General features: G+C 62.9%; 53 protein-coding genes (2 of these 53 running past the window's edge). 39 read left to right on the top strand and 14 right to left on the bottom strand.

Features of this window, described 5'->3' with window-relative positions:
- Positions 1-278 carry the start of a DMT family transporter gene (locus AC0Z42_RS10035; protein WP_485468073.1) on the bottom strand. 667 nt of this gene lie to the left of the window's left edge, so only the first 278 of its 945 coding nucleotides appear in the window; it begins with the start codon at positions 276-278; the stop codon falls past the left edge of the window.
- 162 nt (positions 279-440) lie between these two features.
- Here AC0Z42_RS10035 and AC0Z42_RS10030 point away from each other — a divergent pair, with 162 nt between their 5' ends.
- Positions 441-572, top strand: coding sequence for a hypothetical protein (locus AC0Z42_RS10030; RefSeq protein ID WP_485468072.1), 132 nt, complete (start codon positions 441-443; stop codon positions 570-572).
- 4 nt (positions 573-576) lie between these two features.
- Here the strand turns inward: AC0Z42_RS10030 and AC0Z42_RS10025 are convergent, their stop codons facing one another.
- Both AC0Z42_RS10025 and AC0Z42_RS10020 read right to left on the bottom strand, forming a co-directional pair.
- Positions 577-1,026, bottom strand: coding sequence for an outer membrane lipoprotein (locus AC0Z42_RS10025; RefSeq protein ID WP_308924298.1), 450 nt, complete (start codon positions 1,024-1,026; stop codon positions 577-579).
- Between the two features lie 124 nt (positions 1,027-1,150).
- Complete coding sequence (locus AC0Z42_RS10020) at positions 1,151-1,579, bottom strand: Mpo1 family 2-hydroxy fatty acid dioxygenase (protein WP_485468071.1); 429 nt, start codon at positions 1,577-1,579, stop codon at positions 1,151-1,153.
- 98 nt (positions 1,580-1,677) lie between these two features.
- Between AC0Z42_RS10020 and AC0Z42_RS10015 the strand changes: the two genes are divergently transcribed.
- From AC0Z42_RS10015 to AC0Z42_RS09970, 10 genes are all read left to right on the top strand, one after another.
- Positions 1,678-2,193, top strand: coding sequence for a DNA-deoxyinosine glycosylase (locus AC0Z42_RS10015; protein ID WP_485468070.1), 516 nt, complete (start codon positions 1,678-1,680; stop codon positions 2,191-2,193).
- Between the two features lie 242 nt (positions 2,194-2,435).
- Entirely contained in the window at positions 2,436-3,839 is a 1,404-nt protein-coding gene (gene uxaC / locus AC0Z42_RS10010) for a glucuronate isomerase (protein WP_485468069.1), read from the top strand.
- A 29-nt stretch (positions 3,840-3,868) separates the two neighbouring features.
- Positions 3,869-5,467 carry a UxaA family hydrolase gene (locus AC0Z42_RS10005; protein WP_485468068.1) on the top strand — a complete coding sequence of 533 codons (1,599 nt, stop codon included), beginning with the start codon at positions 3,869-3,871 and terminating at the stop codon, positions 5,465-5,467.
- An 11-nt stretch (positions 5,468-5,478) separates the two neighbouring features.
- The gene (locus tag AC0Z42_RS10000; RefSeq protein ID WP_485468067.1) at positions 5,479-6,909 is read left to right on the top strand and encodes a tagaturonate reductase; all 1,431 of its coding nucleotides are present in this window, start codon (positions 5,479-5,481) and stop codon (positions 6,907-6,909) included.
- Between the two features lie 125 nt (positions 6,910-7,034).
- On the top strand, positions 7,035-8,327 hold the full coding sequence (locus tag AC0Z42_RS09995; RefSeq protein WP_485468066.1) for an MFS transporter: 1,293 nt from the start codon (positions 7,035-7,037) through the stop codon (positions 8,325-8,327).
- A 112-nt stretch (positions 8,328-8,439) separates the two neighbouring features.
- Positions 8,440-9,711, top strand: a complete 1,272-nt coding sequence (locus AC0Z42_RS09990) for a porin (RefSeq protein ID WP_485468065.1) — start codon at positions 8,440-8,442, stop codon at positions 9,709-9,711.
- 144 nt (positions 9,712-9,855) lie between these two features.
- Positions 9,856-11,922, top strand: a complete 2,067-nt coding sequence (locus AC0Z42_RS09985) for a glycoside hydrolase family 28 protein (RefSeq protein WP_485468172.1) — start codon at positions 9,856-9,858, stop codon at positions 11,920-11,922.
- Between the two features lie 95 nt (positions 11,923-12,017).
- Positions 12,018-12,968 (top strand): 2-dehydro-3-deoxygluconokinase, encoded by a 951-nt coding sequence (gene kdgK / locus AC0Z42_RS09980; RefSeq protein WP_485468064.1) that lies wholly within the window; start codon positions 12,018-12,020, stop codon positions 12,966-12,968.
- Positions 12,969-13,026: 58 nt separating this feature from the next.
- Positions 13,027-13,743, top strand: a complete 717-nt coding sequence (locus AC0Z42_RS09975) for a GntR family transcriptional regulator (RefSeq protein WP_485468063.1) — start codon at positions 13,027-13,029, stop codon at positions 13,741-13,743.
- Between the two features lie 102 nt (positions 13,744-13,845).
- A complete protein-coding gene (locus AC0Z42_RS09970) occupies positions 13,846-15,375 on the top strand; it encodes a methyl-accepting chemotaxis protein (protein WP_485468062.1) in 1,530 nt (509 codons plus the stop codon).
- A gap of 27 nt (positions 15,376-15,402) precedes the next feature.
- On the opposite strand, the gene AC0Z42_RS09965 is transcribed toward AC0Z42_RS09970, so the two are convergent.
- The gene (locus tag AC0Z42_RS09965) at positions 15,403-15,648 is read right to left on the bottom strand and encodes a hypothetical protein (protein ID WP_485468061.1); all 246 of its coding nucleotides are present in this window, start codon (positions 15,646-15,648) and stop codon (positions 15,403-15,405) included.
- Positions 15,649-15,784: 136 nt separating this feature from the next.
- On the opposite strand from AC0Z42_RS09965, the gene AC0Z42_RS09960 reads away from it, so the two are divergent.
- Positions 15,785-17,185: an aminotransferase-like domain-containing protein gene (locus tag AC0Z42_RS09960; RefSeq protein ID WP_485468060.1), complete on the top strand. Its 1,401-nt coding sequence runs from the start codon at positions 15,785-15,787 to the stop codon at positions 17,183-17,185.
- Positions 17,186-17,241: 56 nt separating this feature from the next.
- Here the strand turns inward: AC0Z42_RS09960 and AC0Z42_RS09955 are convergent, their stop codons facing one another.
- Both AC0Z42_RS09955 and AC0Z42_RS09950 read right to left on the bottom strand, forming a co-directional pair.
- Complete coding sequence (locus AC0Z42_RS09955; protein WP_485468059.1) at positions 17,242-18,450, bottom strand: hypothetical protein; 1,209 nt, start codon at positions 18,448-18,450, stop codon at positions 17,242-17,244.
- A gap of 88 nt (positions 18,451-18,538) precedes the next feature.
- On the bottom strand, positions 18,539-19,417 hold the full coding sequence (locus tag AC0Z42_RS09950) for an HDOD domain-containing protein (RefSeq protein ID WP_485468171.1): 879 nt from the start codon (positions 19,415-19,417) through the stop codon (positions 18,539-18,541).
- 223 nt (positions 19,418-19,640) lie between these two features.
- Between AC0Z42_RS09950 and AC0Z42_RS09945 the strand changes: the two genes are divergently transcribed.
- Entirely contained in the window at positions 19,641-20,216 is a 576-nt protein-coding gene (locus tag AC0Z42_RS09945; protein ID WP_485468058.1) for a DNA-3-methyladenine glycosylase, read from the top strand.
- Positions 20,217-20,226: 10 nt separating this feature from the next.
- On the opposite strand, the gene AC0Z42_RS09940 is transcribed toward AC0Z42_RS09945, so the two are convergent.
- Both AC0Z42_RS09940 and AC0Z42_RS09935 read right to left on the bottom strand, forming a co-directional pair.
- The gene (locus AC0Z42_RS09940; protein ID WP_485468057.1) at positions 20,227-21,903 is read right to left on the bottom strand and encodes a methyl-accepting chemotaxis protein; all 1,677 of its coding nucleotides are present in this window, start codon (positions 21,901-21,903) and stop codon (positions 20,227-20,229) included.
- A 53-nt stretch (positions 21,904-21,956) separates the two neighbouring features.
- Positions 21,957-22,418 (bottom strand): cache domain-containing protein, encoded by a 462-nt coding sequence (locus AC0Z42_RS09935; protein ID WP_485468056.1) that lies wholly within the window; start codon positions 22,416-22,418, stop codon positions 21,957-21,959.
- Between the two features lie 218 nt (positions 22,419-22,636).
- Here AC0Z42_RS09935 and AC0Z42_RS09930 point away from each other — a divergent pair, with 218 nt between their 5' ends.
- From AC0Z42_RS09930 to AC0Z42_RS09910, 5 genes are all read left to right on the top strand, one after another.
- Positions 22,637-24,001 carry a KamA family radical SAM protein gene (locus AC0Z42_RS09930; RefSeq protein WP_485468055.1) on the top strand — a complete coding sequence of 455 codons (1,365 nt, stop codon included), beginning with the start codon at positions 22,637-22,639 and terminating at the stop codon, positions 23,999-24,001.
- Between the two features lies 1 nt (position 24,002).
- Positions 24,003-25,337: an MFS transporter gene (locus AC0Z42_RS09925; RefSeq protein WP_485468054.1), complete on the top strand. Its 1,335-nt coding sequence runs from the start codon at positions 24,003-24,005 to the stop codon at positions 25,335-25,337.
- On the top strand, positions 25,282-26,130 hold the full coding sequence (locus tag AC0Z42_RS09920; protein ID WP_485468053.1) for a fumarylacetoacetate hydrolase family protein: 849 nt from the start codon (positions 25,282-25,284) through the stop codon (positions 26,128-26,130). Before AC0Z42_RS09925 ends, AC0Z42_RS09920 begins: the two co-directional genes overlap by 56 nt.
- Entirely contained in the window at positions 26,130-26,693 is a 564-nt protein-coding gene (locus tag AC0Z42_RS09915) for a carboxymuconolactone decarboxylase family protein (protein ID WP_485468052.1), read from the top strand. Before AC0Z42_RS09920 ends, AC0Z42_RS09915 begins: the two co-directional genes overlap by 1 nt.
- Before the next feature lie 100 nt (positions 26,694-26,793).
- Positions 26,794-28,350, top strand: a complete 1,557-nt coding sequence (locus AC0Z42_RS09910) for a S1C family serine protease (RefSeq protein ID WP_485468051.1) — start codon at positions 26,794-26,796, stop codon at positions 28,348-28,350.
- Positions 28,351-28,371: 21 nt separating this feature from the next.
- On the opposite strand, the gene AC0Z42_RS09905 is transcribed toward AC0Z42_RS09910, so the two are convergent.
- The 3 genes from AC0Z42_RS09905 to yjgA all read right to left on the bottom strand — a co-directional run bounded on the left by AC0Z42_RS09905 (position 28,372) and on the right by yjgA (position 30,425).
- Positions 28,372-29,040: an alpha/beta hydrolase gene (locus tag AC0Z42_RS09905; RefSeq protein WP_485468050.1), complete on the bottom strand. Its 669-nt coding sequence runs from the start codon at positions 29,038-29,040 to the stop codon at positions 28,372-28,374.
- Complete coding sequence (mog, locus tag AC0Z42_RS09900; protein ID WP_485468049.1) at positions 29,037-29,666, bottom strand: molybdopterin adenylyltransferase; 630 nt, start codon at positions 29,664-29,666, stop codon at positions 29,037-29,039. The genes AC0Z42_RS09905 and mog overlap by 4 nt, the downstream gene beginning before the upstream one ends.
- Before the next feature lie 159 nt (positions 29,667-29,825).
- Positions 29,826-30,425: a ribosome biogenesis factor YjgA gene (gene yjgA, locus AC0Z42_RS09895; protein WP_485468048.1), complete on the bottom strand. Its 600-nt coding sequence runs from the start codon at positions 30,423-30,425 to the stop codon at positions 29,826-29,828.
- Between the two features lie 92 nt (positions 30,426-30,517).
- Here yjgA and pmbA point away from each other — a divergent pair, with 92 nt between their 5' ends.
- The 3 genes from pmbA (at position 30,518) to AC0Z42_RS09880 (ending at position 35,818) form a co-directional block, all read left to right on the top strand.
- Entirely contained in the window at positions 30,518-31,870 is a 1,353-nt protein-coding gene (pmbA, locus tag AC0Z42_RS09890) for a metalloprotease PmbA (RefSeq protein ID WP_485468047.1), read from the top strand.
- Positions 31,871-32,089: 219 nt separating this feature from the next.
- Positions 32,090-34,498: a TonB-dependent receptor plug domain-containing protein gene (locus AC0Z42_RS09885; RefSeq protein ID WP_485468046.1), complete on the top strand. Its 2,409-nt coding sequence runs from the start codon at positions 32,090-32,092 to the stop codon at positions 34,496-34,498.
- Positions 34,499-34,510: 12 nt separating this feature from the next.
- A complete protein-coding gene (locus AC0Z42_RS09880) occupies positions 34,511-35,818 on the top strand; it encodes an aminotransferase class V-fold PLP-dependent enzyme (RefSeq protein ID WP_485468045.1) in 1,308 nt (435 codons plus the stop codon).
- A gap of 18 nt (positions 35,819-35,836) precedes the next feature.
- Here the strand turns inward: AC0Z42_RS09880 and AC0Z42_RS09875 are convergent, their stop codons facing one another.
- Entirely contained in the window at positions 35,837-36,955 is a 1,119-nt protein-coding gene (locus tag AC0Z42_RS09875) for a cytochrome-c peroxidase (RefSeq protein ID WP_485468044.1), read from the bottom strand.
- Between the two features lie 226 nt (positions 36,956-37,181).
- Entirely contained in the window at positions 37,182-38,306 is a 1,125-nt protein-coding gene (locus tag AC0Z42_RS09870) for a M14 family metallopeptidase (protein WP_485468043.1), read from the bottom strand.
- Between the two features lie 143 nt (positions 38,307-38,449).
- Between AC0Z42_RS09870 and AC0Z42_RS09865 the strand changes: the two genes are divergently transcribed.
- The gene (locus AC0Z42_RS09865; protein ID WP_485468042.1) at positions 38,450-38,704 is read left to right on the top strand and encodes a hypothetical protein; all 255 of its coding nucleotides are present in this window, start codon (positions 38,450-38,452) and stop codon (positions 38,702-38,704) included.
- Positions 38,705-38,729: 25 nt separating this feature from the next.
- Here the strand turns inward: AC0Z42_RS09865 and paaX are convergent, their stop codons facing one another.
- Positions 38,730-39,659: a phenylacetic acid degradation operon negative regulatory protein PaaX gene (gene paaX / locus AC0Z42_RS09860; protein WP_485468041.1), complete on the bottom strand. Its 930-nt coding sequence runs from the start codon at positions 39,657-39,659 to the stop codon at positions 38,730-38,732.
- A 232-nt stretch (positions 39,660-39,891) separates the two neighbouring features.
- Here paaX and paaA point away from each other — a divergent pair, with 232 nt between their 5' ends.
- From paaA to paaZ, 17 genes are all read left to right on the top strand, one after another.
- Positions 39,892-40,881: a 1,2-phenylacetyl-CoA epoxidase subunit PaaA gene (gene paaA / locus AC0Z42_RS09855; protein WP_485468040.1), complete on the top strand. Its 990-nt coding sequence runs from the start codon at positions 39,892-39,894 to the stop codon at positions 40,879-40,881.
- Positions 40,882-40,907: 26 nt separating this feature from the next.
- Positions 40,908-41,192: a 1,2-phenylacetyl-CoA epoxidase subunit PaaB gene (gene paaB, locus AC0Z42_RS09850; protein ID WP_034746356.1), complete on the top strand. Its 285-nt coding sequence runs from the start codon at positions 40,908-40,910 to the stop codon at positions 41,190-41,192.
- Between the two features lie 14 nt (positions 41,193-41,206).
- On the top strand, positions 41,207-41,959 hold the full coding sequence (paaC, locus tag AC0Z42_RS09845; RefSeq protein WP_485468039.1) for a 1,2-phenylacetyl-CoA epoxidase subunit PaaC: 753 nt from the start codon (positions 41,207-41,209) through the stop codon (positions 41,957-41,959).
- The gene (paaD, locus tag AC0Z42_RS09840; protein WP_485468038.1) at positions 41,959-42,483 is read left to right on the top strand and encodes a 1,2-phenylacetyl-CoA epoxidase subunit PaaD; all 525 of its coding nucleotides are present in this window, start codon (positions 41,959-41,961) and stop codon (positions 42,481-42,483) included. The genes paaC and paaD overlap by 1 nt, the downstream gene beginning before the upstream one ends.
- Before the next feature lie 35 nt (positions 42,484-42,518).
- A complete protein-coding gene (paaE, locus tag AC0Z42_RS09835) occupies positions 42,519-43,598 on the top strand; it encodes a 1,2-phenylacetyl-CoA epoxidase subunit PaaE (RefSeq protein ID WP_485468037.1) in 1,080 nt (359 codons plus the stop codon).
- 32 nt (positions 43,599-43,630) lie between these two features.
- Entirely contained in the window at positions 43,631-44,422 is a 792-nt protein-coding gene (gene paaG / locus AC0Z42_RS09830; RefSeq protein WP_485468036.1) for a 2-(1,2-epoxy-1,2-dihydrophenyl)acetyl-CoA isomerase PaaG, read from the top strand.
- Between the two features lies 1 nt (position 44,423).
- Positions 44,424-45,992: a 3-hydroxyacyl-CoA dehydrogenase PaaH gene (gene paaH / locus AC0Z42_RS09825; protein WP_485468035.1), complete on the top strand. Its 1,569-nt coding sequence runs from the start codon at positions 44,424-44,426 to the stop codon at positions 45,990-45,992.
- The gene (paaI, locus tag AC0Z42_RS09820; RefSeq protein WP_065309655.1) at positions 45,982-46,434 is read left to right on the top strand and encodes a hydroxyphenylacetyl-CoA thioesterase PaaI; all 453 of its coding nucleotides are present in this window, start codon (positions 45,982-45,984) and stop codon (positions 46,432-46,434) included. Before paaH ends, paaI begins: the two co-directional genes overlap by 11 nt.
- Before the next feature lie 43 nt (positions 46,435-46,477).
- On the top strand, positions 46,478-47,806 hold the full coding sequence (paaK, locus tag AC0Z42_RS09815; protein ID WP_065309656.1) for a phenylacetate--CoA ligase PaaK: 1,329 nt from the start codon (positions 46,478-46,480) through the stop codon (positions 47,804-47,806).
- Positions 47,807-47,840: 34 nt separating this feature from the next.
- Positions 47,841-49,046, top strand: coding sequence for a 3-oxoadipyl-CoA thiolase (pcaF, locus tag AC0Z42_RS09810; protein WP_065309657.1), 1,206 nt, complete (start codon positions 47,841-47,843; stop codon positions 49,044-49,046).
- A gap of 91 nt (positions 49,047-49,137) precedes the next feature.
- Positions 49,138-50,289 (top strand): ABC transporter substrate-binding protein, encoded by a 1,152-nt coding sequence (locus AC0Z42_RS09805; protein ID WP_485468034.1) that lies wholly within the window; start codon positions 49,138-49,140, stop codon positions 50,287-50,289.
- Positions 50,290-50,373: 84 nt separating this feature from the next.
- Entirely contained in the window at positions 50,374-51,252 is an 879-nt protein-coding gene (locus tag AC0Z42_RS09800) for a branched-chain amino acid ABC transporter permease (RefSeq protein WP_485468033.1), read from the top strand.
- Positions 51,249-52,241 (top strand): branched-chain amino acid ABC transporter permease, encoded by a 993-nt coding sequence (locus AC0Z42_RS09795; protein ID WP_065309660.1) that lies wholly within the window; start codon positions 51,249-51,251, stop codon positions 52,239-52,241. The genes AC0Z42_RS09800 and AC0Z42_RS09795 overlap by 4 nt, the downstream gene beginning before the upstream one ends.
- 1 nt (position 52,242) lies before the next feature.
- Positions 52,243-52,998: an ABC transporter ATP-binding protein gene (locus AC0Z42_RS09790; RefSeq protein ID WP_065309661.1), complete on the top strand. Its 756-nt coding sequence runs from the start codon at positions 52,243-52,245 to the stop codon at positions 52,996-52,998.
- On the top strand, positions 52,998-53,729 hold the full coding sequence (locus AC0Z42_RS09785) for an ABC transporter ATP-binding protein (RefSeq protein ID WP_065309662.1): 732 nt from the start codon (positions 52,998-53,000) through the stop codon (positions 53,727-53,729). Before AC0Z42_RS09790 ends, AC0Z42_RS09785 begins: the two co-directional genes overlap by 1 nt.
- 129 nt (positions 53,730-53,858) lie before the next feature.
- Entirely contained in the window at positions 53,859-54,473 is a 615-nt protein-coding gene (paaY, locus tag AC0Z42_RS09780) for a phenylacetic acid degradation protein PaaY (RefSeq protein WP_485468032.1), read from the top strand.
- Between the two features lie 20 nt (positions 54,474-54,493).
- Positions 54,494-56,453: the 5' portion of a phenylacetic acid degradation bifunctional protein PaaZ gene (paaZ, locus tag AC0Z42_RS09775; RefSeq protein ID WP_485468031.1), read on the top strand. 92 nt of this gene lie beyond the right edge of the window; the window shows 1,960 of its 2,052 coding nt (coding positions 1-1,960); it begins with the start codon at positions 54,494-54,496; its stop codon lies beyond the right edge, outside the window.

Genomic DNA, 56,453 nt, shown 5'->3' with positions numbered 1-56,453 from the left:
ACCAGCGCCGAGACCAGGTATTGCTCGGAGCTGTAAGTGCAGACATAGCTGAGCGCGAAAGAGGCCAGGCCCTGCAGCATCATCCATTTTTGCGCGCGCCAGGGCAGGCGCAGAGTGTCGCCGCGGATGGAGCACCAGGCAAACAGCGTCATGGATGCCAGGCCGAAGCGGTAGACCACGGAAACGGCGGGGGCGACGTCGCCCAGTTGCAAGGTGATGGCCCAGAAGGTGGAGCCCCAGATCAGGCAGGCGGTAATAAACAGGAGGGGAGAGGACATCGCGACAGTATACGGTCTCGCCCGTGGCTTGACCAGCGCAGCATTGGCGCCACAACAGGCCTTGAGGCAGAGCAGGGATGTCGAAAAATGTTGAAATTATGAAAATATTTATATTATCATCGAGTAAATATTTTCCGGCCTCAACTCTTCAGGGAGCTCATCATGCCAGCCTCGCTGCACTTCAAAGTATGGACCGTGATCGTCTACGTGGTGGTGATGACCCTGATCGCCATCTGGCTGCATGAAGGCATGGCGCCGGCCGCTACCTTGATGGCGGCCGGCAGTTTTGGCTAGGTTCTCAGTGCGTCACGCGCGTGGTGCGGCCGTCCGACAGCAAACGCACTCTTTCGCCGGGGCGGAATTGCTCGTCCGCATCTTGCACGATGGCGCGCAGGTCGCCGTTGTCCAGGCGCACGGTGATCTCGAAGCCGGGCTTGTTCGCTGAATTCGCTTCGATGCTCTGGCCGGCAATGCCGCCCGCTACTGCGCCAAGGATGCTGGCCGCAATCGCACCCTTGCCGCCGCCGACGGCCGAACCGGCCACGCCGCCCAGCGCCGCGCCGGCCAGCACGCCGGTGCCGCTTTCGCCCTTGTCGATGGTAACCTGGCGCACCGATTCCACGGTACCCATGCGCACCGACTGTTCGTTCTGCGCCTGGCGCGCCTTGTACACATTGGCTGAATTCGGTTGTACGGCGCAACCGGCCAGAGTGGCCAGCAAGGCGACGGCAATAATCGATGTTTTCATGTTCAACTCCAGATAGAAAAGTGGTGGTGCGCCGATCGCGTCAATGGCATCGGCTGCGCATTAATGATAAGACAAGTTGCCTTTGATAAACAGCCTGCAATGGTAATAATCTGTTACGTCCTGCCTAATACGCCAGCCGCAAGCGCCGGTACGCAAAGCCCAGCACGAATAGCGGACCGATCAGCAAAAAGCGCATATCGTCCAGGAACGAGGGCTTCCTGCCTTCGATCTGGTGACCGATGAACTGGCCGATCCAGGCCAGCACGAACAGCACCAGCGACAGCGGTAGAATCACGATCGGCTGCATCGCCGCCAGTACCACCAGCATCAGCGCCAGCATCGCCAGCATGCCGAGCGCAAACGGCCGCGACAGCTTTGCATAGTAGACCAAGGCGGCCATACTGCCGGCCAGCGCCACAACGGCATGCAAGCTCCACAGCAAGCCCAGCACGCTGAACACGATCAGCGGCACGCACACGATGTGCACCCATTCATTGACCGGGTTGCGGTGGCTGTCGCCGTAGTGGGCCAGCAAGGTGTCGATGGTGCGCATGGCAGTCTCCGTGATGGATCATGCGGAAATTCTACACCGCTTTGCCGACGCACCGAGCGCGTAGAATGATGGCTTTCTTATTCCATGCAGGAACGCAGTTGACATTACCTCTCGCTAATCTTGACACCCGCAAGCGCTGCTTCGATCCCGTCGTCAATGCCCATACACGGCTGCTGATCCTGGGCAGCTTGCCCGGCGAAAAGTCGCTGGCGCACAGCCAGTACTATGCCCATCCGCAAAACAAATTCTGGCTGCTGCTGGGGGAAGTGCTGGGCGTCGAGCTGAAAAGCCTGCCGTATGACGTACGCCTGGCCACCTTGCTGGCGCATGGGGTAGGGCTGTGGGACGTGGTGGCGCAGGCGCACCGCTCGGGCAGCCTGGACAGCAATATCCGCGAGCGCGACGATAACGACCTGGTGGCATTGATCGCTGGTCTGCCACGACTGGCAACCATCGCCTTCAACGGTGGCACGGCCGCCAGGCTGGGCTTGAAAGTGCTGGGCGAGCATGCGCAGCGCTATCGCATTGTCAGCCTGCCGTCGAGCAGCCCGGCCTATACGCTGGCGTATGCGGAAAAATTGCAGGCTTGGCAAGTGCTGCGGTCCGTACCCTAAATTTCAGAAACTTACAGCAATGCCGCTTTAATCGATCTATCTTCGCGAATTTATCTTCCTGCTGCGATGTGATTACCTCGCATCGTACCGTTCCCGCTGAAAACCCTGTTGTTGTTTCCCCGCCCAATTCTTTTTGCCCTGCTTCACTTTTGCGCTTGCTACCGCTGATATATTACGTTTAATATCCTGATATATCAGAGTGCGCCAGTTTGGTGCCACGACAAAACATGCAAAGCAAGGAGATGGCTACGATGACCGAGTTCATGAATCAGGATTTTCTACTCACCACCGAAACGGCCCGCAAGCTGTATCACGAAGTGGCGGCCGACCTGCCGATCATCGATTACCACTCGCACCTGCAACAAGGCGAAATCGCCGCGCGCAAGACCTTCCGCAATATCGCCGAGCTGTGGCTGGCGGGCGACCATTACAAATGGCGTTTGATGCGCACGGCGGGCGTGGCCGAGGAATTCATCACCGGCGAGCGCTCGGACCAGGAAAAATTCCGCGCCTTCTGCAAGGTGTTGCCACTGGCGATCGGCAACCCGATCCACCATTGGAGCCATCTGGAACTGCGCCGCATCTTCAATATCGACCTCTTGATCAATGAAGCGAATGCCGATGCGATCTGGGAACAGGCCAACGCCAAACTGGCCACCATGGACACCTGGTCGCTGCTGGAACAGGCCGGCGTGGAAATCGCCTGCACCACCGACGACCCGGCCGACGACCTGCTGCAGCACGCGGAAATCGCCAACTCGGCACTGAAAACGCGCGTGCTGCCGGCCTACCGTCCGGACAAGGCCATGCGCATCAACCAGCCGCGCTTTATCGAGTACCTGAAACGCCTGGGCGACGTGGCACAAGTGCCGGTCACTTCGTTTGCCTCGCTGATCGCCGCGCTGGCCGTGCGCGTGGAATTTTTCCACTCGCGTGGCGCGCGCATCTCGGATCATGCCGTCGACGTCACCTTGCCGGTGGTGGGCGCTACCCCTGAAGAACTCGAAGCGCTGTTCGCCAAACGCCTGCAAGGTACCCTGTTGACGGATGCCGAAAACGGCCTGTACCTGCGCGGCCTGCTGGAAGCGATTGGCCGCGTCTACGCCAACTATGGCTGGACCATGTGCCTGCATATCGGCGCCCAGCGCAACAACAACGACCGCATGCGCGCCAAGCTCGGTCCGGATACCGGCTACGACTCGATCTCGGACATGGGCAGCAGCGCCGGCCTGGCCTCGCTGTTGAACGCATTGGATCAGGACAACCGCCTGCCGAAAACCATGCTGTTCTGCCTGAACCCGAACATGAACGAAGTGCTGTCGACCATGGTCGGCAACTTCCAGGACGGCACCGTCGCCGGCAAGCTGCAGTTCGGCCCGGCCTGGTGGTTCAACGACCACAAGGAAGGCAACTTGCAGCAGCTGGTCGGTTTCGGCAACCACAGCGTGCTGGGCGTGTTTGTCGGCATGGTGACCGATTCGCGCAGCTTTGCGTCCTACCCGCGCCACGACTATTTCCGCCGCCTGGTATGCCGCCAGATCGGTGAGTGGGTCCACGGTGGCGAATACCCGAACGACTTCGAGGCGCTGGCCACCATCGTGCGCGGCATTTGCTACGACAACGCACGCAAATACTTCCAGCTCTAATCCCTCAGCCGCCGCCAGGAACAACAGTCATGCAAAAAGTATTGTGTATTCACCCCGACGACGACATGCTGGTCGCCCTGTCCGACCTGGCCGCCGGCGAGGTTGTCAACTGGGAGGGTGACTCCATCCTGATCAGCAGCGCCGTCAAGACCAAGCACAAGCTGGCCCGCCGCGCGTTTGCCACCGGCGAGATCCTGCGCCTGTACGGCGTGCCGGTCGGCAAGGCCACGGTCGATATCCGCCGCGGCGAAGCCGTCACCACCGAAAACCTGCATCACTATGCGGCCGAAGTGGAACTGGAACCGCAGGCGCCGTACAGCTGGACGCCGCCCGACGTGGCACGGTTCGATGGCGCCACCTTCCCCGGCGTGGTGCGTGCCGATGGCCGCGTGGGCACCGCCAATTACTGGCTGGTGTTCCCGCTGGTGTTCTGTGAAAACCGCAATGTCGAGCACCTGCGCAATGCGCTCGAAGCGCCGCTCGGTTACACCCGCAATGACCTGGCGTCGTTCACCTTGTCGCTCTTGGGCGAAGAGATGGAAGCGCCAAAACCGGTGGTGCGTCCGTTCCCGAACCTCGATGGCGTGCGCATCATCACGCATAACGGCGGCTGCGGCGGCACGCGCGCCGATGCGCGCTCGCTCTGCAGGATTTTGTCGGCCTATGCCGACCATCCGAACGTGGCCGGCATTACCGTCTTCAGCCTGGGCTGCCAGAACGCGCAGATTTCCATGTTCAAGGAAGCGCTGGCAAAACAGAATCCAAATTTCGACAAGCCCTGCCTGATCTACGAACAACAGAAGTGGGACAGCGAAGACGCCATGATGAAGGCGGTGCTGACCGATACCCTGGCGCAGCTGAAAGAAGCGAACAAGGTCACGCGCCAGCCGGTGCCGCTGTCGCACCTGAAAATCGGCGTCAAGTGCGGCGGCTCCGATGGTTTTTCCGGCATCTCGGCCAACCCGGCCATGGGCCTGGTGTCGGACATGGTGGTGGCCGTTGGCGGCTCGTCCATCCTGGCTGAATTCCCCGAGCTGTGCGGCGTCGAAGCGAACCTGATCGAACGCTGCGAAAACGACGACGACAAGCGCCGCTTCCTGGGCCTGATGCGCGACTTCGAAGCGCGCGCCGAAGCGGTCGGCACACATTTCGCCGACAACCCCAGCCCCGGCAATATCCGCGACGGCCTGATTACCGACGCGATGAAATCGGCCGGCGCGGCCAAGAAGGGCGGCACCTCGCCCATCGTCTCGGTGCTCGACTACGGCGAACAAAGCCCGAAAGCCGGCTTGTCGCTGCTGTGCACACCGGGCGGCGACGTCGAATCGGTAACCGGCATCGTTGCCTCGGGCGCCAATGTGGTGCTGTTTTCCACCGGCCTCGGTACGCCGACCGGCAACCCGATCGTGCCGGTATTGAAAATCTCCAGCAACACCCGCGTCGCCAAAAAGCTGTCGGACCTGATCGACTATGACTGCGGCCCCGTGATCGAAGGCACGCCGTTGCCGGAGGTGGCCAACGGCCTGTTCGACATGGTGGTGGCCACCGCCGGCGGCCAGTACACGGCCAAGGCCGACCGCCTGCAGCAGTACGACTTCATCTTCTGGAAACGCGACATTTCACTGTGAGCCATACGTCCATGCCTACCCTACGCCGCAGCGCGCCCTACGCGCTGCCGATCAAATTCCTCCAGTTCGGCCAGGGCAACTTCATGCGCGGCTTTTTCGACTGGCAGATCGACCTGTTGAATGAACGCAGTGGCCTGAACGCCGGCGTGGTGGTGGTGCGTCCGCGCGGCGGCAGCGGCTCGCCCCTGCTCGACGTGCAGGACGGCTTGTTTACCACCGTGGTGCGCGGCCTTGATGAAAACGGTACGCCGGTCAGCGAGTACCGCACCATCGCCTGCGTGCAGCGCGAGATCAACCCGGCCACCATGTACGGCGACTACCTGGCGCTGGCGCAGTTGCCGGAGCTGCGCTTTATCGTCTCGAACACCACCGAGGCCGGCATCGCCACCAACAACAGCGATGCGTTCGGCGACGCACCGCCGTCAAGCTTCCCCGCCAAGCTGGCGCGCCTGCTGTTCGAGCGCTATACGCATTTCAATGGCAGTGCCGAGAAGGGCGTGGTACTGCTGCCGTGCGAACTGATCGAACAGAACGGCCCGGCCCTGAAGGCGGCCGTGCTGCATTTCGCCAGCCTGTGGCAACTCGACGCCGGCTTTGCCGCCTGGATCGATTCAGCCTGCGTATTTTGCTCGACCCTGGTCGACCGCATCGTTACCGGCTTTCCCGAAGGCGAAGCCGATGCAATCGCAGCGGACCTGGGTTACACCGACCAGTTCCTGGTGGCGGCCGAGTACTACTACCTGTTCGTCATCGAGGGTCCTGCCTGGCTGGCCGAGGAACTGAAACTGGCCGGCGCCAAGCTCAATATCCGGCTGGTCGACGACATCACGCCGTACAAGAAACGCAAGGTCGGCATCCTCAATGGCGGCCATACGGCGCTGGTGCCGGTAGCGCTGCTGGCCGGCCTGGAAACGGTGGGCCAGGCCGTCAACGACGAGCAGGTCGGCGCCTACCTGGCGGACACCCTGGCGCAGGAAATCATTCCGGCGCTGCCGCTGCCGCAGGACGAACTGCAGCAGTTTGCGCGCGACGTGCTGCTGCGCTTTCGCAACCCGTATATCCAGCATCGCCTGGCCTCGATTGCATTGAATAGCTGGAGCAAATTTGCCGCCCGCATCGCGCCGCAACTGCTGCGCTATGTGGAAGTGCAAGGCCAGCTGCCGCAACGGCTGGTGCTGGCCCTGGCCGCCACCATGCGCCTGTATCGCGGCGACGTGATCGCGCTGGCCGACGATGCGGCCACGCTGGACTGGTTTGCGGCTGCCTGGCAGGACATCGATGCGGGCGCATTGACCCTGGAGCAACTGGCGCAGGGCTGGCTGGCCAACGAAAAAACATGGGGCCGTGACATGAACCTGGTACCAGGCCTGGCGCAGGCGGTAGCCGGCGCGCTGGCGCGCATCGACGCACAGGGCATGCGCGGCGCCCTGCAAGCGCTGTAAGAAAAGTTTTAGCAGTACCGCAGTAAAAATAAAACCGAGGCCGAAGGCACTTCCACAAGGAAGGCTGAACGGCCCGAAAAGTGGCGGCGCAGCTGCGCCGCCGTGGATGGCTAGAGGGAGACAAAATGAACAAAGTACGCGGCATGCGCTGGTGGATGGTGGGCCTGGTCACGGCCGGTCTGATCGTCAATTATCTGGCGCGCAATACCTTGTCGGTGGCAGCGCCAACGATGATGAGTGAGCTCAATATCACCACCCAGGAGTATTCCTATATCGTGGTGGCGTGGCAGGTCTGCTACGCGCTGATGCAGCCGATCGCCGGCTATGTCATCGACGCAGTCGGCACCAAGATCGGCTTTGCCATGTTCGCACTTGCCTGGTCGGTGGCCTGCGCCTGCGCTGCGATGGCAACCGGCTGGCAAAGCATGGCGCTGTTCCGCGGCATGCTGGGCCTGACTGAAGCTGCCGGCATCCCCGCCGGCGTGAAAGCGACCACCGAATGGTTCCCCGCCAAGGAGCGTTCGATCGCCATCGGCTGGTTCAATATCGGCTCGTCGATCGGCGCCCTGTGCGCGCCGCCGCTGGTGGTGTGGACCATTTTGCATGGCAGCTGGCAGATGTCGTTCGTCATCGTCGGCGCCATCGGCATCGTCTGGACCGGCCTGTGGCTGGCCTTCTACAAGCACCCGCGCGACCAGAAAATGCTCTCCGACAAGGAGCGCGATTTCATCCTCGAAGGCCAGGAACAGAGCGACGCCAACGGGGTTGGCGTGGCGCCGAAAGCACGCTGGCACCAGATCGTGCGCAGCCGTAATTTCTGGGCGATTGCGATTCCCCGCTTCCTGTCCGAACCCGCCTGGCAGACCTTCAATGCCTGGATTCCCTTGTACATGGCCACCGAGCGCCACATGAACATCAAGGAAATCGCCATGTTCGCCTGGCTGCCCTTCCTGGCCGCCGATATCGGCTGCGTGCTGGGCGGGTATTTGAGCCCGTGGTTCCACAAATACTGGAAAGTATCGCTGTTCACCTCGCGCAAACTGGTGGTGGTGGTCGGCGCCGTCTGCATGATCGGCCCGGCCTGCATCGGCCTGGTTGCCAGCCCGTATGCGGCAATCGCCCTGCTGTGCGTGGGCGGCTTTGCCCACCAGACCCTGTCCGGCGCGCTGTATTCGATCACCTCGGACGTCTTCGGCAAGAACGAAGTCGCCACCGCCACCGGTCTTGCCGGCATGTCCGGCTACCTGGGCGCCACCATCTTCACCTTGCTGTTCGGCGTGCTGGTGACGCTGGTTGGCTACAGCCCGCTGTTCATGCTGCTGGCCGTGTTCGACCTGGTGGCCGCCGCCGTGGTGTGCATCCTGATCCGCGAAAAAATCGCGCCATCGGTCCCGCTGGGCAAACCGGCATTTGGCTGACACCAGCATTTAATTCCCTTCGACTTGTTCGCATCCGTGCAGGGCGGAGGGATCACTATTTTCAATGATGTTAATAAAGCGCCACCTTAAGGCGCGACCAGAGGAGAAAGACATGCAACAACTGAACCACAAACTGACCCGCCGCGTGCTGGCGACCGCACTGCTGGCGGCCCTGTCCGGCAGCGCGCTGGCCGACGGTTTCCTGGAAGGCCGCAAGGTCGAAACCCGCATCTACGGCTTTTTGAACGGCGAGATCGAATCGGTGAAAGCCGAAGGCGGCGCCACCCCTTACGGCAGCCGTGGCCGCGTCTCGGACGGCAATTCGCGCATCGGCTTTGCCGGCTCGATCGGCATCAAGGGCGACGTGCGCGGCCTGTGGCAGATCGAGGGCAGCCTGAACAACTTCGACGAAGGCGGCATCAATGGCCAGGGCAAGTCCTCAACCATCGAATCGCGCAACACCTTTGTCGGTATCGAAAGCAAGCGCTTCGGCCGCTTCATCATCGGCAACAACGACTCGGTCTACCGCAGCCTGGTCGGCTCGGGCGGCGCGCTGGGCGGCAACCTGGGACTGTCGGTGCAGGGCCTGGACGTGTGGAACAACACCTCGGCCCAGCTGAGCGGCAATGCCGACAGCCTGTTCGGCCGCGGCGAAGCGCGCTACAAGAACTCGGCGCATTACCTGACACCGGAATGGAACGGCTTCCAGGCTGGCGCCTCGTATGGCTTCGACGAAGTGCGCGACACCGGCGACGACCGCGCGCGCTATTCGCTGGCCGCCAAGTACTCGCTCGGCGCATTCTCGATCGGCGCCGGCTACGACCGCCAGCAAAACACCGGCGTGGACGTGGAAAACCTGTCGAAAGGCTTTGGCTTCCGCAACACCTCGGTCAGCGGCGTGAACACCTCGTTCTACAAGGTGCTGGCGACCTACAAATTCCCGACCAAGACGTCGGTCGGCCTGGGTTTTGAATCGGGCAGCTATGGCTACGCGCTGCAGTCGCTGCCTACGCCGGGCAATATCTACACGGCGCTGCAAACGGGCAGCATGAAGCAGCGCTCGGTGATGGCGTCGCTGAGCCAGGAAGTGGGCTACGACACCACCGTGATGCTGGCTGCCGGCAAATTGGGCAAGCTCGATAACACCACCTTCGGCCGTGCCGACGATTTTGGCGCGACCCAGATCTCGCTGGGCGCGACCTACAAGATCGACGAACAGTTCATGCCGTATGTGTACTTCACGCGCATCAACAACAAGTCGCAGCAGAACGTCAACCTGGGCCAGTCGCCGCTGCATAGCAACAAGGCCGGCACCGACGACGCCTTTTTGGCACCCGGCAATTCGCCACGCGCCTTCGGCATTGGCATGATCGCGCGTTTCTAAACCTTGTTCCAAAAAGAGCCGGCGCGAGCCGGCACACAGCGCGCCCCAGAGCGCGCTTCCATCAGGAGATGCATCATGAAGTCAGGTATCAAACAACGTAATCCAGGCTGGACGCAGGCATGCGTGGCCCTGCCGCTGGCCGTCATGCTGGCCGCTTGCGGCGGCGGTGGCGACACCAAGGGCGAAACGGCCACCAGCTACACCCCGGGCAGCGTATTCCAGGTCGGCACCACCGCCTTCGATCCGGACCTGCCGGCCGAACCGACCCTGCCCAAAGACACGCAGGTCTGCGCCACTCTCGAAGCGACCAGCAACCTGGTGCGCCGTCCGGACGGCTCGCTGCCACCGGAAGCAGATCCGTCGAAAGCCGGTGTCGGCGTGGCCGTGACCACTGCCACCGCCAATCCTGACCAGGCCCGCATCCAGGCCGCGCTTGACGCCTGCGGCGCTGCCGTCGATGCCGAAGTGGGTGCAAAAATCGCCGCCGCCGATGCCGCCGCCACCGCCGCGCAAAAAACCGCCAACGTCAAGAACGTCAATATCGCCGGAGTCTCCGGCGAAGAGCTGGCCAAGCCCGAATACCGCGGCACCAAATACGCGGTGCGCCTGGTGGTCAACAAGTCCGGCGTGGGCGATGGCTTCATCAGCGGCCCGCTGACCCTGCCGTCCGGTGTGACCCTGTGGATCGACAAGGGCGTGACCCTGTACGCCTCGCGCGACGTGACCACCTATTCGCCGAATCCAGCCGGCCCTTACTGCGGCAATACGGCGGTCAGCTCGACCAAGGCCGGCAGCTCGGGCAATTGCACGGCGCTGATCAACGGCTCCAACCTGGTCAACTCGGCCGTGATGGGCGACGGTTCGATCGACAGCCGCGCGTATGCGGAAATTGTCACCACCAACAAGCTGTATCCGTTGATGAAGGTCGACATGACCTGCTCGAACACCTATACCGCGTATGCCACCGGCAAGCAGGCGGCCGACGGCGTGTCGTGCGATAACGGCGGCACCACGGTCGATTCGAAATCGTCGGCGCGCAACATGAGCTGGTGGGATCTGGCGTTCCTGGGCAATATGGTGCAGAACGGCGTGACGGGCACGGGCTCGCAGTCGAACTTCCGCATGATGGTGTTCAACTACGCGAAAAACCTGACCCTGTACCGCATCTCGCTCAATAACAGCGCCAACTTCCACGTCGTGCCGAGCGGCGTCGATGGCCTGACGGTATGGGGCGTGAAAGTACAGACCCCGACCCTGGCGGCGTTTGCCAACCCGGCCGGCAACGGCAACCCGCTGTACAACGGCGAAACCTATAACGCCGACAACGTCAAGAACACCGACGCGTTTGACCCGGGTGCGGCCGGCAAGGCGATTTCGGGCAAGCTGGCCACTGGCAGCAGCACCACCTCGACCGGCGCGATGTCGTTTGACGGCTACCTGAAGAACTTCGTCTTCGCCTATAACTTTGTCAGCACCGGCGACGATGATGTGGCACTGAAAGGCAGCGCCAATCCTTCGCCAGCGGGTTCCGGCCTGTTCGCCATCGACGGCAAGCGCGACGTGCGTTCGGATCGCAAGCACGGCATGATCATCGCCCACAACCATATCTACTGGGGCCATGGCATTTCGGTCGGCAGCGAAACGAATGCGGGCGTGACCAACGTCGAAGTGTATGACAACTCGTTTACGCACTCGGAAGAAGCACTGCGCATCAAGTCCGACTATGCCCGTGGCGGCGAAGTGAGCAATGTCCACTACCGCAATATCTGCATCCGCGACGCCCTGAACGCGCTGTTGTTTACCACCTACTACAGCACCAAGGCGCTGCCGACGGCCGGTCCGCAGTATCCTAACTTCCACGACATCACGCTGGACAATGTGCGCATCCTGGGTAACACTGCGATCAAGCTGCAAGGCTTCAAGGCGAATACGGGCGGTTTCGACAACCCGCAATTCCCGCTGGTGATGAACCTGAACAACGTGGTAACGGACTCGCCGAACAGCACGACGATGATCTCGTCGGACGCGAACCTGACGATCAAGGGCACCAACCTGCCGATCTTCGCCAACGCCGCCGAGCGCGTGACGGTCAACGGCACGGCCACGCAAGCGGTTGACGTGGAAAAGGTAGTCGATTGCAGCCGTGCTTTCGTCGACTTCCCGGCGATCGGCCAGTCCAACCTGTTCGGTTCGACCTGGGACAAGAAGTAATCAGCAGGCTGTAGTCTTGCACACCATGCCGCGCCGGCCATCTTCACGGATGCCGGCGCGGTGTCACGCTGGCGTTCTTGATTGATAGGAGTGAGATGGAGACGAACAATACTGCCGAGACCGTGTTTGTGATCGGCGAATGCATGATCGAATTGCAGCGTGCGCAAGGTGGCGACACTGCGCAGGCGATGGACTACCGTTTCGGCGGCGATACCCTGAATGCGGCCGTGTACCTGAGCCGCCTGGTCGACGCCGGCCGTCACCGCATCGCCTATGTGACGGCGCTCGGCACCGACGGCCTGTCCGACGACATGGCGGCCAGCTGGCAGGCCGAGGGCATCGCAACAAACTGCGTGCAGCGCCTGGCCGACAAGCTGCCTGGCATGTACCTGATCGAGACCGATGCCGACGGCGAGCGGCGCTTTCATTACTGGCGCAGCGATTCGGCGGCGCGCCACTGGCTGCGTGGATCACAGGCGCCGGCCATCCTGGAGCAGCTGGCAGTCGCTCGCTACGTGTATTTGTCCGGCATCAGCCTGGCGATTCTGGCGCCAGCCGACCGCGACCTGCTGCTGGCGAGCCTGGCGCGTTGCCATGCCAATGGCGGCCAGATCGTGTTCGACAATAATTACCGGCCCCGCCTTTGGGGGGAGGCGCAAGTGGCCGTCGAGGTTTATCATCGCGTATTGCAGCTGTCTTCGCTGGCCCTGTTGACACTCGACGATGAAGAGGCGCTGCATGGCCCGGCGTCGATCGACCAGGTCATCGCGCGCACCAGCGCGCTGGGCGTGGCCGAAATCGTGCTCAAGCGCGGTGGCCAACCCTGCATCGTCTGGCGCGATGGCGTGCTTGAGGAAGTGGCGGCGCCGCCGGTGGCCCGAGTGGTTGATACCACGGCCGCCGGCGACTCGTTCGGCGCGGCCTATTTCGCGGCGCGCCTGGCCGGCAAGCAGCCGGCAGACGCGGCGCTGGCAGGCCATCGCCTGGCCGGCTGCGTGATCGGCCAGCGCGGCGCGATTATCGCGCGCGCACTGATGCCGAGCTGAAAGTGGGCAGGGCTCTCCAGCTTGCCCTGTCGTTGATCCGTTTGAACTGGCCCAGCCTATGAATTTGTCGTCTTCTCCTTCTCCTGCCGAAACCGGCATCAGCGCCGCGCGCCGCGTGTATGGCTTGTTGCGCCAGCGCATCGTCGAGATGAGCATGCTGCCCGGCACCCGCATCGTGGAAAAGGAACTGGCCGAAGAACTGGGCACCAGCCGCACGCCCGTGCATGAAGCGGTGCAGCGGCTGGCCGAGGAAGGCCTGATCGAGGTGCTGCCCAGGGTCGGCACTTTTGTCGCGCGCATTCCGCTCGATTCGCTCGAAGAAGCGATGCTGGTGCGCTGTGCGCTGGAAACGGCGATCATTGAAAAAGCCACCGAACGGGCCACGCCGGAGGGCATCGCCCGCCTGCGCGCCATCCTCGCCACGCAAGCCGAATGCATCGCCAATAACGATATCCGCGGCTTTCACCGCACCGACGAAGGTTTCCATGCGGCGCTGGCCGAACTGTCCGGCTATCCGGGCGTGTGGCCGATGATACTGCAGGCGAAAACCCAGATGGACCGTTATCGCCAACTGACCTTGCCGCTGGCCGGACGCATGAGCGACGTGATGCTGGAACACAGCGACGTGATCGAAGCGCTGGCCTCGGGTGACCCGAAGATTGCTGTCGCCGCCATGCGCAGCCACCTTGATCACGTGCTGCCAGTGCTGGAAATTACCCGCAAACTGCGGCCCGAATACTTCATGCCGCATCTCGCTACCAAACCTCCGCGCTAGCCTCTTTTCCCTACTGCCTGGCTGCCCCGGGACCGCCTCAAGCGCGTGCCCGGGGATCGTCACGCCTGGAGAAAAACGCGCTGCGCCTTTTGAAGGAACATCATGAAAGTGTCACACCGCCTGATCCTGCTGGTCGGCGCCGCCTTGCTGGCCATGGCCATGCTGGGCGCCTACAGCCTGCGCACCCTGCACGCGGCCATGCTGCATGACCGTGAAGCGCAGATCGTCAATATGCTCAAGATGGGCGAACACCTGGTCGCCCACTACCACGCGCAGGAACTGGCAGGCAGCCTGACGCGCGCGCAGGCGCAGGCCGCCGCCAAGGCCGCGCTGACCCAGCTGAACAACGAAGGCAAGAGCTATTACTGGGCGCGCCTGCCCGATGGCCTGAACCTGGTGCACCCGAACCCGAAGAATATCGGCGTGATCGCCCAGGGCGAAACCATGGATGGCCGGCCCGATGCGCAAGCCTATGTCGAGGCGCTGGCCAAAAACGAAGTGGGGCTGGTGTCGGTCAAGAGCCGGCGCGACGGCCAGCTGGTGGCCAAGCTCAATGGCATCATCGCCTTCAAGCCCTGGGGCTGGTGGATCGGCACCGGCTTTTTCGGCGACGACATCGAAAGCGCCTTTTGGGACGCGGCGCTGCAGTTCCTGTGGTTTTTCCTGGCCGCGCTGGCCGTGATGCTAGCCCTGGGCCGGCAGGTAATCTTGCGCGTGCTGGGCGCGCTCGGCGGCGAGCCGGCCTATGCGAGCGAGGTGACGCGCCGCATCGCCGGGCGAGACCTGTCGCAGCCGGTTGCCGTGCGCGCGGGCGACCATGGCAGCCTGCTGCACAGCATCGCGCGCATGCAGGATGACCTGGCCGCCACCGTGCGACAGGTGCAGGGCAATGCGGCGGCGATCGCCTCGGCCTCGCAGCAAATCGCCCACGGCAACCTTGATCTGTCGGCGCGCACCGAAGCGCAGGCGAGCGCGCTGGAACAGACGGCCGCCTCAATGGAGGAGCTGACCGGCACCGTCAGCCAGAACGCCGGCAATGCACGCCAGGCCAGCAGCCTGGCCCTGGAGGCCTCGCAGCTGGCGCAGCAGGGCGGCGCCGTGGTGGCGCGCATGGTCGACACCATGGGCGCCATTGGCCAGTCTTCAAACAGGATCGCCGACATCACGGGCGTGATCGACGCGATTGCTTTCCAGACCAATATCCTGGCCCTGAACGCGGCAGTGGAGGCAGCGCGCGCCGGCGAGCAGGGCCGCGGCTTTGCCGTGGTGGCCGGCGAAGTGCGCAGCCTGGCGCAACGCTCCGCCGCAGCCGCCAGGGAGATCAAGGACCTGATCGGCGTGTCCGGCACGCAGGTGGCGCAAGGCGGCGAGCTGGCCAGCCAGGCCGGCGACGCCATGCGCCATGTGGTCGAGGGTATTGCCAAAGTGAGCGCCCATATGCACGACATCAGCGCCGCCACGCAGGAGCAGAATACGGGCATTGCGCAGGTCAATCAGGCGATTATCGGCATGGACGACGTGACGCAGCAGAACGCGGCGCTGGTGGAACAGGCGGCTGCGGCTGCGCAGGCAATGCAGGAACAGGCGCGGCAGTTGTCGGAGCTGGTGAGGCTGTTCAGGCTGGAGGGGTAGCGAGGTGGGCGTGAGGGCACCTTGCCATCATGAAAAGGCCAATTCCAGGCCGAGCTTGCTGACAAAGAAGAAGGTGACGAGTCCCAGGCACAGCAGCAACAGCACGAAGATGGCGACCGCCTTGCCGCTGGCGCGCAGCACCGCGCGATTCTGTTTCGCCTTGTCCTTGTCCTTCTTGCCTTGATCGTAATGCCATTTGATGGCGAAGAACATGCCCGTGCCGAGCACGAGCGCCTTGAACGTCACCAGGACGATAGGGATCCAATCGATCATTTTGAGTATTTCCAGGTTATTACTTGCCACTATCTAAGGCGAAAGGAGAAAACGCCAGCAACTGCCATGCAAGGAAGCTGTTGCTGCAGGTTCTAAGGCATACTACTTTAAAACAATTTCCATACATTGAGACAAAATGTCCCAGTTGAAAACCATACAAGATGAACAGTTGAGCATCTGGTTGCCGCGCCTGGCCGCAAACAAAGGGCCACGTTTCCTGCAGATTGCCGATGCCTTGCAGGCGGCGGTGGCAGACGGCTCCCTGTCACCGGGCGACCGCCTGCCGCCGCAGCGCCAGTTGGCGGCGCAGCTGGAGGTCGACCTGACAACGATCACGCGCGCCTACGACGAAGCCCGGCGCCGCAACCTGCTGGAGGGGCGCGGCGCCCGGGGCACATATGTCGCGGCGCCGAAAGTCGAATTGACCTCCATCCTCGACCTGTCCATGAATACGCCGCCACCGCCGGCCGGCGTGGACTTCGACGACATGCTGAAACAGGGATTGTCTCAGGTATTGATGAGGGCGGACAATGAATTGCTGATGACCTACCACCCGGGCGGGGGCAGCGACTCCGACCGCAAGGCCGGCGCCAGATGGCTGGCGCCGATGTTTGGACCGCTCGATTTCCAGCAGCTGGTGGTCTGCCCGGGGGCGCAAGCGGCGATCGCCGCAGCCATCCTTGCGCTGACCGAGCCTGGCGATGTGATCCTGGCAGAGCCTATCAGCTATCCCGGCCTGCTTGCCGCAGCGACCCGGTTCGGCCGGCACATCATTGCGGTGGAAGCGGACCAGCACGGCATGCTGCCCGAGACGCTGGAACAGGCATGCCGCCAGCACAAGCCCGCGCTGGTCTACCTGAATCCCACATTGCAGAATCCGACCGCCATTACCATGCCGGAACGCCGCCGCAAGCAGCTCGCCAGCGTCGCGCAGCGCTGCAATATACGCATCGTCGAGGACGATCCCTACTGGCTGCTTGCCGATGCCCCGCCGCCACCGATTGCCACGTTTGCCCCGCAACAGGTGCTCTACATTTCGACCCTGTCGAAATGCCTGACGCCCGGCTTGCGGGTCGCCTTCGTGCTGCTGCGCGACCCGGTCGAGCGCGAACGTTTCCTGGTCGCGCTCAGATCATTTGCGCTGATGGTCGCGCCCCTGACGGCCGCACTGGCCACGCAGTGGATACTCGACGGTTCGGCTGGCAGATTGATGGAAGGCATCCGCAACGAGGCGCGCCTGCGCCACCGCATGGCGCGCGATATCCTGGCGGGACGCTACAGCGGGGCCGGTGACGGCCTGCATGTATGGCTGGCGCTGCCGGCATATTGGAACTCCGCGCAGCTTGCCCGTGCAGCCGCCAGCGACGGCATCGCCGTCACGCCGGCAGAGGCCTTCGCCACCGGCAGCATCGCCGAGAACGCCATCCGCATCTCCCTGGGCAGCATCAAGGACCGTACACGCTTGCAGGCGGGCCTGCAACGGCTGTCCCACCTGCTTGCACAGCGGCCCGAGCCGGTCAGCGCTGCCGTGGGTTGAGTGTTCGGGTAGCTTGATACTTTCTGCTTGCCTGTTGCCAAGCGGAAGCGCCTGCTTCAGTCGAGGGAGTAAGCATGCACTTCCTGCGGCTGCCCCTGGCCATCGAACTTCAGCGCCACCGACAGATTCGTCACGCCGATCATCGCCAGCGCGTCGCATACGTCATTGACTTCGTCCTGCAAGTCGGCCGCCAGGTCCAGCGGCTTGTCGGCGCTGTGCAGCACTTCACCACCGGCCGCGTAGACGTTCACGCGCAGCAGCATGTCGCCGTGCTCGTCGGCCGGGCCGACCACCACCGAGACGTCGCCGGCGTCGATGTTGTTTTCCGCCAGCGCGTGGTTGATGCCAGACATCATCTGCAGCATGGCGTATTCGGCCAGGCCTTGTTCCTTGCCGCCATGGAACAGATCCTGGTAGAGGAAACTGACTTCCAATGTACTACCGGCCGGCGCCAGGCAGCGCTGCACCAGCGGGGCGACTTTGGCCGTCCATTGCTGGTAGCGTTCCATGCGCGCGTCGAACCAGGCGTCGAGCGCTGCTTCGTCTTTTGGTTCCGTGTAGAACGGGTCGTCAACGCGCTTGAGGGCAAAGCCCAGCAGGAAGCGCAGTTCGACGGCGGTGTCTCCAGCGCCGAATTCAGTGGCGCTCCAGCCGGCGATGCTGCGTTCGAGGCCGGCGGCGATAACGATTTTTTTATCCGTCATCGAGGTGTAGGCGTCGCGCACCATTTCATGCAGGTGGCTGTAAGTGATGCGGTCGATTTCGTCGAGGTCGTAGGCGTGGCTCATCAGCACGACCCTGGCCTTGGCGCTTTCCAGTTCGGACGCCTGGAAGCTTTTTACCAGCGCTTCGAACGCGTCCTGGTCCTGGAAGCCGTCCGCTTCCTTCAGGCCGCCCGTGCTTTGCACCAGCAGCGGCACCACGAAGGCGTTGATTTCCATCGCCGGCGCGTTGTCGCGGCGAATTACCACCACCGACGAGGCTTCCTCGATCTGGCTGCGCAGGTATTGGTAGGCGCCCACGTCTTCGTATCTGGCGCGCTCGATGGCGTCGTACAGCACTTCGTCTTTCTTCTGGTTCAGGCTCTTGCGGATCAGGCGGCCGAACTCGACGGCCTGCTCGGCCAGCACCGTGCCTTGCGACTCGCTGTCTTCCTGTTCCGCCAGGTTCAGTGCCATCGTGCTCAACATGCGCGCGACGGCTTCGTCCTTCTCTTCGGGCGAATTGGACGATTTGCGGGGGGCAGGGCGCTTGTTCTTGGGCATGGTGAGTAGTTGAATTCAAGTGATAAATGGAAAAGGGCGCCTGAAGCAAAAGCCTGGCGCCCATCGCGATGATACAGGTCGCACCAGCTTAATGGTCAGTGTCGAACATCTCGTGCAACTCATCGAGCAGGTCGGCTGCTTCTTCTGCCGACAGGCCAAGATGCTGGCAGGCCAGTTCGCCGCCCTTGTCCCATTCGATCGAGTTGCTGTTGCCATGGTAGCGCTGTATGCCTTTTTCGGCCAGCAGCGACAGCGCGATCAGCGAGCGGATGGCGTCATCGGTGGACGGATCGCCCAGCACGCTGTAGTCGTGGTGGTGCAAAATCGCCCACGCCACGTCCGACGACAGGCCCCAGTTGCGGGCCAGCAAGCAGCCGATGGCGGCGTGGTTGGTCTGGTGGCGCGCGTCTTCCACTGCCGTGAAACTGTTGTGGGCGTCGTTGGCGGCGGCCGCATACGTGTTCACGTAATCGGGGAAGCGGTTCATCAGCAGCGGCACGCCGATATCGCAGAACAGGCCGAAGGTGTGGGCGATATCGGGCGGGGCGATGCGCAGCTTGCGCGAGGTAAATACCACGGCGCGCGCGCGCTTGGCCGACACGTCCCAGAAATTGTTCAGCTCCACGCCCTCGGCTTCCAGCGCCTGGCGCGCCAGCAAGCCCGTCATCAAAGCGCTGCACTGGTTGATGCCGAGGAAATTGATGCCTTGTTCGACCGATTTGGCCTTGCGCGCCGCGCCATAGAACGGCGAGTTGGCCAGTTTCAATAGGGCGCCCGACATGCCGACATCGTCGGCGATGATGCGTGCGATCTTGCGTGGCGATGGATCGGGCTCGGCCAGTTCGCGCTGCAGGTCGACCAGCAGGCTGGGGCGCGGTGGAATACGGATCGACCGCATCAATGCCTCGACCGGATCGCCGCCTGCCGCTTTTGCCGGCTCTGCCACTTTCAATGCTGCGTTCATCATCATCACTATCGCTGGTTGGACTGTCGCGGACGATTATCGCTGTTTATCAAAGGCAATAGTTCAGAACTGTTCTTATTTATGGCAAAAACCGCCAATTCTTTCCGCTGGCGCTCGTTTATTGACGATTTTCAGACGCCGGCAAGCCGTATTTTGATGGTGTTATCTGCAAGTTTTATATGTTTTCAAGAAACGTGCGCCGGGTGCCGCAGGCTACAATGGGCGCATGAAAAGTATCCTCGCAGACATCGATTTCAACCAGGATTCCAGCCTGGTGGCGCGCCAGTTGATCGGCGTGACCGTGCTGGTCGACGGCGTCGGCGGGCGCATCGTGGAAACCGAAGCCTATGACCGGCTGGACCCGGCCTCGCACACGTTTGGCGGCCAGACGCCGCGCAACGCGTCCATGTTCGGCCCGCCGGCGCAGGCCTATGTCTACCGTTCCTATGGCATCCACTGGTGCCTCAATTTTGTCTGCCGCGAGGCCGGTCATGGCGCCGGCGTGCTGATCCGCGCCATCGAGCCTTTGTTCGGCCTGGACGCGATGCGCGCGCGGCGCGGCGTCGAGGATCAGCGGCTGCTGTGCTCGGGGCCGGGCAAGGTCTGCCAGGCGCTCGGTGTCACGCATGCGCACAACGGCTTGCCGCTGGACGCGCCACCGTTCGTGCTGCTGGGGCGGGAAGAAGAGGATGTGGTGGTGCTGGCCGGTCCGCGCATCGGCATTTCCAAGGCAATGGACGTGCCCTGGCGCTTTGTGGAAGCTGGCTCGAAGTTTTTGAGCAAGCCGATGCGGGTGGCTTAGGTTGGTATGGCTAGGCGTTGCGCCGCCGTGGCGCCGGTACGGCTTTGGCGCGCAGCGCACTGTGCGCGGCACGCCGTTCGGTGTGGCTGGCCGGCGCCTGGAAAGCTTCCCGGGCAACCAGCGCAGTTGAGCTCGTCTGTGGCTGGTCAAGGGTAAATACCGCCACCGCCGCCGACAACGTCACGGCCTGCTCCTGCAAGCTGGCCGCCGCGGCCGCCGCCTGTTCCACCAGCGCCGCATTTTGCTGCGTCACGTCATCCATCTGCGTCACCGCCAGGTTCACCTCGGTAATGCCGGTTGCCTGTTCGGCGCTGGCCTGCTCGACGCGCTGGATGATCTCGTTGACCTGCTGCACCGAGGCCACGATGGCTCCCATGCTGTCGCCCGCCTGCTGCACCGCCACGCTGCCGCCGTCGATGGTGGCTACCGAGGTGGCGATCAGGGTCTTGATCTCTTTCGCGGCAGCGGCCGAACGGTGCGCCAGGGTGCGTACTTCGGACGCCACCACGGCAAAGCCGCGGCCCTGTTCGCCGGCGCGGGCCGCTTCCACCGCCGCGTTCAGCGCCAGGATATTGGTCTGGAACGACAGGCCGTCGATAACGCCGATAATGTCGACGATCTGGCGCGAATTGCCGCGGATGGTGGCCATGGTCGCCACCGCCTGCTGCATCGCCGCGCCGCCCTGCAGCGCCAGGCTGGACGCCTGCGCCGCCAGTTCGCTGGCGCGGCGCGCATTGCCGGCGTTGTCGTTGACGGCCTCGGTCAGGGTGGCCATGGCGCTCGACGTCTGTTCCAGCGAACTGGCCTGCATTTCGGTGCGCGCCGACAAGTCCATATTGCCGGTGGCGATCTCGCGCGAGGCGGTATCGATCGATTGCACGGCCGACAAAATGGTGCGCAGTGTCTGGTTCAGCTTGGCGATGCACTGGTCCAGCACGCGCGAGGTGGCGGCGATCTCGTCATTGCCCTGCCTGCTCTTGCCCGCCGTCAGGCGGCCCGCCGCCAGTTGCTGCACCGCCTCGGCAATGCCGTGGATTTCCCGCAGCATGGCGCGTCGCACCAGCATTGTCACCACCACCGAGGCGCAAATCGACAGCAGCACTGTGGTGAGCAAGGTCCAGCCCTGGTTGTGAAACTGCTCGACGGCCGCCGCATGCGCTTCGGTACCGAGCGACGTTTCCAGCGCCGCCAGCTTCACCAACTGGGCGTTGAGCTGGCCGAACTGGGCTTCCGCCTTGATCATCGAATTGGCGGCGATCGACAAATCCATCTGTGCCATTTCCATGGTTTCCAGCACCGCCTTGCGATAGGCGCCCAGCGCGCCACTGGCGCCATCGACCATCGCCAGCTCCGCCCCCTTGGCGCTGGCGCGCAGGGTGCCCAGTTGCCGTGCGATCTCGCCGTGGCGCTGCTTGATCTGTCCTTCCAGCGCTTCCAGGCGGGCCTTGGCAAAGCTGCCGTTGGTCCACGACAGCAACTGGTACATATTGCCGTGCGCATAGCGCACCTCGCCGGCCACGTCCAGCGCCGCTTTCAGGTGCGCCATGCGCACCTGCACCATGTTTTCCATCGAGGCATTTTGCCGCACCATGCCGTACCAGGCGCTGGCCGAACTCAGCAACAGCAACAACAGCACCAGAGTGGGCGCCAGCAACAGCTTGGGGCCGATGCGTAATTTGTCGAGCATATGTCCTCCTGCCTGTGGATGGAAGCGAAGCCGGCGCGGCCGGCCCGCCACTGCTATTTCTTGTAGATGCCCGCTTCCAGCACCACGTCGTTGACGCGCAGGATGTAGGTGGTCTTCGGCTCGATCTTGCCGCTGACGGGGTTCTTGTACTGGTAATCGACCCAGCCCTTGCCCTGCTTTTGCGCCAGTTCGATGATTTCACGGCGGTATTTCTTGCCATTCGCATCGGGCACGTCGACCAGGTCCTTGCCGACGATGGACGGATTGATCGGGTGCGCCAGCACGATGCCGGTCTTGATGTCGCGCATGTCCACATACAGCTCGCCCTGCACGAATTCCGGGTCCTTGGCGCTGAGCTTTTTCATCATCTCCTTTTCGCCATGCTGCTTGATGAAGGCGGCGCCCCGTTCGGCCATGGCGATGGCGTCTTTTGCCGTCGGTTCCACGGCAGCGCTGGCATGGCCGGCATGGGCAAACAGCAGGCACAGCGCGGTGCCGGTCAATACACGTTTCATGATCTGTCCTCGGTTCAGTGATGGGGGAGTGCCAGGCCCTAATTTACGTTGAGTCAGCGCATGTGAAATTGCGATAGCACAAGTTTTTTCTTGCCTGAATGCAGGTTTATTGACGGCAACAGGGTGGCAGCTGCGCCATTGATTTAGTGCAATTTCATGCCTTTAAGCAAGAACTATGATGGGTTTTTCAATGCCAAACCCATCCCGACGGAGAACCCATGCCCAACACGAATACCGAATTGCTGCCAGCCAAATTCAAACCCTATACACGGCAGTCCATCCGCCAGGCGCGGCAATGGGAATGGTTGCCGCCCGAGCAGCGCGAGGCGGTGCAGGTGGTCTCGACAGTCCTGCCATTTCGCACCAATGAATATGTGCTGGACCAGTTGATCGACTGGAACAATATTCCCGACGATCCGATCTACCGGCTGGTATTTCCGCACCGCGACATGCTGCCGCCCGAGCAGTACGAGCGTTTGCGCGAACTGGTGCTGGAAAAGCAGGACCAGGCCGCCATCGACGCCTATGTGCGCACGATACGCCTGGGCATGAACCCGCATCCGGCCGGCCAGCTGACGCACAATGTGCCGACCATGGACGGCGTGCCGGTGCGCGGCCTGCAGCATAAATATGCGCAGACGGTGCTGTTCTTTCCCAGTGCCGGCCAGACCTGCCACGCGTATTGCACCTTTTGCTTCCGCTGGCCGCAGTTCGTCGGCATGGACGACATGAAGTTCGACGCGCGCGAGTCGAATGAACTGGTGGCCTATCTGAAACTGCACCGCGAAGTGACCGATGTGCTGATCACCGGCGGCGACCCTTTGATCATGAATACACGGCAACTGGCGGCCTACCTGGAGCCGCTGCTGGACCCGGCGCTGGAGCATATCCAGAACATACGCATCGGCACCAAGTCGGTCGCGTACTGGCCCCAGCGTTTCGTGTCCGACCGCGATGCAGACGACTTGCTGCGCCTGTTCGAGCGCATCGTCCAGTCCGGCAAGAACCTGGCCATCATGGGCCATTACAACCATGCGGTCGAACTGCGTCCCGAGATCGCGCGCCAGGCCGTCAAGCGCATCGTCGGCACCGGCGCCACCTTGCGCATGCAGGGCCCGTTGATACGCCATATCAGTGAAGACCCGAACAGCTGGGCCGAGCTGTGGCAGACCGGCACGCGGCTGGGGGCGATTCCGTATTACATGTTTGTCGAGCGCGACACAGGGCCGCGCGGCTACTTCGAACTGCCTTTGGCGCGCGCACACGAGATATTCCAGGCTGCCTACCAGCAGGTGTCGGGTCTGTCGCGCACGGTGCGCGGGCCGTCGATGAGCGCGTTTCCCGGCAAGATCGTGATCGATGGCGTGGTCACCATCCATGGCGAAAAACTGTTTGCATTGCAGTTCTTGCAGGCGCGCAATCCGGACTGGGTGCGCCGGCCCTTCTATGCCAAATTCGACGAGCACGCCACCTGGATCGACCACCTGAAACCGGCGTTCGGCCAGCAGAAATTCTTCTTCGAACTCGATGAACCGGTGCCGCACGTGCCGCACAAGGTGATACCCCTGGCCCGGGCCGCCTGACATGCAAGCCACCGCTGGCCGCAGCCCCGTGGCTATCTTTTGCCTGGTGTTCCTGCCGTTCGCGCTCGGCCATTACCTGTCGTGCTTGCTGCGCGCAATCAATGCCGTGCTGACGGACGAACTGCTGTCCTCGGTGCACCTGGGCGCCACGCAACTGGGTTTGCTGACCAGCGCATTTTTCCTGGCGTTTGCGCTGGTGCAATTGCCGGTCGGCATGGCGCTGGACCGCCACGGTCCGCGCGCGGTACAACTGGTGCTGATGAGCGTGGCGGCGCTGGGCGTATGGCTGTTCAGCCGTGGCCATGGCTTTGCCGAGCTGCTGTGTGCGCGCGCCGTGATGGGCGCTGGCCTGGGCGGCTGTTTCATGGCTGCCGTGAAAGCCATTTCGGGCGCGGTGGCGCCGGCGCGCCTGCCGTCCGTGCATGGCTACCTGATCGCCGTGGGCGGGCTGGGCGCAGCCAGCGCCACCCTGCCGGTAAAAGTCGCGCTCGACCATACCGACTGGCGCGGCCTGTTCCTGTGGCTGGCGCTGGCCGTGCTGGCGGTGGGCTTGCTGATCCGCATGCTGTCGCCCGCACCAACGGCGACCGTGGCGGTCGCGCCCAAGGCTGGCATCCTGCAGGTCTACCGCGACCCCGCGTTTCGCCGCACGATTGCCCTGCTGCTGTTGCCGCACAGCGTGTTTTTCGGCGTGCAGGGCTTGTGGATAGGGCGCTGGCTCAGCGACGTCGGCGGCATGACGGACGACGCTGTCGCCTATTTGCTGTATCTGGGCATGGCGGCCGTCATCTTTGGCGCCATCGCCATGGGCATGCTGACGGAATGGGCGGGCCGGCGCGGCGTCACGCCGATGCAGGTGGCGGCATGGGGCGTGCTGCTGTTCGTGCTGGTGCAGTTCGCCATGGCGATGAATGTGCGGCCCGGCCTGCCCATGCTGTCGGTGCTGTTTACCTTGTTGGGCACGGTGGCGGGGCTGGAATACACCATCGTCGCGCAAAGCGTGCCGCCGGGCATGACTGGCCGCGCCGCCACCTGTTTGAACCTGCTGATCTTCAGCGGCGCCTTCCTGGTGCAGGCCGGTTTTGGCCTGGTGCTGGGCTGCTGGCCGGGCAACGCCGCGCACCAGTATCCGCCGCAGGCTTACCAGGCCGCGTTCGGCCTGCTGGCGCTGCTGCAGCTGCCGGGACTTGCGATGTTTTTCATCGGCCGCCACAGGCGTGCCGGGCCATCCGGTAAAATGATGGCCTGCACAGCGGCAATGATCAACTCCAAGGAAGAATATGAAACTCGTTCGTTATGGTCGTCCCGGCAAGGAAAAACCGGGCCTGATCGATGAAGAAGGCAAACTGCGCGACCTGTCCGGCGTGATTGCCGATATCGATGGCGCGCAATTGTCCGACAAGGCGCTGCGCAAGCTGACCAAGCTCGACGAAAAAACCCTGCCGCTGGTACGCGGCAATCCGCGCTTCGGCGTGCCGGTCGCCAAGGTCGGCAAGTTCATCGGCATCGGCCTGAACTACGCTGATCACGCGGCCGAATCGGGCATGCCGATTCCGGCCGAGCCGATCGTCTTCATGAAGGCGATTACCTGCCTGAACGGCCCGGACGACACCGTGGTGTTGCCGAAGGGGTCGAAAAAGACCGACTGGGAAGTGGAACTGGGTGTGATCATCGGCACGCGCGCGCAATACGTCAGCGAAGAAGATGCGCTGAAATATGTGGCCGGCTATTGCGTCGTCAACGATGTTTCCGAGCGCTCCTACCAGCTCGAACGCGGCGGTACCTGGGACAAGGGCAAGGGCTGCGACACCTTCGGCCCGGTCGGCCCATGGCTGGTAACGCGCGACGAAGTGATCGACGAGCAGGACCTGGACCTGTACCTCGAAGTGAACGGCAAGCGCATGCAGACCGGCAACACGCAAACCATGATCTTCACGGTCGCGCAAATCGTCAGCTACCTGTCGCAATTCATGACCCTGGAACCGGGCGACGTGATCGCCACCGGTACCCCGCCGGGCGTGGGCCAGGGCCGCAAGCCGCAGCGCTTCCTGAAAAAAGGCGACACCATGCGCCTGGGTATCGCCGGCCTGGGCGAGCAGCAGCAGGACGTGGTTGCCTGGACCGCCTGATGCCGGGTTTTGACGTGGACCGCTTGCCGCCGCTGCCGCTGGAACAACTTAATGGACGGCAGCGCGCTGCCGCGCAAGCGATTATCGACGGTCCGCGCGGGGCGCTGTACGGCCCCTTCGTGCCGCTGATACGCAGTCCCGAGCTGATGGAAACGGCGCAGCGCATGGGAGAGTATTTGCGCTACCGCAGCGCGATCGGCACGCGCCTGTCCGAACTGGCGATCCTGGTGACGGCGCGGCAATGGGACCAGCAGGTCGAGTGGGCGATACACGCGCCGCTGGCGGCGCAAAATGGCATTGCGCAGGCAGCGATCGACGCGATCGCCGAGCGGCGCGCGCCTGAAAGCCTGCTCGAAGACGAGCAGGCCGTGCATGATTTCTGTATCGAATTGCAGCAGAACAAGCGCGTGGGCGACGCTACCTATGTGCGCGCCCTGGCGCTGTTCGGCGAGCACGGCGTCATCGACCTGATGGGCATCAATGGCTATTACACCTTTCTGGCCATGGTGATGAATGGCGCGCAGACGGCCGTGCCGCGATCGGGAGTGACGCCACTGCCGTAGCAGGTCTTGGGAGGGCGGCCAGGATGATGGACAAACTGTAATTTTTGCGAGTGTTGCGCAATATATACTTTATTTCCCACCATCCATTGTTTGATCGACCATGAAAATTCGCATTTGCCAGTCCCTGATGGGCCGCGCCTTGCTGGCGTTGGCCCTTTCTTTTTCTCCGTTGGTGGCGGTGCACTCGATGGCGGCCGAGACCGCTTCCACGGCCAACGCCACGGCGCTGGAAAACGCCGTCGTCAAGGTCTTTTCCACCTTGCGCCGGCCCGATCCCTACAAGCCATGGAGCAAGGCCGCGCCGCAGTCGGTGACGGGGTCGGGCGTGGTGATCGACGGCCACCGCATCCTGACCAATGCACACATGGTCGGTTACGCCAGCCAGGTGCAGATCCAGGCCAATGGTTCCGGCGACAAGCTGTCGGCCACTGTGCTGGCCATTTCCGAAGGCATGGACCTGGCCTTGCTGAAGGTCGACGACGACAGTTTCTTCGATACCCATAAGCCCATGCCGCGCGCCAATGTCTTGCCGGATGTGCGCGATGCCGTACTGGCCTACGGCTATCCGCTGGGCGGCAATTCCTTGTCCATCACCAAGGGCATCGTCTCGCGCATCGAGTTCGTGCACTACCATTATCCCGTCTCGGGCTTGCGCATCCAGATCGATGCGGCGATCAATCCCGGTAACAGCGGCGGCGCCGTGATTGCCGGCGACAAGATGATCGGCCTGGCGTTTGCCACCGTGACCAATGCGCAAAACATGGGCTACATCATTCCCAACGAAGAGATCGAGCTGTTCCTGCGCGACCAGGACAGTGGCGCGCCCAAGGGCAAGCCGGCGCTGTTCGACGTGACGCAGACGATGGAAAATCCGGCCCTGCGCAGCATGCTCAAGCTCGACAAAAGTGTCGAGGGCGCCATCGTGATGACGCCGGCCAGCAAGGACGCGCAATATCCGCTCAAGGAATTCGATGTCATCACAAAAATTGGCGACTACCCCATCGACAACCAGGGCATGGTCAAGCTGACCGCCAACAGCCGCGTACGCTTCCAGTACCGGGTGCAGCAGCTGGCGAAAAACGGCATGCTGCCCCTGACCGTGGTACGCCATGGCGCGCCGCTGCAGGTCAGCGTGCCGGTCTCGTCTTCGCATCCGATGCTGGTGCCAAGCCTGGAAGGCGCCTATCCATCGTATTTCATCTTTGGCCCGATGGTGTTTTCAAAAGTGACGGCTGAATTCATGGCCGGCCCCAACGCCAATGCGCCGATGCTGGTGGGCATGAGTTTTGCCGGCAATCCGCTCGTTACGCGGCGCGGCGATGCACCGGACGCCAACCGCCAGGAACTGGTGGTGGTTTCCGCGCCATTCTTCCCGCACAAGCTGATGAATGGCTACGGCAACCGTTTCTTCTCGGTCGTGTATTCGGTCAATGGCATCCCCGTGCGCAGCCTGGCGCACATGGTGACCCTGCTGCGCGACCTGCCCGACGAGATGGTCACTTTCCGCTTCGAGCAGCGCGATGCGGAACTGGTGGTGGTGCCGCGCAAGGAAATGCTGGCGGCCACCGAAGCGGTGCTGAGCGACAACGGCATCCGCTCCGAAGCGTCACCGGACATGCTGAAGGTCTGGAATGACAAAACGACGGCCAACAATTAGGTCGCCGTCGTCTGTTTTGTTTTAAGCCAGCACTTTTTTCAGCCAGACGCCGATCGCGTCAATTTCTTCCTGGCACAGCGAATGCTGCATGCGGTAGGTATGCCATTCCACCTGGTAGCCCAGGCCGGTCAGCAGGTCGCGCGACTGTTCGGCGCGGGCGATTGCCACCACCGGGTCGGCCGTGCCGTGCGCCATGAAGATCGGCGTTTCCAGGCTGGCTGGCGTACGCTCGGCAGCGGTCTTGTCGGCCAGCGGCAGATAGCCGGACAGGCACATCAGGCCGGCCAGTTTTTCAGGGTGGCGCAAGCCCGTTTGCAAGGTCATGGCGCAGCCTTGCGAGAAGCCGGCCAGGATAATGCGGCTGGCGGGAATGCCGCGTTCTTTTTCGCGCGCGATCAGCGCTTCGATCTGTGCCTGCGAGGCGCGCAGGCCGCCTTCGTCTTCGCGGCGCACCAGGTCGCTCGTCAGAATGTCGTACCACGAACGCATCACATAGCCGTTGTTGATGGTGACGGGCATGGTGCCGGCGTTCGGGAAGATAAAGCGGATCGCAGGACAGCCGCGCAGGTCGAGTTCCTTGACCAGCGGCACGAAGTCATTGTTGTCGGCGCCCAGGCCGTGCATCCAGATAATCGCGACGGTCGGGTTCGGTGCGCTGTCGAGTTCGATGGTTTCCAGCAAAGTGCTCATGTGTTTTCCTCTGGGATGATGGGCGCCGGACGCAGCGCCGATTTGGGACGGAAGGCCTTGCACACGACCGGGTCGGTTTCCATATACGGACCACCGATCAGGTCGATGCAATACGGCACGGCGGCAAAGATGCCGTTGACCAATTGCTTGCCTTCGGCATCTTTCAGGCCTTCCAGGGTTTCCTTGATGGCTTTCGGCTGGCCTGGCAGATTCATGATCAGGCAGGCGCGCTCGGGCGTTTCGCGGATTACCGCCACCTGGCGCGACAGTATCGCCGTCGGCACGAACTGCAGGCTGATCTGGCGCATCTGTTCGCCAAAGCCCGGCATCTCTTTGGTGCCCACCGACAAGGTCGCGTCCGGCGTCACGTCGCGCCGCGCCGGCCCCGTGCCGCCGGTGGTCAGTATCAAATGGCAATGGTTCAGGTCGACCATGTCGATCAGGGTGTTTTCAATCTGCGAGCGCTCGTCGGGAATCAAGCGCTTTTCCAGCCGGTAAGGCGTGCGCAGCGCGGCCGCCAGCCAGCTTTCCAGGGCCGGGATGCCCTGGTCTTCATATACGCCGCCGCTGGCGCGGTCCGAGATCGACACGAGGCCGATAATCAATTCGTCTTCGAGAGTGGTCATGGGGCACCTGTCTATGTCGTAAAAACCAAAAAACCGGGCTGGTTCCCGGTTTTTTCCCAACCCCAAGCAAGGACTGGGGTCGGACCCTCAGGGGTGATAAGCCCCAGTGGGGCGTATCACGATCCTGAAAGGACCGACCCCGGCTTTTGCACTTGGGGTTTATTCGTCTTCTTCGGCGTCAACGCCTTCTTCATCCGCATCATCCTTGCCGCCATTGTTCTTCTTGGCGATCTGTTTCAGGATCTGGAAGATTTCGCGGTAGGCTTTCGGCGGCTTGTTCTCGGCCTGCTCCTTGCGGGCATTGCGGATCAGGGTGCGCAGGTGCTGCACGTCGAGTTCCGGGTTTTCCGACAGCAGCAAGGTCAGCGCCTTGTCGTCCGTCAGCAGCTTGTCGCGGCGGCGTTCCATCGCGTGCATGGCGGCGGTGTCGGCTTTCGACAAGCCTTTCCAGCTGTCGATGGTGCGCTGGATGGCGGCAACTTCTTCATCATCGAGGGTGCGCATTTTCTTGCCAACATATTGCAGCTGGCGGCGGCGGCCTTCGTGATCCTTGATCAGCTGGCATTCGAGGATGGCGTCGCGCACGTCTTCGGGCATCGGAACGCGCTTGACGCGGTCGCGTGCTTCATTGACTAATTCTTCGCCCAGCTTTTGCAGGACGGTCATCTGGCGCTTGAGTTCCGACTTCGAAGGACGTTCATATTCCTGTTCGAATTCGGACGATTGGAAGCCGCAAGCTCCCCGGTTTGGATTTGGCATGATAAGGCGGGATTGGCCGCGTAGGCCGCACCTGTAAACTGTAAACGACTGCTATCATAACCTTTTTAGGGCCTTTCCGAAGAAAACAGCACATGAACGAGTCCGTATTTACCCATACTCAAGAGCAACTGCAGCAACTTGCCCGTGATGTGTTGTCTTTTGCGCGCGAAGCGGGCGGCAGCGATGCGGCGGTCGAAGTCAGCGAAGGTAGCGGCCTGTCCGTTTCTGTACGAAAAGGCAAGATCGAAACCATCGAACAGAACCGCGACAAAGGCATGGGCGTGACCGTGTTTGTCGGCAAGAAACGCGGCAATGCCAGCACCTCCGATTTTTCACCGGCCGCCCTGCGCGCCACGGTGGACGCGGCCTACAATATCGCCCGCTTCACGGCCGAGGACGATTGCGCCGGCCTGGCCGACGCCGACATGCTGGAAATGTCGCCGCGCGACCTGCAGCTGTTCTACCCATGGCTGATCTCCACCGAAGAAGCCGTGGTGCTGGCGCAGCGTGGCGAAGCGGCCGCGTTTGCCGTCGATCCACGCATCACCAACAGCGAAGGCGCCAGCGTGCACGTGCAGCAATCGCACTTTGTGTCGGCCAATTCGCGCGGCTTTATCGGCGGCTATCCGTTTTCGCGCCACACCTTGTCGGTGGCGCCGATCGCCGGCAAGGGCGCCAAGATGCAGCGCGACGACTGGTATTCGTCGGTGCGCGATGCGTCAAAAATGTCGAGCCCCGAGGCCATCGGCCGCTACGCCGCCGAGCGCGCGCTGTCGCGCCTGAACGCGCGCAAGCTCGGCACGCGTACCTGCCCGGTGCTGTTCGAGGCGCCGCTGGCGGCCGGCCTGCTGGGGACCTATGTGCAGGCAACTTCGGGCGGTGCGCTGTACCGCAAGTCCACTTTCCTCAATGACTCGCTGGGCACGCAGGTGCTGCCCGCTCACGTGCAGATCTTTGAAGACCCGCACGTGATCGGCGGCGTCGGCTCGGCGCCGTTCGACGAAGAAGGCGTGAAAACCGTCAGCCGCGAGGTGGTCAAGGATGGCGTGGTGCAAGGCTATTTCCTGTCGACCTACACCGCGCGCAAACTGGGCATGCAGACCACGGGCAATGCGGGCGGCTCGCACAATCTGTACATGAGCTCCAGCCTGACGGCGCCCGGCGATGATTTTGCCGCCATGCTGAAAAAGCTCGGCACGGGTTTGCTGGTAACAGAACTGATGGGGCAGGGCACCAATTACGTGACGGGCGACTATTCGCGCGGCGCCTCCGGCTTCTGGGTTGAAAACGGCGTGATTCAATATCCGGTGGAGGAGATCACGATTGCCGGCAACATGAAAGACATGCTGCGCCATATCGTCGCCATCGGCGCCGACGTGCTGCGCCGCGGCACCAAGGAAACCGGTTCCATCCTGATCGAGAGCATGGTGGTGGCGGGCGGCTGAACGCCGTGCTGCTGCTCCCCAAGGCGCCGCTGGCGCCTTTTTTTTCGTGCTGGCTGGTCATACGGCGGACATATTCGCTTCGTATGATGTGGCTGCTTCATTAATGGCGAGTTAGATGCTTTTAATGTAAGTAAGCCGAACTTCGTGATATTTCATGCAAGATTCAAGTCTGCATGGTCGCGTCGTTGTCTTATCCAACCTGCATAGTGAACCTTCTCGATGACCTCTTCCCGTACCCGCATCGCCCGTGCCGTGGCCCTGATGTGTGCCATGAGCGCCGTGTTTGCCAGCCAGGCGCACGCCCATGGCGATGCGCCCGCTGCCGCTGTCGCCAATGACGCCGTGGACACCCCGCAAGCGGTGATCGTCACCGGCACGCGCGGCAGCAACCGCACCCAGTTCGACACCATGGCGCCGGTCGACGTGTTCAACCGCGAAGATATCGGCGCGGTCGAATCGTCGGACCTGAACGATGTGCTGGCGCAACTGGTGCCATCGTATGTGGTGCAGCGCTTGCCGATGGCTGACGGGCAGGTGTTCGTGCGCCCGGCTACCTTGCGCGGCCTGTCGCCCGACCAGACCCTGGTGCTGGTCAATGGCAAGCGTTTCCACCGCAGCGCGCTGCTCGGCGCGCGCGGCGCGCAGGCGCCCGACCTGGCGCAGATACCCGTGTCGGCCATCAAGCGCATCGAAGTGCTGCGCGACGGCGCCTCGGCCCAGTACGGTTCCGACGCGATTGCCGGCGTGATCAATATCATTCTCGACGATACGGTCGGCACGGAATTGTCGGTGCACCATTCGCAATATGGCGAAGGCGACGGCAAGGCCAACGAGCTCAACCTGAAGACGGGTTTTGCGTTTGGCGAGACGGGCAAGGCCAGCATTTTCGGCGCGCTGGCCAAGTCCGACCCCACCTCGCGCACGCGCCAGCGGGCCGACGCCATCGCGTTCCAGCAAGCGCATCCGGAACTGAAGGTGCCGAACCCGGTGCAGCGCTGGGGCCAGCCTGAACTCAAAAGCCAGCGCCTCGGCTTCAATGCCAGCATGGCCTTGTCCGACAGTATCGAACTGTATGGTTTTGGCCTGTACAGCCACAGCGACGGCACCTCGGACTTCAACTGGCGCAATCCCGACACCAGCACCGGCGCCTATAAAACCAGCACCGTGTTTCTCGGCTGGGACTTGCGCAGCGTGTACCCGCTCGGCTTCAGCCCCAGCTACTCGAACGAGCAGGACGACCTGCAGTTCGTTGCCGGCCTGCGCGGGCGCATCAGCGAGCAACTGGGCTGGGACGTCAGCGCGTCGTTCGGCCGCAACCGCATCGACTACGAGCTGGCCAATTCCATCAATGCCTCGATGGGGCCAATCAGTCCGACGGCTTTCTACCTGGGCCGCTTGTCGCAAACGGAAAAAATCCTCAACGCCAACTTCAACTATGAATTGCCGGTCGCGGCGCTGCCGCAGCCGGTCAATATCGCCTTTGGCGCAGAGGCGCGCAATGAAACCTATGGCGTGAAGGCCGGCGACACGGCATCGTGGACGGTGGGGCCGGGCGCGGCGGTGGGGCTGGACGCCAACGCGAATGGCGCGCCCGGCTTCAGCAGCCGCCAGGCGGGCAGCTGGGGCCAGGACAGCTACGCCGCCTACCTCGACGTGGAAGTGCCGGTGAGCCGCGCGCTGAGCCTGGGCGGCGCGGCCCGTTATGAACATTTCTCCGAGTTCGGCAGCACCGTCAACGGCAAGCTGTCGGCGCGCTATGCCTTGAGCAGCGAGCTGGCCTTGCGCGGTTCGTACTCGACCGGTTTTCGCGCGCCGACGCCGGGCCAGTCGAATACCAACAGCACCAACCAGGGATTGGACACCAAGACGCTGCTGTTGTTTACCAGCGGCCGCCTGGCCAACAACGACCCGCTGGCGGTACTGCTGGGTGCCCAGCCATTGAAACCGGAAAAGTCGAAGAACCTGTCGCTGGGTTTTACGTGGAAGACGCCGGCGGGCTTTTCCGGTTCCGTCGATGTGTATGACATCAAGGTCAGCGACCGCTTCAGCACGTCCGCGTCGTTTGCCGTGCCAGCCGGGGTGGCCAATCCGCTGCGCTACACCTCGGTCAGCTATTTCACGAACGACTTCGACACCACCACGCGCGGCATCGATATCGTCGGCAGCCACCTGAGCCGTATCGCCGACGGCAAGCTGAACCTGACCCTGGCCTACAACTACAACACCACAAAGGTGGATGGCGGCAACTCCAGCCTGGTGACCAACCCGGCCCAGCGGCAAGTCTTCGAAGAACGCCTGCCGCGCCAGAAAGCCACCATCAGCGGCAACTATGAGCTGGGTAACTGGAACACGCTGGCGCGCGTGCGCTACTACGGTGCATGGACCGACAACACCGGCAATACCACCGGCGATATCTTCCAGCGCTTTGGCGCCATGCAATTTCTCGACCTGGCGGCCAGCTACAAGATCACGGACACGCAATCGATCCGCGCCGGCATCGATAATGTGCTCGATAAATATCCCGACGAAGCGACGTTCCAGGCCAGCCGTGGCCTGATTTATTCGCGCAACGCGCCGTATGATACGGATGGCCGCAATCTGTATGTCGAATACAAAGTGAAATTTTAAGGGGCGATGGTGATGATGAATCCACAACGCCGGGCGCTGCTGCGCGCCGGCTCCCTGGCGGCCGCGCTGCCGCTGGCTGCAGGGTCTGCCGGGGCGGCGTCCACAACTGTACCGACTTTGCCGCAGTTGCCGGCCGGCGCCACGCCAGACAGCCTGGCCGGCAACCAGGCCTACTGGCAGGCGGTGGCCGCGCAATACGACAGCACCGATGCGGTCGTGCAGCTCGATAACGCTTTCTGGGGTTCGATGGCCAGGCCGGTACTGGCCGATTACCAACAGCAACTGGCCATGGTCAACCGCGACAACGCCTGGTATGCGCGCATGCGCTTTCCGGCCGACTTCGAGGCGGCCCGCGCGGCGGCGGCCAGGGCGCTGGGTGTCGGTACGGACGAGATCGTGCTGACGCGCGGCGCCACCGAAGCGCTGCAAGTGCTGATCGCCGGCTACAACCGCTTGCGCCCGGGTGACACGGTGCTGCATGCCGATATCGACTACGACAACATGATCACGGTCACGCGCTGGCTGCAGCAGCGGCGCGGCGCCGAGGTGGTGGCGATCGACATGCCCGAGCCGTTCACGCATGACAATGTCATCGATGCTTATGAGCAAGCGATGGCGCGCCACCCGAAGCTCAAACTGATGCTGCTGACGCATGTGAACCACCGCAACGGCATGGTCTTGCCGGTGGCAGAGATCAGCCGCATGGCGCGCGCGCGGGGCATCGATGTGATCGTCGATACCGCGCACGGCTTCGGCCAGCTCGACATGACGATCCCCGACCTGCAAGCGGATTTTGTCGGCATCAACCTGCACAAATGGATAGGCGCGCCGGTGGGCGTGGGCGCCGCCTATATCAAGCGGGGCAGGGCGGCCGATATCGACCCCTATATGGGTGAAAAGGCGGGCGACGATATCCGTACCCGCGTGCATACGGGGACGGTGAACTTTGCCGCCTACCTGAGCCTGCCGGTGGCGCTCGACTTGCATGCACGCATCGGCGTGGCCAACAAGCAGGCGCGGCTGCGGCTGCTGCGCAACCGCTGGGTGGAGGCGGCGCGCGGCATCGATGGAATTGAAGTACTGGCTTCAAGCGACCCGCGCCTGACCAGTGCGATTGCCTCGTTCCGCCTGAAGGGGAAAACCAGCGTGGCCGACAGTTACGCGCTGTCGAAAACGCTGGTGCGCGAACACGGTATCTTTGCCGTGCCGCGCGACGGCCTGGCTTCCGGCGCTTGCGTGCGCGTCACGCCAGGCATCTTTACGCCCGAGTCGCACCTGGACCGGCTGGTGGAAGCCTTGCGCAAGGTGGCCAAGGGGTAACGTGACAGGCGCGCGGCATCACTGCTGCACCTGGTAGCCATCGGTCAGCGTGGCCAGGAATTTCACCATGTCCTCGATTTCGCCCTCTGTCAACGCCGGCGCCATGCCGCGCTGGCGGTCGTACGGCGCTTCCTTGGTATTCACATTGGCGCGATACCTGGCCGGCAGGTCGTTGAACTTCTGTACCTTCCCTTGTTTGTTGCGCGGATACCATTGCCCGGGATGGGTATCGCGCCGCACGTAAAAGCGCAGTGCATCGGCGAGGTTGTCGAACACGCCGTTGTGAAAGAAAACTTGTCGCGTAGCCACGTTGCGCAAAGTCGGTACTTTAAAGGCGCCGCACAGCGCAGCCTTGTTCGCCAGGTCGGTACGGTCGGGGCCGCACAGTCCCAGGTCGAAATAGGCGGCCTCGGCATTGGCGGGAATACGCGGATTGCGCGGCAGGCCCAGATTGTCGAAACTGAAGTCGGTAAACAGCGGCGGCGCGCCGTTCTCGCCACGCACGCTGGGGTGGCAGGCGGCGCAATTGCCCTTGCGTTCATCGTTGAACAGGGCCAGCCCGCGCAATTCCGCCAGTGCCAATGGCACCTGGCTGGACAGGAACAAATCGTATTTGGAATCGTAGCGGTGGAAGTCCGGCTCTTCCTGCTGGAACTGCTGCAAGGCATGCGTGATGCGGCCGAACGCCTGGCGCGGCTGGGAGAAAATGGCGTCGCCGTACACCTGGCGGAACTGCGGCGCATAGCTGCTGCGGCTTACGCGCCCAACCACCTCGTCGGTGCTGGCATTGGCCATTTCATGCGGCGCCAGGAACGGGCGTTCGGCCTGTTCGGCCAGATTGCGGGCACGGCCGTCGCGGTTGATGCCGCCGTTCGGCACGCCTTCGCCATCCATGCTGAACGGCGGATTGTGTTCCAGGTAGCGCAGCGACGGCGTGGCGCGGTAGCCCGGCACCTTGCCGTCGGCGCCGCCCAGTTGCACCGCCAGCTTGTTGCCCGGCGCATGGGCGTGCGCCGGATCGTGACAGCTGGCGCACGACTGCTTGCCCGATGCCGACAGGCTGGCATCATTGAAAATCTGCCGCCCCAGTTGCGCCGCCGGGCTCAGCTGCGCCGCACTGCCAGTTGCCGCATGCAAGATCGAAAAACACAATATGCACACGTGTGCAAAACAGGTCGTTGAAAAGCGTGCTGCAGCGTGAAGCTGGTCAATGTTTTTCATATGGGAGGCGTGGTTGGCAAGAGGAAAGATCGGCACTGCTGCGGCTAGTATAGGCAGCAATGCCGTCGATGGCAACGACTTGCCATGCTGCGCTGCGCAACAGCTGGCCCGCCAGGGCGGCAGGCCAGTGCGAGACGCGCGATTACGCGCGCAGGCTCGACAGGATCGGCTGCAGCACGGCCGCGCCGAGGGCGGCGCTGCGCGCGCCGCTCCAGCCGGTTTGCTGGTCGGGGTCGTTGGCATTGTCCTTGAACGGCAGTTCCAGGGTCAGCGACAAACAGCCGAACGCGTGCGTGATATGGGGCGAACCCATGGTCAGCACTTCGGGCGTGAACGGGCCGTCTTCGTAGCCGTGCTCGTCCTGGAAGTCGGGGCTGGCCACCTTGAAGTCGGCGATAAAGCGGTCCTGCTCGGCCTTTTGTGCTGGCGTGAAATTTTCCAGCGCATCGCTGCCGGCCACGAATACATACGGCAGGCCTTCGTCGCCATGCACGTCGAGGAACAGGTCGCAGCCGATTTCATGCATTTTCTGTTTCACCAGGAACACTTCCGGGCTGCGCTCCATGGTCGGCGTCATCCATTCGCGGTTCAGGTTGGCGCCGGCCGCATTGGTGCGCAGGTTGCCGTGCACGGAACCGTCCGGATTCATGTTCGGCACCACGTAGAAGACGGCGTCCTGCAGGCACTGGCGGGCAAACGGGTTGGCCTGGTCCAGCAGCGCTTCGAGCATGCCTTCGACAAACCATTCGGCCATCGTTTCACCCGGATGCTGGCGCGCGATGACCCAGACTTTTTTCTCGGCATCGGCGTCGCCGATCACCAGCAGATTCATGTCGCGCCCTTCCACTGTGCTGCCCAGGTCGATCAAACGCACCAGCGGCGAAGCTTGCGCGCTGTCGATCAGCGCCAGGTGGCGGTCCCATGGATACGGCTCGAAGTAGGCGTAATACACGCTTTCTTCTTCCGGCGTGTGTTCGATGGTCATCACGCTGCCGTCAAAGCTGGTCGGCACGCGGAACCAGGTTTCGCGGTCGTAGCTGGCCACGGCCTGGTAGTCTTTCCAGCCGTCCGGGTAGGCAGATTTTCCCGCGTTCATGAAGCGGATCGTGCACGCCTCGCCTTGCGCGCCCTGCAGGCGGAAGTAAAACCATTGCGTGATGTCGGCGTGGGAGTCCTTGCGGATGTTCAGTTCGATGGCGCTGGCATCGTCGGCGCGCAGCACCTCGATCGCGCCGGCATCGAACTGCTGGCTGATTTTAATGGTCATGAATGTTCCTGGTAAAAACAAGTTAGGGTTTGCATCGTGTGCAATGGCGCGATGATACCCGTTTTGCCGCTGGCTTTGTGCCGGCGCAAACGCCAGTGCGGCTGCTTTGCTAACGTGAAAGCTCCAACAACCGGGAGAACATCATGGACGACAATGGCAAACATGTACGCGAGCTGGAAAAGAAGGTCAGCGCCCTCAGCGACGCGCTGGCGCACCTGGGCAAGGGCACGACCTTGCAGGAACTGCTGCGCATCCTGCGCTTTCCCGGCTATACCACGCCGGCCGAGCTGACCTTCAACCACGCCATCCTCGACGCCATGCAGCTGCAGGTCAATGCGCTCGACAAGCTGGGTCAGGACCTGCTGGCTGGCGCGAAGCAAGTGGTGGCAAAACAATAGCCGTTTGCTGAAGGCCTGGCTCTTCTCAGGTGTTCAGGCCGCCGAAGCGCTCAAAAAACCACGGCTCCACATCGGCCGCCTGCTCGTCCTCGCGCCGCAAGGTGGCCAGGATATGCTGTTCCGCCGCCGCATAGGTGCGCCGGTACAGTGCACGCGCCAGCGCATAGGCTTGCGTGCCGGGCCACGGCTCGGGCAGCAGTTCGACCGGCAACTGCGGATCGTGCAGCTGCACCCGCCGATACGCGTGGGTCAATAGCGAGCGGATCACGAAAGCCTGCTCGGCATCGATCGCGGGCTGGGCCTGCAGCACCGCCAGCAGCGGCTGGAAGCTGGCGATGAATTTTTCGTAGCCTGCCATCACTTCCGACAAGTCCCAGCATTCGGCCACCATCTCGCGCAAGGGGCGCCCGCTGACGCCGGGCAACTCCGTGCTGTGGCAGACATACAGCTTGCCCTGTACTTCATTGCGCACCAGGATGTCTTCCAGTGCGTCGCCATTGCTGGCCGGGTGGCCGAAGATGCCGGGCGCGACCAGGCCATAGCCGGCCCACAGCAATTCCTTGCGCAGCGCGCCCCGTTCGCTGGCGTTGATATTACCGGCCGCGCCGATTACCAGGGTCCAGCTGCCATCCCAGTGCTTGACCAGCGGCGCGTAGATGCGGCGGTAGGCGCGCTCGAAGCGGGCCAGCGCTTCCGGGCGGATCGCATAGGCGCTGCGGCGGCCATCCCTTTGCGAGCTGAGCCAGCCTTCCTGCGCCAGGCGGAATACGCTGGTGCGCAGCAGGCGGTCATTGACGCCGAACGGCGCCAGCAGCTCGATCAGGCTGCCCAGCCAGATCGAGCCGCCGCGAGGCACGATGGCGTCGCCAAAGATCGTCATCACCAGCGACTTCGAACGGGGCGGGTCAGTGGCGAGGAAATCGGCTATCCATGCGGTGCAAGCGGTGTTGTTCATGTGTTCCTGGTCTGGCTGTAACGGGTATTTTGATAAAGGCAGCAGTCTACTTGACGCAGCGTTTGCCCTGCGTTGGCGCACGCACTATTTTTAATATCATACCCTTGCCAAAGGAACATAAGATACGGAATTTTCAAATGATTCAAATCAAGTGTATGCAAATCGATTTATGTATCGTATTATCCGTTATCGCTTTGCGCAACAGCGCAAGCCACCCATTGGGAGACAGATCATGTACGCACAAATGGTTGAAACCGGCCTCAAGAACGTTCGTTCCATCGACGACATGGGCGCGGAAGAGCAGGCTTTCCAGGCACGCATCGACGAAGGCATCAAGATCGAGGCCAAGGACTGGATGCCCGACGCTTACCGCAAGACCCTGATCCGCCAGATTTCGCAGCACGCCCACTCGGAAATCGTCGGTCAATTGCCAGAAGGCAATTGGGTCACGCGCGCGCCGACCCTGAAACGCAAATCGATCCTGCTGGCCAAGATCCAGGACGAAGCGGGCCACGGCCTGTACCTGTACAGCGCGGCTGAAACCCTCGGTGTCTCGCGCGACGAGCTGCTGGCTGCCTTGCACTCGGGCAAAGCCAAGTATTCGAGCATCTTCAATTACCCGACCCTTTCGTGGGCCGACATGGGCGCCATCGGCTGGCTGGTCGACGGCTCGGCCATCATCAACCAGATTCCGCTGTGCCGCTGCTCGTATGGCCCGTATGCACGCGCCATGATCCGCGTCTGCAAGGAAGAATCGTTCCATGCGCGCCAGGGCTACGACATCATGATGTCGCTGTGCAAGGGCACGCCAGAACAGAAAGCCATGGCGCAGGACGCCCTGAACCGCTGGTGGTGGCCGTCGCTGATGATGTTCGGTCCGTCCGACGCCGCTTCCGTCAACAGCGCGCAGTCGGCGCAATGGCGCATCAAGCTGTTTTCGAACGACGAACTGCGCCAGCGCATGGTCGACCAGACCGTGCCGCAGATCGAATACCTGGGCCTGACCGTGCCCGATCCCGACCTGAAATTCAATGCCGACACCGGCCACTATGAATTCGGCGAGATCGACTGGTCCGAGTTCAACAATGTATTGAAGGGCAATGGCCCATGCAACCGCGAACGCCTGCAAACGCGCGTGAAAGCGTATGAAGACGGCGAGTGGTTCCGTGATGCGCTGGTCGCTTATGCGGACAAACAAGCCGCAGTCAAAGCGGCAGCCTGAGAACACATATAAAAGGGGATAGCAACATGAGCAAAGAATGGCCTTTGTGGGAAGTTTTCATCCGCAGCCAGCACGGCCTGGCGCACAAGCACGTGGGCAGCCTGCACGCTTCCGACGCCACCATGGCGGTCAACCATGCGCGCGACGTCTATACGCGCCGCAATGAGGGCGTCAGCATCTGGGTAGTGCGCGCGGCCGATATCGTCGCCAGCAGCCCCGGCGACAAGGGCGCCCTGTTCGAACCGTCGAACAGCAAGGTCTACCGTCACCCCACCTTCTTCCCGATGCCGGAAGAAGTCAAGAACCTGTGATCGGGATAGCTGTCATGGATGACAAAATTACCTATCTTTTGCGCCTGGGCGACAACGCCCTGATCCTCAGCCAGCAGCTGTCGCAGCTGTGCGGCAAGGGCCCGGCGCTGGAAGAAGACATGGCGCTGACCAACGTCGCGCTGGATCTTTTGGGCCAGACGCGCCTGTGGTTCAGCTATGCGGCCGAACTGGAAAACGCCGGCCGTGACGAGGACGATATCGCCTTCATGCGCGACGCCCACGACTTCCGCAACTGCCTGCTGGTCGAACAGCCGAATGGCAATTACGCCGACACCATGATGCGCCAGTTCTTCTTCGACACCTGGCATTACTTCCAGCTGCTGGAACTGACCAAGGCCAGCGATGCGCGCATCGTCGAAGTGGCGCAAAAGTCGATCAAGGAAGTGACGTACCACCTGCGCCGCAGCGGTGACCTGATCGTGCGCCTGGGCGACGGCACGGCGGAAAGCCACAAGAAAACGCAAGCCGCGGCCGACGCGCTGTGGATGTACACGGGCGAGATGTTCCAGTACGACGCGGTCGACAGCGCCATGGCGGCGGCCGGCATCGCGCCGCCGTCCGGGCTGCTGCGCGCTTCGTTTCTGGAACACGTGGCCGAGATCTTCGCCGAAGCCACATTGACCATGCCGGCGCCCGACGCCTGGATGCAAAAGGGCGGCAAGCAGGGCACGCACTCGGAACACCTGGGCTTTATCCTGGCCGAGATGCAGTTCCTGCAGCGCGCCTATCCCGGTTCGGAGTGGTAATGAACGCGCAGGCGACCACTCTCGATGCGGCGCAGGTCTGGTCCTGGCTCGGCGAGGTGCCGGATCCGGAAATTCCCGTCATTTCGGTGGTGGACCTGGGCATCGTGCGCGCCGTCGACGTGACTGGCGACGCCTGCACGGTGACGATTACCCCCACCTACTCGGGCTGCCCGGCGATGCAGGTGATTGCCGACGCAGTGACCGACGCCTTGCGCGAGCATGGCGTGGAGCACGTCACCCTGGTGAACCAGCTGTCGCCGGCCTGGACCACCGACTGGATGAGCGACGAGGGCAAGGCCAAGCTGAAAGGCTATGGCATCGCCCCGCCGCAGCAGCAGGTGATCGATATCAGTGGCCTGAAGGGCGGCGTCAAGCGCGTGGCGATGCCGAAGCTCGACGTGATCTGTCCGAACTGCGGTTCCAGTCATACGCAGCTGACCAGCCAGTTCGGCTCCACGCCGTGCAAGGCGCTGTACAAATGCATCGATTGCCGCGAACCGTTTGATTACTTCAAGTGCCATTGAAAAGGCGCGAAGTGTGTAGAAACTGGAGATGAAGCATGAGTAAATTTTATCCGCTGTCGGTGTCCGAGGTGCGCAATGAAACGCGCGACACCATCGCCGTCACCTTTGACGTGCCGGAACAATTGCAGCAGCAGTTCCGTTTCCAGCAGGGCCAGCACCTGACCTTGCGCGCCAATATCAATGCGGAAGACGTGCGCCGCTCGTATTCGATCTGCTCGGCGGTGCAGGACGGCACCCTGCGCGTGGCCATCAAGCGTACCCCTGGCGGCGCGTTTTCCACCTGGGCCAACGATACCTTGAAGGCCGGTGCCACCATCGAGGTGATGCCGCCGATGGGCCACTTCAACGTGCCACTCGACTGCGTCAACCGCAAGCACTACCTGGCGTTTGCGTCGGGCAGCGGCATCACGCCCATCCTGTCGATCATCAAGACCACCCTGCTGACGGAGCCATTAAGCCGCTTCACGCTGTTCTACGGTAACCGCGCCTCGTCGTCGGTGATCTTCAAGGAAGAACTGACGGACCTGAAAGACGTGTACCTGGAGCGCCTGAACCTGGTCTACGTAATGAGCCGCGAGCAGCAGGACATCGAGCTGTTCAACGGCCGCATCACGCAGGAAAAATGCGAGCAGTTCCTGCAGCACTGGATCCGTGTGGAAGACTACGACAACGCCTTTATCTGCGGCCCGGAAGACATGATGCTGGGCGTCTCGGCCGCGCTGCAGGCGGCCGGCATGCCAAAGCAAAATATCAAGATCGAACTGTTCGCCGCCAGCATCCCGAAAAACGCGCACAAGCCGCGCGCCCAGCTCGACGCCGGCGCCGTCAAGGAAACCGAAGTGACGGTCATTTTGGACGGCAATCACACCACCTTCACGATGGACAAGGACAAGGAATCGATCCTCGACGCCGGCCTGCGCCAAGGCATCGACATGCGCTATTCCTGCAAGGGCGGCGTGTGCTCCACCTGCCGCTGCAAGGTCCTTGATGGCAAGGTCGAGATGGACGTCAACTACGCGCTGGAAGACTACGAAGTGGCGCGCGGTTTTGTGCTGAGCTGCCAGAGTTTTCCTGTCACCGACAAGGTGATTGTCGATTTCGACCAGGCAGAGTAAAAGCAGGCCAATAACTAAAATAGCGAGACGCCATGACCTACCAAAACATCCTCTTCACCATCGAGCAGGGCATCGCCACGCTGACCCTGAACCGCCCCGACAAGCTCAACAGCTTCACCCAGGCCATGCACGAGGAAGTGCGCGACGCGATTAGCCGTGTCAATGCCGACAACAGCGTGCGCGTATTCGTGCTGACCGGCGCCGGCCGTGGTTTCTGCGCCGGCCAGGACTTGTCCGATCGCGCCGTCGAACCGGGTTCGAAAGGCGTGGACCTGGGCGAATCGGTGGAAAAAAACTATGCGCCGCTGGTGCTGGCCCTGAAGGCATTGCCGATGCCGGTACTCTGCGCCGTCAACGGCGTGGCGGCCGGCGCCGGCGCCAACCTGGCGCTGGCCTGCGATATCGTTATCGCCGGCAAATCGGCCAGCTTTGTCGAAGTGTTCTGCAAGCTGGGCCTGATACCCGACACGGGCGGCACCTTCTTTTTGCCGCGCCTGGTCGGTTCCGCGCGCGCCATGGGCATGGCCATGCTGGGCGAAAAACTGACGGCCGAAAAAGCCGAAGACTGGGGCCTGATCTGGAAGTGCGTGGACGACGCCGAGCTGGCCGCGGAAACGCGCAAGCTGGCCGTGCATTTCTCCACGGCGCCAACCAAGGGCCTGGCGTTGACCAAGCAGGCGCTGGCCGCGAGCGGCGCCAATACCCTGCCGCAGCAGCTGGCGCTGGAAGCGCGCATGATGAGCGAACTGGGCAACAGCGACGATTACCGCGAGGGCGTGTCGGCCTTTATGGAAAAACGCGCAGCACAATTCAAAGGACACTAAGATGGCAGCTCTGGAGAACAACAGCATCGTCGCCGTGATCGGCAGCGGCGCCATGGGCGCCGGCATCGCGCAGGTGGCGGCGGCAGCCGGCTACCGTGTCAAACTGTACGACACGCGCGCTGAAGCCGTCAGCAAGGCCATACAGGACATCGGCAAGATGTATGTCAAGCTGGCCGAAAAGGGCCGCATGACGGCGCAAGAAGCGCAGGAAGCCAGCGCGCGCCTGCAGGCCGCCAGCAGTCTGCAAGACGTGTCCGACGCGTCGCTGGTGGTCGAAGCCATCGTTGAAAACCTCGACGTCAAGCGCGGCCTGTTCGCCGACCTGGAAGCGCTGGTGGGTGACGACTGCATCCTGGCCACCAATACCTCGTCGATTTCCGTCACGGCGATCGCGGCCAAATTGCGCCGCCCGGAACGCCTGGTCGGCATGCACTTCTTTAACCCGGTGCCGCTGATGGCGCTGGTCGAAGTGATCAGTGGACTGGCCACCAGCGACGAGGTCGCCGCTACTGTCTACGACACTTCCATCGCCTGGGGCAAGCAACCCGTGCATGCGAAATCGACGCCCGGCTTTATCGTCAACCGCGTGGCGCGTCCGTTCTACGCCGAAGGCTGGCGCCTGCTCAGCGAGCAGGCCGGCGACGCCGCCACCATCGACGCGGTACTGCGCGAGGCGGGCGGCTTTCGCATGGGCCCGTTCGAGCTGATGGACCTGATCGGCCACGATGTCAATTTCTCGGTCACGCAATCGGTGTTCGGCGCCTACTTCAACGACCCGCGCTTTACGCCCTCGGTGCTGCAGCAGGAAATGGTCAATGCGGGCTTTTTGGGTCGCAAGTCGGGCCGTGGTTTTTACCGGTATGGCGAAGGCGCCAGCGTGCCTGCGGCGCAGCAGGAAAGCGCCCAGCCGCGCCCCGAAGTGGTGGCCCTGTCCAGCGCTGTCGGTGGCGATGGCCGTGGCCACACGGGCGTCATCCATGCGCTGGTGCGGCGCCTGGAAGCGTCCGGCATCGGTGTCACCAGCCGCGTCACGCTCGAAGGCCAGGCCAGCGACACGGCGCCGGCCCTGCATTGCAACGGCGCCGCCATTTACCTGACGGATGGCCGCAGCGCCACCCAGCGCGCACAGGACAACAGCCACGCCGACACGGTGCTGTTCGACCTGGCGCTCGACTATGCGACAGCCAAACGCGTGGCGCTGGCGCGCGCCGACCAGTGCGGCGACGAAGCCTGGGCTGCCGCCGTCGGCCTGTTCCAGGCGGCCGGCTTTGCCGTCACGCGCCTGGACGACGTGCCCGGCCTGGCCGTGATGCGCACGGTGGCCATGCTGGCCAACGAAGCGGCCGACGCCGTCAACCAGGGCGTGTGTACGGCTGCCGCCGTCGATATCGCCATGCAGAAGGGCGTCAATTATCCGCGCGGACCGCTGGCCTGGGCCGATGCGGTCGGCGTCCAACATGTCGTGACCGTGCTGCACCACCTGGCGCAAGGCTATGGCGAAGACCGCTACCGCGTCTCGCCGCTGCTGCGCCGCAAACTCGCCAATGGAGCATCGTTTCATGCCGAATGAAGACCATCAAATGAGCGCCCAGGCGCTGGCAGAAGCGGCCGCCGCCTCCATGCTGTCGCGCGACAGCGCCACGCAGGCCCTGGGCATCGCCCTGGATGAAGTGGGCCCTGGCCATGCGCGCATGACCATGACAGTGCGCGCCGACATGCTCAACGGTCACCAGAGCTGCCACGGCGGTTTTATCTTCGCCCTGGCCGACAGCGCGTTTGCGTTTGCCTGCAACAGCTACAACCTCAACACCGTGGGGGCAGGCTGCACCATCGACTACCTGGCGCCGGGCCGCGAAGGCGACGTGCTGGTGGCCGACGCCGTCGAGCAGGCGCTGGCGGGCAAGAGCGGCGTCTACGACGTCAGGGTCAGCAACCAGGACGGCCGCGCGATCGCGCTATTTCGCGGCAAGTCGATCCGCGTGGCCGGTGAAGTGATCCAAGAGCAGGCTTGAACTGCCCCACACCGAACAGTTATAGAATCAACAGGAGACAATCATGGTCCAACGTACGCCTTCCCCGAATGACCTCGAGCCCATCGAGCGCGCCAGCAAGGACGAGTTGCAAGCCTTGCAGCTCGAACGCATGCAATGGACGCTCAGGCACGCCTATGACAACGTGCCCCATTACCGCGCCGCCTTTGACGCGGCGGGCGTGCATCCGGACGACCTGAAATCCTTGTCCGATCTTTCCAAATTTCCGTTCACCGATAAAAAGGTCTTGCGCGACAATTATCCGTTCGGCCTGTTTGCCGTGCCGCGCGAGCAGGTGGTGCGCATCCACGCCTCGAGCGGCACCACCGGCAAGGCCACGGTGGTCGGCTACACGCAGAACGATATCGATACCTGGGCCAATGTGGTGGCCCGTTCGATCCGCGCCGGCGGTGGCCGCGCGGGCGACATGGTGCATATCTCCTACGGCTACGGCCTGTTTACGGGCGGCCTGGGCGCGCATTACGGCGCCGAGCGCCTGGGCTGCACGGTAATCCCGATGTCGGGCGGCCAGACCGAAAAACAGGTGCAGCTGATCCAGGATTTCAAGCCGTCCATCATCATGGTCACACCGTCGTACATGCTCAATATCATCGAGGAATTCACGCGCCAGGGACTGGACCCGGCCGATTCGTCGCTGAAGGTCGGCATCTTCGGCGCCGAGCCGTGGACCGACGCCATGCGCTCGGAAATCGAAGCGCGCGCCGGCATCGACGCGGTCGATATCTACGGCCTGTCCGAAGTGATGGGCCCTGGCGTGGCGTCCGAATGCATCGAGAGCAAGGACGGTCCGGTGATCTGGGAAGACCATTTTTACCCCGAGATCATCGACCCGGAAACGGGCGAAGTGCTGCCCGACGGCGAGGAGGGCGAGCTGGTATTCACCTCGCTGTCGAAGGAGGCGCTGCCCATCATCCGCTACCGCACGCGCGACCTGACCCGCTTGCTGCCGCCGACTTCGCGCTCGATGCGCCGCATCGGCAAGATCACGGGCCGCTCGGACGACATGCTGATCATCCGTGGTGTGAATGTGTTCCCGACGCAGATCGAAGAGCTGATTTTGAAGATGCCGAAGCTGGCGCCGCAATATCAATTGGTGGTGACGCGCGACGGCCACCTGGACAAACTGGAAGTGATCGCCGAACTGCGCATCGACATGAGCGCGACCATCTCGGCCAGCGAAACCGACGGCCTGGCGCGCGAGCTGGAACAGCGCATCAAGACCCATGTGGGCGTGAGCACCCGCGTGCGCCTGGTGGCCGCTTCGGGCATCGAACGCACACTGACCGGCAAGGCCAGGCGCGTGGTCGACCAGCGCCCGAAGATTTTCTCCTGATAGTTTGAACAAGAAAACGAACAAGGAACCGAACATGAACGACGCTTTTATCTGTGACGCTGTGCGTACCCCGTTTGGCCGCTATGGCGGCGCTTTGGCGACCGTGCGCGCCGATGACCTGGGCGCGCTGCCGATCGCCGCGCTGATCGCGCGCAATCCTTCCGTCGACTGGGCCGCCATTGACGACGTCTTTTATGGCTGCGCCAACCAGGCCGGCGAAGACAACCGCAACGTGGGCCGCATGGCCGCGCTGCTGGCCGGCCTGCCGGTCGACGTGCCGGCCAATACCATCAACCGCCTGTGCGGCTCCAGCCTGGACGCCGTGGGCCTGGCGGCGCGCTCGATCAAGGCCGGTGAAGCGCACTTGATCATCGCCGGCGGTGTGGAAAGCATGACGCGCGCGCCTTTCGTGATGGGCAAGGCCGACAGCGCTTTCTCGCGGGCGGCAAAAATCGAAGACACCACCCTGGGCTGGCGCTTCGTCAACGGCAAGATGAAGGCGCAGTACGGCATCGACACCATGCCGGAAACGGCGGAAAACGTGGCCGTGGAATTCGGCATCAGCCGCGCCGATCAGGACGCGCTGGCGCTGCGCAGCCAGCAGCGCTGGGCGGCGGCCCACGCGGCCGGCGTGTTCGAACGCGAAATCGTGCCGGTGGCCGTGCCGCAGAAAAAAGGCGAGCCGAAAATGGTCACCACCGACGAACATCCGCGCCCCGATACTTCGCTGGAGATGCTGGCCAAGCTCAAGGGCGTCGTCAAGCTTGACGGCACCGTCACGGCCGGCAATGCCTCGGGCCTCAATGACGGCGCCTGCGCAATTCTGCTCGCCTCCGGCGCGGCCGTTGACAAATACAAGTTGACGCCGCGCGCAAAAGTGCTGGGCATGGCCACGGCCGGCCTGGCGCCGCGCATCATGGGCTTCGGCCCGTCGCCGGCCACGCGCAAGGTGCTGGCGCAGACCGGTCTCACCATCGAACAGATGGACGTGATCGAACTGAACGAAGCATTTGCCGCGCAGGCGCTGGCGGTGACGCGCGACCTGGGCCTGGCCGACGACGCGGCCCACGTGAATCCGAATGGCGGCGCGATCGCCATCGGCCATCCGCTGGGCGCTTCCGGTGCGCGCCTGGTGATGGCCGCCCTGAACCAGCTCGAACGCACCGGTGGGCGCTATGCGCTGTGCACCATGTGCATCGGCGTGGGGCAGGGGATTGCCGTCGTGATTGAACGCATCTGAACGAGTATAAAAGAGCAAGACAAAAAGGCGCAGGCTAGTCAAAAAGCGCCAACCATACATTGACCGTAGTGCCAACCTGGTGGAGACCACAATGATTGCCAACCTCTTCAAGAAAACCCTGATCGCCGGCGTGCTGGCCATGTCCGCCGCAGGCGCTTATGCGGCCGACAATATCAAGATCGGTTCCGTGCTGTCCGTCACGGGCCCGGCCGCCTTTTTGGGCGACCCTGAACTGAAAACCCTGCAGCTGTATATCGAAAAAATCAACGCGGCCGGCGGCGTATTGGGCCGCAAGCTCGAACTGGTGCACTACGACGACGGCAGCGACGCGGCCAAGGCCAACGGCTTTACCAAGCGCCTGATCGAGTCCGACAAGGTCGACGTGCTGATCGGCGGCACCACCACCGGCGCGACCATGGCGATGGCGCCGCTGGTCGAGCGCGCCAGCCTGCCATTCATTTCGCTGGCCGGCGCCGTGGTGGTCATCGATCCGGTGAAGAAATGGGTTTTCAAGACGCCGCATACCGACCGCATGGCGGCCGAAAAGGTATTCGAGGACATGAAGAAGCGCGGCATCAGCAAGGTCGGCCTGCTGTCGGAGACCAGCGGTTTTGGCGCGTCGGGGCGCAAGGAGTCGCAGATCGTCGCCGCCAAGTACGGCATCACGCTGGTCTCCGATGAAACCTACGGCCCGAAAGACACCGATATCACGGCCCAGCTGACCCGCATCAAGAACACGGCCGGCGTGCAGGCGGTGTTCGTGTTCGGCCTGGGCCAGGGTCCTGCCGTGGTCACCAAGAACTATGGCCAGCTGGGCATGACGGCGCTGCCGCTGTACCAGTCGCACGGCGTGGCCTCGGATGAATACCTGAAGTTGTCGGGCAAGGCCGCCGAAGGCGTGCGCCTGCCCACGCCGGCGCTGCTGATCGGCGCCATGCTGCCGGACGCCGATCCGCAAAAGGCCATCGTCGTCGGCTACGACAAGACCTACAAGGACCGCTACAAGATCGATCCGTCGACCTTTGGCGGCTATGCGCTGGACGCCTTGAACCTGTCGGTCGACGCCATCAAGCGCGCCGGCGGCACCGACCGCGAAAAAGTGCGCGCCGCGCTGGAGTCGACCAAGGGTTTTGTGGGCACCACCGGCGTGTTCAATATGTCAGCCAAGGACCATATGGGCCTGGACCTGTCGGCTTTCCGCATGGTCGAAGTGAAGAACGGCGAATGGCAATTGTCGAAGTAATGTTCGCAATACGGTAAGCCAGAAGCATCCGCGCGGGCCGCCCTGGAGGGCGGCCCGCGCGCAGCCGAACATATTGGAGACATCATGGAAGTCGCACAATTTCTACAATTTCTGTATTCCGGGATGACGGTCGGTTCCGCCTATGCGCTGGCGGCGCTGGGCTTTACCATCATCTACAACACCAGCGGCGTGATCAACTTTGCGCAAGGTGAATTCATCATGCTGGGCGGGATGCTGGCCGCCGTGATGTCGGCCGCCGGCGTGCCGCTGCCGCTGGCCATTTTCCTGGCCGTGATCGCCACCGGCCTGGTGGGCCTGCTGATGGAAAAAACCGTGATCGAGCCGGCGCAGAACGCGCAGGTCATCACTTTGCTGATCATTACCATCGGCGCTTCCCTGGTGCTGCGCGGCCTGGTGCAGATCTGGCTGGGCAAGGACACGCATTCGCTGCCGGCCTTTTCCGGCGATACGTCGATTCAATTCCTCGGCGCCAGCCTGTTGCCGCAAAGCCTGTGGGTGCTGGGCGTCACCATTATCATCGTGCTGGTGCTGGGCTGGTTCTTCGGGCGCACCCTGATGGGCAAGGCCATGCTGGCCACCTCGCACAACAAGCTGGCCGCGCAACTGGTCGGCATCAACACGCGCCGTGTACTGCTGTTCTCGTTCGGCCTGTCGGCGCTTTTGGGCGCGGCTGGCGGCATCCTGGTCGCCCCCATCACGTACACGTCCTACGACGCCGGCATCATGCTGGGCCTGAAGGGCTTTGTGGCGGCCGTATTGGGTGGCTTGGGTGGCGGCGCGGGCGCGATCGCCGGTGGCCTGATCCTCGGCGTCGCCGAAGCGATGACGGCTGGCTACATCTCGTCGGCCTACAAGGACGCGGTACCGTTCGTGCTGATCCTGCTGATCCTGTTCTTCCTGCCGCAAGGCCTGTTCGGCGCTAAAAATTCGGAGCGTGTATGACGACCTTCTTCTCCCGCTCGCGCCATGCCGGCCTGCTGGTGCTGGCGCTGATCCTGGCCATTTTGCCGCTCTTTCTCACCAACGCGTTCTACTATGACGTGGCGATCCGCATTGCGCTGAACGCCATCGTCGTCATCGGCCTCAATCTCTTGATGGGCTATACGGGCCAGATCAGTCTCGGCCACGCGGGCTTCTATGGCCTGGGCGCGTATGCCTCGGCCGTGCTGACCACCCACTACGGCTGGCCGCCGCTGGCCGCCTTGGGCGCCGGCGCGGTCGCCACCGGCCTGCTGGCGCTGCTGCTGGCGCGTCCGGTATTGAAACTCAAGGGCCATACCCTGGCCATGGCCACTCTGGGCCTGGGCATCATCATTTCCATCGTCATCAACAACGAAACGCAATGGACCGGCGGCCCGGACGGCATCGGCGTGTCCGCCTTCAGTGTCGCCGGCCTGGAGATCGCCGGCGAAAAATCATGGTACCTGGTGTGCGCCGTCTTGCTGCTGCTGGTGACCTGGCTGGCGCTGAACCTGATCGATTCGCCCGTCGGCCGCGCGCTGCAGGCCATTCACGGTTCGGAAGTGGCGGCGCGCGTGGTTGGTGTCGACACCACCCGCTTCAAGGTGCGCGTATTCGTGCTGTCGGCCGTGATCGCCAGTATCGCCGGCAGCATCAGCGCCCACTACATCGGCTTCATCACCCCCAACCTGGCCGGCTTCTTCCACTCGATCGAGCTGGTGACGATGGTGGTGGTGGGCGGCATGGCGTCGATCTTCGGCTCCATTATCGGCGCGGCGCTGCTGACGATATTGCCGCAGCTGCTGTCCAGTTTTGAAGGCTGGGAAACGGTGGTGTTTGGCGTGATTTTGATGGCCACCATGATTTTCATGCCCAAGGGCCTGGTCCCGAGCCTGGCCAGCCGTTCGCGCAAGCGGGCTGGCACGCCAACCGCGCCCAAGGCGCCGGCCAAACCTGTGCAGGAGGTGTGAGATGCTGACGATTAACAACCTGAGCAAGAGTTTCGGCGGCGTGCACGCGGTGCAGGATGTCAGCTTTACCGTCAAGGAAGGCCATATCCATTCCGTGATCGGCCCGAACGGCGCCGGCAAGACCACCCTGTTCAACCTGATCACCGGGGTCTACACGCCGACCAAAGGCGAGATTTTGCTCAATGGCGAGAACGTGGCCGCCATGCCGCCCGATGCGCTGGCGCGGCGCGGCATGAGCCGTACCTTTCAAAACCTGCAGGTGTGCATGAACATGACGGCGATCGACAATGTAATGGTCGGCGCCCATCTGCGCCTGAACCAGAACCTGTTCGCCTCCATGCTGCGTCTGCCATCGGTGCGCCGCGCGGACGCCGCCTGCCGCGACGAGGCGGCGCAGCTGATGGAATTCGTTGGCGTGGGCCGCCATATCGATGACGAGGCGGGCCAGATGTCGTATGGCGCGTTAAAACGCCTGGAGATCGCGCGCGCGCTGGCGGCCAAGCCGAAGGTGCTGCTGCTCGATGAACCGGCCGCTGGCCTGAACCATACCGAAACGGGCGAGATCGAAGCCTTGATCCGCAAGGTGGCGCAATCGGGCGTGACGGTGGTGCTGGTCGAGCATGACATGAAACTGGTGATGAATCTGTCGGACCATATCCTGGTGCTCGACTATGGCAAGAAGCTGGCCGAAGGGACCGCCGCCGAAGTGCGCGCCAACCCCGACGTGGTGGCGGCGTACCTGGGAGTGGCGGCATGATGAAGATGGAAACACCTCAAACACCGCTGGTGCTCGATATCAAGGGCCTCACCAGCCACTACGGCCGCATCCAGGCGCTGCACGGCATCGACCTGCAGGTGCGCCAGGGCCAGCTGGTAGCGCTGGTGGGCGCCAATGGCGCCGGCAAGACCACCTTGCTGCGGGCGATTTCGGGCGTGCAGCCGATCAGCGCCGGCAGCATCACCTTTGCCGGCCAGGACATCAGCCGCGCCAGCGCCGACAAGCGCGTGCGCGCCGGCATCTGCCAGGTGCCGGAAGGGCGGCAGGTATTCGGTCCGATGACGGTGGAAGACAATCTGCGCCTGGGCGCCTTTACGCGCCCGCAGCAGGAAGTGGCCGGCGAGATCGAGCGCATGTATGGCCTGTTCCCGATCCTGAAGGAAAAGCGTCTTTTACTTGCTGGCACCCTGTCCGGCGGCCAGCAGCAGATGCTGGCCATGGCGCGCGCGCTGATGGGCCGCCCGCAACTGCTGCTATTGGATGAGCCGAGCATGGGCCTGGCGCCGCTCCTGATCGCCGAGATCTTCCGCATCGTCGCCGAACTGCGCGACCGCGGCATCACGATTTTCCTGGTCGAGCAGAATGCCCACGCGGCGCTGTCGATCGCCGATGTCGGCTACGTGATCGAGACGGGCGCCATCACCCTGTCCGGTCCGGGGCCGGAATTGCTGCATAACGAGCAGGTGCAGAGCGCCTACCTGGGCATGTAAGGACGTAGGTCGGATTAGCGCGTAGCGCGTAATCCGACAACATTGTTGGCGCTACAGGTGCTTGTCGGATTACGCCGTTCCGGCTAATCCGATCTACGCACATGGCACGATAGTTAAAAGGAAAATACCATGGTCAAAGTCTACGAAATCAACGGCGTCACCCCCGTCGTCCACCCGTCCGCCTATGTGCACCCGAGCGCGGTGCTGATCGGCGACGTGATCGTCGGCCCGCGCTGCTATATCGGGCCGCTGGCCTCGATCCGCGGCGACTTCGGGCGCCTGATCCTGGAAGAGGGCGCCAATCTGCAGGACACCTGCGTGATGCACGGCTTTCCCGGCTGCGACACGGTGGTCGAAGTCGACGGCCATGTGGGCCACGGCGCCGTGCTGCACGGCTGCCGCATCGGCCGCAATGCGCTGGTCGGCATGAATGCGGTGGTGATGGACAACGCCGTCATCGGCGAAGAGTCCATCGTCGCCGCCATGAGTTTCGTGAAAGCCGGCATGATCGTCGCGCCGCGCAGCATGGTGGTGGGCACCCCGGCCAAGATCATTCGCAGCCTGACTGACGACGAGATCAAATGGAAAACCTCGGGCACCGGCCAGTACCACGAACTGGCCGTGCGCTCCATGCACACCATGCGCGAAGTCGAGGCGCTGACGCAAGTCGAACCGGATCGCCAGCGACTCAATTTTGAATCGGCGCTGCCGCTGCATCTGCACAAGAACGCGGCTGCGCAATAACCAATACAGGAATACGAACCATGGCTCATGTTTCAACTTTACAAAGTCTGATCGCCGGCCGCTGGCTGGGAGAATCGGCCGCCGTGCCGCTGCACAGCGCCCTGAACAACAACGTGATCTATCACACCCACGCCGAGAAGATCGATTTCGAGGAAGCCGTTACCTATGCCCGCAAGACGGGCGTGCCGGGCCTGATGGCGCTGGACTTCCAGCAGCGCGCCGCGCGCCTGAAAGCGCTGGCGCTGTACCTGGTCGGCCGCAAGGAAGAGCTGTATGTGATCTCGCATCTGTCGGGCGCCACGCGCGCCGACAGCTGGGTCGATATCGAAGGCGGCACCGGCACCCTGTTTGCCTACGCCAGCATGGGCAGCAACGAACTGCCGTCGTCGAACGTGCTGCACGAAGGCCCGGCCATCGCGCTCGGCAAGAAGGGCGGTTTCGCCGGCACCCACATCCTGGTGCCGCGCGGCGGCCTGGCCGTGCATATCAATGCCTTCAACTTCCCGATCTGGGGCCTGCTGGAAAAGTTCGCACCGAGCTTTTTGGCCGCCATGCCCTGCATCGCCAAGCCGGCCACCGCCACCAGCTATCTGACGCAGGCCGTGGTGCGCATGATGCATGAATCGGGCTTGCTGCCCGAAGGCAGCCTGCAGCTGGTGATCGGTTCCACCGGCGACCTGCTCGACCGCCTGAACGGCCAGGATGTCGTCACGTTTACCGGCTCGGCCGCCACCGCCGCCAAGCTGCGCACCAATCCGAACCTGATCGCCCAGTCGGTGCCATTCAACGGCGAAGCCGATTCGCTCAACTGCGCCATCCTGGCGCCGGACGTCACGCCGGACGACGTGGAGTTCGACCTGTTCGTCAAGGAAGTGGTACGCGAAATGACGGGCAAGTCGGGCCAGAAGTGCACGGCGATCCGCCGCGTGATCGTGCCCGATCATTTGTTGGATGCGGTCGGCGCGCGCCTGCGCGAACGCCTGGCCAAGGTGGTGGTGGGCGACCCCTCGATCGAGGGCGTGCGCATGGGGGCACTGGCTTCGAAAGAGCAGCAGAATGACGTGGCCGAAAGGGTCGCCACGCTGTCCAAGGGTAACGAGGTGGTGTTCGGCGCGGCCGACGGTTTTAATCCTTTGGGCGAAGGCGCTCTTGATGGCAGCTTCTTCTCGCCAACATTGCTGATGTGCCGCAACGCGTTTGGCAACGACGCCGTGCATGACGTGGAAGCGTTCGGCCCGGTCAGCACCATGATGGGCTACAGCGATATCGACGAAGCGCTGGCCTTGGCCGCGCGCGGCAAGGGTAGTTTGGTGAGCACGCTGGTCACGCGCGACCCGAAACTGGCCGCGCGCGTGGTGCCGCTGGTGGCCGCCACCCATGGCCGCGTGCATATCCTGGAACGCGAAGCGTCGGTCGATTCGACCGGCCATGGCTCGCCTTTGCCGCAACTGAAACACGGCGGCCCTGGCCGCGCCGGCGGCGGCGAGGAGCTGGGCGGCGTGCGCGCCGTGCGCCACTATCTGCAGCGCGCGGCGGTACAGGGCTCGCCCACCATGCTGGCGGCCGTCACCGGTGAATACGTGCGTGGCGCTGCCGTCAACGAAAGCCCGATCCACCCTTTCCGCAAGCACTTCGAAGACCTGAAAACCGGCGACTCGCTGCTGACACACCGCCGTACCGTCAGCGAAGCCGATATCGTCGCCTTTGGCGGCATTTCGGGCGACTTCTTCTACATGCACTTCGACGAAATCGCGGCGAAAGAGTCGCAGTTCGGCAAGCGCATCGCCCACGGCTACTTCGTGCTGTCGGCCGCCGCCGGCCTGTTCGTCTCGCCCGGCGTCGGCCCGGTGCTGGCCAACTATGGCCTGGACAACCTGCGTTTCGTGGCGCCAGTGGCCATCGGCGACACCATCCGCGCCCGCCTGACGTGCAAGCGCAAGGTCGACCGCAATCGCAAGGACGTGTTCGGCGTTGGCCAGG

This window comes from Janthinobacterium sp. 1L-D-8-B-C4, from assembly GCF_057291295.1.
This window is presented reverse-complemented; position numbering and strand designations above follow the sequence as displayed.

What these genes read in the sequence shown, in the direction of transcription:
- AC0Z42_RS09975 (WP_485468063.1), top strand. Translation starts at nt 13,027, where the DNA reads ATGAATTTGTCGTCTTCTCCTTCTCCTGCCGAAACCGGCATCAGCGCC.
- AC0Z42_RS09935 (WP_485468056.1), bottom strand. Translation starts at nt 22,418, where the DNA reads ATGAAACGTGTATTGACCGGCACCGCGCTGTGCCTGCTGTTTGCCCAT.
- AC0Z42_RS10030 (WP_485468072.1), top strand. Translation starts at nt 441, where the DNA reads ATGCCAGCCTCGCTGCACTTCAAAGTATGGACCGTGATCGTCTACGTG.
- AC0Z42_RS09960 (WP_485468060.1), top strand. Translation starts at nt 15,785, where the DNA reads ATGTCCCAGTTGAAAACCATACAAGATGAACAGTTGAGCATCTGGTTG.
- paaB (WP_034746356.1), top strand. Translation starts at nt 40,908, where the DNA reads ATGAGCAAAGAATGGCCTTTGTGGGAAGTTTTCATCCGCAGCCAGCAC.
- AC0Z42_RS09805 (WP_485468034.1), top strand. Translation starts at nt 49,138, where the DNA reads ATGATTGCCAACCTCTTCAAGAAAACCCTGATCGCCGGCGTGCTGGCC.
- AC0Z42_RS09920 (WP_485468053.1), top strand. Translation starts at nt 25,282, where the DNA reads ATGAAACTCGTTCGTTATGGTCGTCCCGGCAAGGAAAAACCGGGCCTG.
- AC0Z42_RS09880 (WP_485468045.1), top strand. Translation starts at nt 34,511, where the DNA reads ATGATGAATCCACAACGCCGGGCGCTGCTGCGCGCCGGCTCCCTGGCG.
- AC0Z42_RS09955 (WP_485468059.1), bottom strand. Translation starts at nt 18,450, where the DNA reads ATGCCCAAGAACAAGCGCCCTGCCCCCCGCAAATCGTCCAATTCGCCC.
- paaH (WP_485468035.1), top strand. Translation starts at nt 44,424, where the DNA reads ATGGCAGCTCTGGAGAACAACAGCATCGTCGCCGTGATCGGCAGCGGC.
- AC0Z42_RS10000 (WP_485468067.1), top strand. Translation starts at nt 5,479, where the DNA reads ATGCCTACCCTACGCCGCAGCGCGCCCTACGCGCTGCCGATCAAATTC.
- pmbA (WP_485468047.1), top strand. Translation starts at nt 30,518, where the DNA reads ATGAACGAGTCCGTATTTACCCATACTCAAGAGCAACTGCAGCAACTT.
- AC0Z42_RS09965 (WP_485468061.1), bottom strand. Translation starts at nt 15,648, where the DNA reads ATGATCGATTGGATCCCTATCGTCCTGGTGACGTTCAAGGCGCTCGTG.
- AC0Z42_RS09785 (WP_065309662.1), top strand. Translation starts at nt 52,998, where the DNA reads ATGAAGATGGAAACACCTCAAACACCGCTGGTGCTCGATATCAAGGGC.
- AC0Z42_RS09970 (WP_485468062.1), top strand. Translation starts at nt 13,846, where the DNA reads ATGAAAGTGTCACACCGCCTGATCCTGCTGGTCGGCGCCGCCTTGCTG.
- kdgK (WP_485468064.1), top strand. Translation starts at nt 12,018, where the DNA reads ATGGAGACGAACAATACTGCCGAGACCGTGTTTGTGATCGGCGAATGC.
- AC0Z42_RS09945 (WP_485468058.1), top strand. Translation starts at nt 19,641, where the DNA reads ATGAAAAGTATCCTCGCAGACATCGATTTCAACCAGGATTCCAGCCTG.
- paaX (WP_485468041.1), bottom strand. Translation starts at nt 39,659, where the DNA reads ATGAACAACACCGCTTGCACCGCATGGATAGCCGATTTCCTCGCCACT.
- paaE (WP_485468037.1), top strand. Translation starts at nt 42,519, where the DNA reads ATGAGTAAATTTTATCCGCTGTCGGTGTCCGAGGTGCGCAATGAAACG.
- yjgA (WP_485468048.1), bottom strand. Translation starts at nt 30,425, where the DNA reads ATGCCAAATCCAAACCGGGGAGCTTGCGGCTTCCAATCGTCCGAATTC.
- AC0Z42_RS09990 (WP_485468065.1), top strand. Translation starts at nt 8,440, where the DNA reads ATGCAACAACTGAACCACAAACTGACCCGCCGCGTGCTGGCGACCGCA.
- AC0Z42_RS10020 (WP_485468071.1), bottom strand. Translation starts at nt 1,579, where the DNA reads ATGCGCACCATCGACACCTTGCTGGCCCACTACGGCGACAGCCACCGC.
- AC0Z42_RS09985 (WP_485468172.1), top strand. Translation starts at nt 9,856, where the DNA reads ATGCTGGCCGCTTGCGGCGGCGGTGGCGACACCAAGGGCGAAACGGCC.
- pcaF (WP_065309657.1), top strand. Translation starts at nt 47,841, where the DNA reads ATGAACGACGCTTTTATCTGTGACGCTGTGCGTACCCCGTTTGGCCGC.
- AC0Z42_RS10005 (WP_485468068.1), top strand. Translation starts at nt 3,869, where the DNA reads ATGCAAAAAGTATTGTGTATTCACCCCGACGACGACATGCTGGTCGCC.
- AC0Z42_RS09910 (WP_485468051.1), top strand. Translation starts at nt 26,794, where the DNA reads ATGAAAATTCGCATTTGCCAGTCCCTGATGGGCCGCGCCTTGCTGGCG.
- AC0Z42_RS09790 (WP_065309661.1), top strand. Translation starts at nt 52,243, where the DNA reads ATGCTGACGATTAACAACCTGAGCAAGAGTTTCGGCGGCGTGCACGCG.
- paaK (WP_065309656.1), top strand. Translation starts at nt 46,478, where the DNA reads ATGGTCCAACGTACGCCTTCCCCGAATGACCTCGAGCCCATCGAGCGC.
- AC0Z42_RS09870 (WP_485468043.1), bottom strand. Translation starts at nt 38,306, where the DNA reads ATGACCATTAAAATCAGCCAGCAGTTCGATGCCGGCGCGATCGAGGTG.
- paaI (WP_065309655.1), top strand. Translation starts at nt 45,982, where the DNA reads ATGCCGAATGAAGACCATCAAATGAGCGCCCAGGCGCTGGCAGAAGCG.
- AC0Z42_RS09930 (WP_485468055.1), top strand. Translation starts at nt 22,637, where the DNA reads ATGCCCAACACGAATACCGAATTGCTGCCAGCCAAATTCAAACCCTAT.
- AC0Z42_RS09795 (WP_065309660.1), top strand. Translation starts at nt 51,249, where the DNA reads ATGACGACCTTCTTCTCCCGCTCGCGCCATGCCGGCCTGCTGGTGCTG.
- AC0Z42_RS09940 (WP_485468057.1), bottom strand. Translation starts at nt 21,903, where the DNA reads ATGCTCGACAAATTACGCATCGGCCCCAAGCTGTTGCTGGCGCCCACT.
- paaA (WP_485468040.1), top strand. Translation starts at nt 39,892, where the DNA reads ATGTACGCACAAATGGTTGAAACCGGCCTCAAGAACGTTCGTTCCATC.
- uxaC (WP_485468069.1), top strand. Translation starts at nt 2,436, where the DNA reads ATGGCTACGATGACCGAGTTCATGAATCAGGATTTTCTACTCACCACC.
- AC0Z42_RS10025 (WP_308924298.1), bottom strand. Translation starts at nt 1,026, where the DNA reads ATGAAAACATCGATTATTGCCGTCGCCTTGCTGGCCACTCTGGCCGGT.
- paaY (WP_485468032.1), top strand. Translation starts at nt 53,859, where the DNA reads ATGGTCAAAGTCTACGAAATCAACGGCGTCACCCCCGTCGTCCACCCG.
- AC0Z42_RS09885 (WP_485468046.1), top strand. Translation starts at nt 32,090, where the DNA reads ATGACCTCTTCCCGTACCCGCATCGCCCGTGCCGTGGCCCTGATGTGT.
- AC0Z42_RS09800 (WP_485468033.1), top strand. Translation starts at nt 50,374, where the DNA reads ATGGAAGTCGCACAATTTCTACAATTTCTGTATTCCGGGATGACGGTC.
- AC0Z42_RS09905 (WP_485468050.1), bottom strand. Translation starts at nt 29,040, where the DNA reads ATGAGCACTTTGCTGGAAACCATCGAACTCGACAGCGCACCGAACCCG.
- AC0Z42_RS09995 (WP_485468066.1), top strand. Translation starts at nt 7,035, where the DNA reads ATGAACAAAGTACGCGGCATGCGCTGGTGGATGGTGGGCCTGGTCACG.
- AC0Z42_RS09925 (WP_485468054.1), top strand. Translation starts at nt 24,003, where the DNA reads ATGCAAGCCACCGCTGGCCGCAGCCCCGTGGCTATCTTTTGCCTGGTG.
- AC0Z42_RS09865 (WP_485468042.1), top strand. Translation starts at nt 38,450, where the DNA reads ATGGACGACAATGGCAAACATGTACGCGAGCTGGAAAAGAAGGTCAGC.
- paaD (WP_485468038.1), top strand. Translation starts at nt 41,959, where the DNA reads ATGAACGCGCAGGCGACCACTCTCGATGCGGCGCAGGTCTGGTCCTGG.
- mog (WP_485468049.1), bottom strand. Translation starts at nt 29,666, where the DNA reads ATGACCACTCTCGAAGACGAATTGATTATCGGCCTCGTGTCGATCTCG.
- AC0Z42_RS09915 (WP_485468052.1), top strand. Translation starts at nt 26,130, where the DNA reads ATGCCGGGTTTTGACGTGGACCGCTTGCCGCCGCTGCCGCTGGAACAA.
- paaG (WP_485468036.1), top strand. Translation starts at nt 43,631, where the DNA reads ATGACCTACCAAAACATCCTCTTCACCATCGAGCAGGGCATCGCCACG.
- paaC (WP_485468039.1), top strand. Translation starts at nt 41,207, where the DNA reads ATGGATGACAAAATTACCTATCTTTTGCGCCTGGGCGACAACGCCCTG.
- AC0Z42_RS09950 (WP_485468171.1), bottom strand. Translation starts at nt 19,417, where the DNA reads ATGATGAACGCAGCATTGAAAGTGGCAGAGCCGGCAAAAGCGGCAGGC.